This is a genomic window from Clostridium sp. K13 (genome assembly GCF_019734195.1).
GTDB lineage: Bacteria > Bacillota > Clostridia > Clostridiales > Clostridiaceae > Clostridium.
On the sequence record NZ_JAASHM010000001.1, the window covers coordinates 1 to 57,671 of the forward strand.

Here is a 57,671-nt window from a genome sequence, read left to right on the forward strand (position 1 = left end):
AGTCATTAAAAATAGCTTGTTAAAGTTCATTTTTTATTTAACTGTAAAATTATTCAAGGAAAACTGCACTATTATAGTAGTTAATATCTTTTTTGCAGAAATAGTAAAATGTTATTAGAATAAATATAGTCATATATGTAAGTATTAATATTACGGAAATTAAAGGAGTTACTCCACTATAAACTGCACTTTGAAAATTAAATTCTATAGATGGCATAGTACTTCCAAACTCTAAGAACTTCCTAAAATCTAAATTTACAAATGGGAAATATTTAAGAAAATCATAATAGCTAGCAGCAAAAGCGTTTAAAGGATAAATAATTGTTAAAGTAAGAACAGTAACTATAGTTGCAACAGAAACTGATTTTAATACCACTCCTATTAAAAATGAAAGTATAGTATAGAATATAATATTAATTAATTGAAGAATAACAACTATCATTGAATAGCTAAACATAGATAATGTATAAGGTTTATTAAAGCCATAAAGAACAATAACTCCACCCGTTGCACCAAATCCATAAACTATTAGACCAGAAAGTATTCCTAGAACTATTACAAGGGCAAATGAAATTAATCCGTAAATTAATGTTGCTAAATATTTTGATATTAATATTTTATATCTTTTATAAGGTAATAAAAGAAGTGGATTTATAGTTTTGTTAGTATATTCACCTCTCCTGCTGATTTAATAAAAACTTCTTCAAGTGATGAGGTTTTATTTATTTCCTCCATAGATTTCAAGCAACGCATTTTACCATCAGTAATTATTAAAACTTTATCACATAAAAGCTCCATTTCAGTAAGTATATGACTAGATACTAAAACAGCAAGACCTTTATTATGAGCAAGATCTTTTAAAAATTCTCTTAATGCCTTTATCCCTATAGGATCTAATCCATTAGTAGGTTCATCTAAAATCAATATTTTAGGATTATTTAAAAGTGCTACTGTAAGACCTAATCTTTGTTTCATACCAAGTGAGTAATTTTTAACTTTGTCGTTAAGTCTATTTTTTAACCCCGATAACTTTATACATTCATTGATATGATCCTCTGTGGTATTTGGACAAAGTTTAGAAAAATAATTTATGTTTTCATTACCAGTCATATGTTCATAAAGATGAGGAGTTTCTACTATAGCACCAATATTTTTCATAGCCTCTTCAAAATTTTTATTAATATCATAATTGCAAATCTTTATTGAACCTGATGTTGGTTTTATTAGATCAGTTATCATTTTTATAGTAGTTGTCTTACCAGCCCCATTAGGACCAAGAAAACCTAAAATTTCACCACTGTATAGATTGAAGCTAATATCATCAACAGCAGTGAATTTTTTGAAGCTTTTACTTAGATTTTTTATTTCTAATATTGAGTTGTTCATTTTACCTCCATTTAGTAAAAAAATTATTTTTAAGATATTTGTATAATTTTTAATTTTTTTCAAAAATATCTTGAGTTATATACATCTACTTTTTAGGAATTATTTTATATCTTTTTATAAACTCTAACAACAGTAATTAACGAAAAAATAAAATAAAAAAACAATACTTGCCAATATTTACATAATTTGTAAAATGTATTAAAATATAAATAAATGGGAAAATAAGTAGGGTGTATATTCATATAGATATATAATAAAAAATAATGAAATAGTATATTAGCTACTAAATCCTATTATATAGAATGAAGACTGATTATTTTAATTAATGTTCAAACATCATCATAAAGATTATAAATAATGAGTCTTTTAATATTAGATATAATACTTAGTAAACAAATAGATGGAAATCCATAATGATATTTAATGACAGGTAAAATTAAATGCAAAGGTTTACAATGGTCGTAGTAATTATTTTAGATGGCTTTTACCTATTATTTTTGTAAGTTTGTTTATTGAATAATATAGTAACTTAATTAATAGTTTAAAATACCATATATCATAGAGTAATGAAAAAAGAGGGAAGGGATTTATGATAGTAAATTTAAAAGATTTCAGTGAATTTGGTAGTGGAAGTACTGTAGAAATAAGGATTCCAATAATAAAGTAAAAATTTAGGGGGGAATTGTTTTGATAAAAGTTTTAATAGCGGATGATGAACCAAGAGTTAGAAGGAATATAAAAAGTGTTATTAACTGTGAAGAGTGGAACTTTGAGCTTGTGGGAGAAACTGAAAGCGAAAAGGTTGCATTAGAAATTGCAAAAGAAAGAAAACCGGATATAATTTTTCTAGATATAAGTATGCAATTTCTAAGTAGATTAGATTTGATAGAAGAATTTAAAAAGGTTTTAAATGACCCTATTATAATAATTATTTCAGATAATGATGAGTTTAATTATGATAAAACTATATTAAGATTAAATGTATTTGATTATATTTTAAATCCTATAGATAGAGAAAGTCTTAAGAAGACTATTAGTAATGCAAAAGATGAAATTATAAATATAAGAAGGAAAAAGGGAATAAGTGAATTTACAGTTAGTAAGCTTGAAAAAAATAGTAAATATTTAAAGGAAAATTTTCTAAAGGATTGGATAAGAGGGAAGATTAGAAGTTCAGAACTTCAAAAGGATATGAAGCATTTTAATATTAATTATACTAATTCAATGGGACTTATAATGGTTAAGCCTTTAATAAAAAATAGAGGGTTAAATGAAAATGAGTGGTCATCAGATTTATTAAGTTATGCTATATTAAATATAGCTAATGAGTTAATGAGTAAATTTAAATATTTGAATGTTTTTATTGATTCTAAAAAGCAGGTTGTTATTTTATGTGATATAAATCCAATAAAATATTGGCATGGAGCTGTTACTGAATTAGAAAATACAATAAATAAATACCTTAAAATTAATGTAGTTATATGTGCATCATTTTTGCGCGATGATCCAGTTCAGGTAAATATTGTTTATAAATCCTTGTGTAATAGACTAATTGATAAGAGTAAAAAAACACCAGTTGTTATTGAGGTTCAAAAATATATAAATAGAAATTATCATAATGAAGATTTATCTATATCAGAAATAGCAAATAATTTAGGTGTTAGTCAAACATATCTTGCTAGATTATTTAAAAGAGAGCTTGGCATGAATTTTGTTGATTATTTAACTAATGTAAGAATAAAAAATGCAATAATTTTAATGAGAGATCCATCATTAAAATTATATGAAATTGCAGAGCTTATTGGATATAGTACTCAACATTATTTTAGTAACATATTTAAAAAACATGTAGGAATATCTCCTCAAGACTATAAGTTAGGTGTAATAAATGAAGCTAGGCAGTAAAATGTTTTTTGAAACTTATCAATGTAATATTAATAATAAAAGATAGAAGGATAAAGAGTAATTAGAGATAATTATAAAAACTTATTATACATTAATTAAGCTATTTCTATAAAAAATTCTAAATATTTTACTAATAATAACCATAGTATTTGTCAATACTATGGTTATATGTTTTTTTAGAGGTGAGAAAATGTTTAAGTGGAGAGATTTTTATTTAATGAAGGTCTATGATTCTAAAAATAAATATATTGGAGTTATAGAAGATATATCCATAGATTTTAATAAAGGAATTATAGATGGATTTACAATTTCACCAGCATCTATAATTAAAAAACATACTTTTGTTTCAAGTGATGCAATAACTTCTATAGATAAGGTAATGAAAATTACGGAAACATCAAAATTTAAGGGATTAAAATTTAAGGAAATTAAATTTGTAGATATTCTTAATGAAAAAAAAGTGTTAATTGGAGTGCTTGAAGACTTAATTATAGATAAAGAAAATTTTAGTATAAAAGGTTTGATTATTAGCTCAGGAATATTTGATAAGATGTTTAAAGGAAAGGAAATTATAACATTAAAACATTGTGTTTTATGTGATGATTATATTTTATATAAGGGAAGTGAGCGTATTAAGCTTAAAACTTTACCTCATGATTTAGGAGGAGTAAAGGATGTTAGGAAAGTATAAAAGTTTAATTTATAAAACTATAATAGCAGTTGTTCTTGTATTGCTTAGTATTGCTATATACATATATTTCACTCCTATAAGAGATGTTATTAATTTATTATTAATTTCATTTATAATTGCTTATACTTTAAAGCCTTTAAGAAATTTCTTAAGTCAAAGGTTTAATATATCAGCTAAAAAGAGTTCTCTATTAATTATATTATTAGTTTTATTAGCATTTATAGGACTTTTATATTGTATAGTACCATCTATATTAAAAGAAAGTGGAAATTTTGGAGTTATGCTAGATAGTATAGAGGAATATGTTTTAGCTCTTGCAACTAGATTTAAATTAGATAGATTGCCTGTTTTTGAAACTGTATATCTACAAGTGGGAGAAAAAATAAATATGATTTTAAGTAATGCATCAACTAATTTAGTAGATAATATGATTTTACTTGGAGAAAATATTGTGGGTCTTGCAGTTGTTCCAATAACAACTTATTACTTATTAGCAGATGGACATTTAATTTACAATAAATTATTATTAGTATTTCCAACAGATAAAAGAGTTTTAATTAAAAATATAAATAATAATATTGATAAGATATTAAGTAGGTACATATTAAGTCAGCTTTTATTATCATTAATAATTGGTGCATTATCCTTTGTTTTATTATTAATACTTAGAGTGAAATTCCCATTAGTATTATCTATAATAAATGCAATAGCTAATATAATACCTTATTTTGGTCCTATTATAGGAGGGGTTCCTATAATTTTTATGGCTTTTACAGGTTCAGTTACAAAGGGTTTATTGGCAGCAGTAGGTGTATTTTTAATACAACAAGTAGAAGGTAACTTTTTAGCGCCTAAAATAACAGGGGATAGTACTAATATGCATCCCATAATAATTATTATATTATTAATATTAGGCGAGAAGATGGGTGGAGTAATAGGTATGGTATTATCGGTCCCAATTGCCGTTATAATAAAAGTTGTATATGATGATATAGATTATTATTTATTCTAAGTAAGCCTTTTGTGGAATGAAAATAAATTTCATTTATTGACATAAGAGTATAAATGAAATATAATCTTGCTAGGAAATAAATTTAATATAAAGCGATGAAAAGAATGAGTAAATATGATGTAAATATTTAGAGAGGAAGTGTTTGGTGAAAACTTCTTATTTTGCATATTGAAGCTATCTTGGAGCTTATTTTACTTTAAGTGATGTATATTTATATACATAATTAGGGTGGTACCGCGGAAATTATAAGTTTTCGTCCCTTTTCTTTTTTTGAGGGATGGAGACTTTTTTATTTATATTTAAAAAACGGAGGTAGTAATTAATCATGAAATTCATGGGAGCAAATGAATTAAGAGAAAGCTTTATAAGCTTTTTTGAATCTAAAGAACATTTAAGAATGGAGAGTTTTCCATTAGTACCTAAAAATGATAATAGTTTATTATTAATAAATGCAGGTATGGCACCACTTAAGCCATATTTCACAGGAATACAAAAACCACCAAAGACTAGAGTTACAACTTGTCAAAAGTGTATAAGAACTGGTGATATAGAAAACGTAGGAAAGACTTCAAGACATGGTACTTTCTTTGAAATGTTAGGTAACTTCTCATTTGGAGATTACTTTAAGGGAGAAATTATTCCATGGTCTTGGGAGTATGTAACAGAAGTATTAAAACTTCCAAAAGATAAATTATATGTAACAATATATTTAGAAGATGATGAAGCATATGAAATATGGACTTCTAAAACAGATATAGATCCAAATAGAATCTTTAGACTAGGAAAAGATGATAACTTCTGGGAAGTTGGAACAGTAGGTCCATGTGGTCCTTGTACAGAAATCCATTATGATAGAGGGGTAGATGTAGCTCCAGTTACAAATGTAGATGATTTTGTTGAAGCTTCAGATGCTGATAGAATAGTTGAATTCTGGAACCTAGTATTTATTCAATTTGATAAGCAAGAAGATGGAAGCTATGCTCCATTAAAGAATAAAAACATAGATACTGGTATGGGACTTGAAAGAATTGCAACTATAATGCAAGGTGTTGATAACATATTTGAAATTGATACAGTAAAAAATATCTTAAATAAGGTATGTGCTTTATCAGGAGTAGAATATGGAAAAGATGCTAACAATGATACTTCATTAAGAATAGTAACAGACCACGTTAAAGCTGTAACTATGCTTATATCAGATGGAGTTCAACCAAGTAATGAAGGAAGAGGATATGTTTTAAGAAGACTTTTAAGAAGAGCTGCAAGACATGGAAGATTACTTGGAATTAAGGGATTATTCTTAAAGGATGTTGTAGAGGCTGTTGTAGAAAACTATGGTGGAAATTATCCTGTATTAGTTGAAAACAAGGATTATATAACAAAGATAATAACTTTAGAAGAAGAAAGATTTAATGAAACTATTGATAGTGGAATGAACATATTAAATGGATATGTTAAGGAATTAGAAGATACTAAAGCTACTGTTCTTTCAGGAGAAAAGGCATTTAAATTATATGATACTTATGGATTCCCGCTAGAGTTAACAGAAGAAATTCTTGAAGAAAAGGGAATGACTGTTGACCATGAAGAGTTCAAGAAGGAAATGGAAGCTCAAAGAGAAAGAGCTAGAAGTGCAAGAGGAGAAACTTCTTACATGGGAGCTGATGAAAACCCAATAAATAAAGTAAGTGCTGATATTGAAACAGAATTCGTTGGATATACAGCTACAGAAGATACTGCTAAGGTTGTAGTTCTTGCAACTGATGAAGCTTTTGTAGATGAATTAACTGAAGGAAGCAAAGGTTATATTTTAACTGATAAGACTCCTTTCTATGCTGAAATGGGTGGTCAAATTGGGGATACTGGTATGATAACTGGTGCTAATGGTTCAGCTTATGTTTATAACACTAAGAAAAATGTTGGTGGAAAGACAGTTCATTATGTTGAGGTTAAGAATGGAAGCATAAAGAATGGTGAAGAAGTTACGTTAACTGTAGATAAGGTAAGAAGATCTAGTGTTTGTAAAAACCATACAGCAACTCATATGTTACAAGCTGCATTAAAAGAAGTTGTTGGTTCTCACGTTCACCAAGCAGGTTCTTTTGTTGATAATGAAAGATTAAGATTTGACTTTACTCACTTCCAAGCTATGACTGCTGAAGAAATTCAAAAGGTTGAAGATTTAGTTAATGATAAAATAATGGAGGTTGATTCAGTAGAAACTAAGCTTATGACAATTGAAGAAGCTAAGGAATCAGGAGCAACTGCATTATTTGATGAAAAATATGGTGATAAGGTTAGAGTAGTAGCTGCAGGAGAATTCTCTAAAGAACTTTGTGGTGGTACTCACGTATCTAACGTTGGAGAAATTGGATTATTTAAAATAGTTTCTGAAACTGGTGTTGCTGCTGGTATTAGAAGAATAGAAGCTTTAACAGGAAGAGCTGCTATAAAATATATGGAAGAAAAACAAAGATTATTAAAAGAAGCTTGTTCAGCTCTTAAGTGTACAGAAAAAGATGTTTTAAAGAAAATATCTTCTCAAGGTACAGAGTTAAAAGAAAAAGACAAGGAAATAGCTGAACTTAAATCTAAGCTTACAAGTGGAGCTTTAGATGATATCTTAAATTCTGCTAAAGAAATAAATGGAGTTAAAGCTATTGCTTATGCACTAGAAGGTGTAGATGGAAATGCTTTAAGAGATTTAGCTGATAAGATAAGAAATAAGATGGGTTCAGGAGTTGTAGTACTAGTAAGTAAATCAGAAGATAAGGTTAATTTAGTTACTATGGCAACTAAGGACGTATTAGCTAATGGAGTTCACTGTGGTAAGATAATTAAGGAAGTAGCTACTGTTGTTGGCGGTGGCGGTGGTGGAAGACCAGATATGGCTCAAGCTGGTGGTAAGAAACCTGAAAATATACCACAAGCTATAGAAACTGCTTTCCAAACAATAGAAAATTTAGTAAAATAGTTGCGTGTTATGGTATACAATTATACTAATTTAGGGTATAATATAAATAATAAATATTATATAAAATTTCTAATGATTAAAAATAAATAAAAAAACTTTCGTAAGGGGGTGAAGCTGCTAAGGAAGCAGCGAACGTATGGATAATAATCTTGACAGAACAATGCAATTTGACTTAAACATTAACAAAGAAGATTTAACTAAATCAATTTTAAATGATGTGTATACAGCATTGAAGGAAAAGGGATATAACCCAATAAATCAATTGGTAGGTTATCTAATTTCAGGCGATCCTTCTTACATTACTAGTTATAACGGAGCAAGAGCTTTACTAAGAAAACTTGAAAGAGATGAAATACTTGAAGAGGTAATAAAATCTTATCTAGAAATAAAATAAAAGGTGCCCGTTAAGCGGGCACCTTTATTTTTAAAATTATATTAAGAAATTATAGTTAAGAGACTTTTGTTAGTTAAAGAGGTAAAATTGCTTAGCAATTAGGTAAAAAGGTAAAGGGATATGCACTTAACTTTTTAACTTGTAAAGGTAATACTTAACTATTCAAAAATAAAAAGGAGTTTCTATGAGAATATTAGGACTTGATATGGGCTCTAAAACTATAGGAGTTGCTTTAAGCGATCCTTTAGGTTGGACAGCACAAGGAATTACAACAATAAGACGTACTAAAAAGGAACAAGATTTAGAAGAAATACATAAAATATGCAATGAGTATGGTGTTGAAACTATAGTTGTTGGATTACCTAAAAATATGAATGGAACTATTGGTGAATCAGGTGAAAAAGCTTTAGAGTTTTCAGAACTTTTAAAAGAAAAAACAGGATTACCAATAGAAATGTGGGATGAAAGATTAACAACAGTAGCGGCTCATAGAGCAATGTTAGAAGCAGATCTTTCAAGAAGCAAAAGAAAGAAAATAGTTGATAAAATAGCTGCAACTTACATATTACAAGGGTACTTAGATAAGCTAAGACTTAGTAAGTAGCCGACTATATAGAGGTTAGTTTCTTAGTGGAAACAGTACTTTAGTGCAAGTTAAGACTTTCTAATAGTTAGTAGTCTCAAAACTACTAACTAAAATAAAACTGTTTTCAGTTTTGATATTTTGTGTAATAATAGAATAAACAATTTAGATGAAAAAAAAGGAGTTTATAAAATGGAAAAAGATTTAAAAACTATACAATTGTTTGATGAAGATGGAAATGAGATAAATTTAAATGTAATAGCATTCTTTGATATGGTAAATCCTGAAAATGATGAAAAAAGTGAATATGTTATAGTTCAAGAACAAGGATACGAAGATGAAAATCCATTCGCTTTAAAAGTAATAAAAGATGAAGAAGATAATGATATGTTTGAATTAATTGAAGATGAAGTAGAGTTAGCTGCTATAGAAGAAGCTTACAATACTATTTTCTCAGAAGAAGAATAAAGAAGAAATGAGGTGTTAAGTATATGAGCACAGTTAATATAGACATTGAATTATTAAAAGAAAACCTAAAGCAAAAAGGCTATAAGTTAACGCCTCAAAGAAGAGCTATTGTAGATGTAATCATTGAAAAAGAGGGAGAACACTTAACCGCAGAAGAGATTTATGATGAAGTTAAGAAAATATGTCCTGATATAGGTTTAGCAACAGTATATAGAACTGTATTATTACTAGAAGAAATAGGTGTTATTTTCAAACTTGATTTAAATGATGGATGTAGTAGATATGAACTTGTTCATAGTGAAGAAGAACATAGACATCATCATTTAGTATGTAATGAGTGTAAAGCTGTATTCGAAGTTCAAGATGATCTTTTAGATGAACTAGAAGAAAGTATTGAAAATAAATATGGATTTAAAATTTTAGATCACAGTGTAAAGTTCTTTGGTATTTGTTCTGAATGTTGCAAAAAACATAAAAGTGAGTAAAAAGATATTTTAATAGTAGAGATATACGTTGAAATACATAAAGGAAAAGAGAAGGAGGGGACATATGAAGAATGAGAAGGCTAAGGTTAAGATTATTCCTCTAGGTGGGGTAAATGAAATCGGTAAAAATTTAACAGCAATAGAATATAAAAATGATATAGTTGTAATAGATTGCGGGCTTAAATTTCCAGATGAAGATATGTTTGGAATAGATTTAGTTATACCTGATATAACGTACCTTATGAAAAATAAAGAAAAGGTATCAGGGATATTCTTAACTCATGGACATGAGGATCATATTGGAGCATTACCATATGTTTTAAAACAATTAAATGTTCCTGTATATGGAACAAAACTAACACTAGGAATAGTAGAAACAAAATTAAAAGAACATGGATTATTAAGTTCAACAGAACTTATAAGAGTAAAACCAAGGGATGTAATTAGATTAAATTCTGTATCTGTAGAGTTTATAAAAACTAATCATTCAATTGCTGATTCAGTTGCTATTGCAGTACACACACCGTTAGGAGTTGTACTTCATACAGGAGATTTTAAGGTGGATTACACACCAATTGATGGCGAAGCTATGGATTTTGCAAGATTTGCAGAATTAGGTAAAAAAGGAGTTCTTGCAATGATGGCTGATTCTACAAATGTAGAAAAGGCTGGATATACAAACTCTGAAAGAATTGTTGGAGAAAGTTTAACAAGAATTTTTGGAAAAACTAAGGGAAGAATAATTATTGCAACATTTGCATCAAATATTCATAGAATTCAACAAATAATAGATGCTGCTTCTGTATATGGTAGAAAAGTTGCTGTTTCAGGAAGAAGTATGGAAAATATAATGAATGTAGCTATAGAATTAGGTTATATTGAGGTTGATAAGGATTCATTAGTATCCATTGATCAAATTAATAAGTATAATAATGATCAAATTGTTATTATTACTACTGGAAGTCAGGGAGAGCCAATGTCAGCTTTATCAAGAATGGCTGCATCAGAGCATAGAAAAGTAAATATTGTTGAAGGTGATACAATAATTATCTCTGCAACACCTATTCCAGGAAATGAAAAGCTTGTATCAAAGGTTATTAATCAATTATTTAAAAAAGGTGCAGAAGTTATATACGGCTCTCAAGAAAATATTCACGTTTCAGGTCATGCCTGTCAAGAAGAGTTAAAGCTTATGCAAACATTAGTTAAACCAAAGCATTTTATTCCAGTACATGGTGAATATAGACATTTAAAACAACACGGTGAATTAGCTACAAAATTAGGTTTAGATGAAAAAAGTGTAGTTATACCTGACGTTGGAGATATAATCGAAGTTACTAGAAATAGTATTAAAAAGAATGGAACAGTTGCTTCAGGACAAATATTTGTTGATGGACTTGGAGTTGGTGATGTTGGAAATATAGTATTAAGAGATAGAAAGCATTTATCTCAAGATGGTATATTAACAGTAGTTGTAACACTGTCTAAAGAAAATAAGAGCATTGTTGCAGGTCCAGACATTATTTCAAGAGGATTTGTTTATGTAAGAGAATCAGAAGGATTAATGGATGAAGCAAGAGATATTGTTAGAAATACTTTACTAGATTGTGAAGAAAAGAAAATTACTGATTGGGCTACATTAAAGTCAAATGTAAGAGATGAGCTAAGAACTTACCTTTATGAAAAGACTAAAAGAAAGCCAATGATTTTACCAATTATTATGGAAATATAAGTATTAGTTGACAAGTAACAAAGATAATAGTAGAATAATTGATAGATTTGGGAATTGGATACGAGTGTATCCAATTTTCTTTTTGGGCAAAATATTAATAGGTTTACATAAGTGAAAAGCTAAATCTATGATTTAGTTATTTCAACTTACAAGTATGCAATTTATCAAGGAAATTGTTGCAATAAAATTAAACGTAGCAAAAAAATGAAGTATTGTGTACTTGGTTTGAAAAAAGAGATAAGCCTTTATAATAAAAATTATGAATTTAAAATTTAAATTCATAAATAAAATTGATGGAGGAAATTAAATGGAATTAATAACTAGAGATGATATTAGAAATATAGCAATTATAGCTCACGTTGACCATGGTAAAACTACATTAGTTGATGCTATGTTTAAAGAAAGTCACGTATTTAGATCAAATGAAAAAATGGATGAAAGAGTAATGGACTCTAATGACTTAGAAAAAGAGAGAGGAATTACAATTCTTTCAAAGAACACTGCAGTTATGTACGATGGAATAAAAATAAACATCGTTGATACACCAGGACATGCTGATTTCGGTGGAGAAGTTGAACGTGTACTTAAAATGGTTGATTCAGTTTTACTTGTTGTTGATTCTTATGAAGGACCAATGCCACAAACAAAATTCGTTTTAAAGAAGGCTTTAGAGTTAAAATTAAAACCAATCGTTGTTATAAATAAGATAGACAAACCAAATGCTAGACCTGAAGAAGTTATTGATGAAGTATTTGATCTATTCTTAGAATTAGGTGCTGATGATGAACAATTAGATTTCCCAATAATATACGCTTCTGCTAGAGAAGGTTTTGCAAGATACAATGTTGAAGATACAAATACAGGAATGGAACCATTATTCAAAACAATAATTGAACATGTTGAACCACCTAAGGGTTACATAGATGGACCTTTCCAAATGTTAGTTACAACTTTAGATAGTAATGCTTTCGTTGGTAAAATTGCTATCGGTAAGGTACATAGAGGAAAAGTTAAGAAGAATCAAAGCGTAGCTTTAGTAAGACAAGATGGAAGTAAGTCAAACTATAAGATAACAGCTGTATTTGGATATAACGGATTAAAGAGAGAAGAAGTAGAAGAAGCAGGTCTTGGAGATATTATTGCAGTAAGTGGTATTCTTGATGCTAATATTGGAGAAACTATAGCTGATGCATCTAATCCAGAAGCTTTACCATTCGTTGAAATTGATGAGCCAACACTTAACATGAACTTCATGGTTAATGACTCACCATTTGCAGGTAAAGAAGGTGAATTCGTTACTTCAAGACATTTGAGAGATAGATTAATGAAGGAATTAGAAACTAACGTAAGTTTAAGAGTTAAAGAAATAACTCCAGATTGCTTCGAAGTATCAGGTAGAGGAGAACTTCACTTGTCAGTTCTTATAGAAACAATGAGAAGAGAAGGATTTGAATTACAAGTATCTAAGCCAAATGTTATCTTCAAAGAAGAAAACGGAAAGAAATTAGAGCCAATGGAACATTTAACTATAGATGTACCTGAAGAATTCATGGGTGCAGTTATGGAAAAGATGGGACCAAGAAAAGCTGAAATGGTTAATATGACATCAGCTGTTAATGGATATACTAGATTAGAGTTCGTAATCCCTGCAAGAGGTCTTATAGGATTTAGAAATGAATTCATGACTGATACAAAGGGTAATGGTATAATGAACCACGTATTTGAAGGTTATGCTCCATATAAGGGAGAAATCGAATCAAGAAGCAGAGGTTCAATAGTATCATTTGAACAAGGTGAAGCAATTGCTTACGGATTATTCAATGCTCAAGAAAGAGGTAGATTATTCGTAGTACCAGGAACACCAGTATACCAAGGTATGGTTGTTGGAGAATGTGCTAGAGCTGAAGATTTAGATATTAATGTTTGTAAGGGTAAAAAGTTAACTAATACAAGAGCATCTGGTTCAGATGATGCTGTTAAGTTAGTACCAGTTACTACTTTAACATTAGAACAATCAATTGAATTCATTGGAAATGATGAATTAGTTGAAGTTACTCCAGAAAGCATAAGAATCAGAAAGAGATACTTAGATGCTTCTGAAAGAAAGAGAATGATAAGCAGAAGTAAAAAATAATTATGTAAATTGTTTATAATTGCATATAAAAGTATTATAATAGTGAATAGCTAAAAATTTAGCTATTCACTTTTAAATACAGGGGGTATTTATGAAAAAAAGAGCTAAAAATACCGGCAGAGCTTTAATTATTTTGTTATTAATTGTTGTAATAGGCATAGTTTCTATATTTATATCAACAATTAGAAAGCCACTTAAAATTTCACAATCAGAAGTCGTCAATGTTGAAGAAGGCGATAGTTTTTATAGTATTATAAATAGACTTTCTAATGAAAAAAAGATTAAAAGTCCATTTATAATAAAAATATATGCCAAATTAACAGGACTAGATTTAGAAGTTGTTCCAGGAAGTCATACATTAGATGAAACTATGTCATTAAATGACGTAGCTAAGATTTTAAAGGATACCAATAATGCTAATACAATAACTGTAACTATTCCAGAGGGATTCAATGTGGAAGATATAGCGGCTAGAGTAGAGGAAAATGGTATTTGCACAAAGGATGAATTCTTAAGTGCAGTAAAAAGTTATCCATTACCAGCTTATGTAAGTGATAATGCTGATAAAAGATATAATTTAGAAGGTTTTTTATTTCCAGATACATATAATTTCGAAATTGGAGTTAAACCAGAATACATAATAGAAACAATGATAAAGAGATTTGAAGAAGTATGGGCTGAAGTAACAAAAGGTATGGATATTAAGCAGGAAGAAATTGAAAAGGTTATTAACGTGGCATCTATTATTGAAAAAGAAGCAAGAGTAGATGAAGATAGACCTTTAATAGCTTCTGTAATTTATAATAGATTAAAGCAGGGAATGCCATTGCAAATTGATGCAACGGTTATTTATGCACATGGATATTATATAGAGAATGTAAGAAACAGACATTTAGCAATTGAATCAAAGTATAATACTTATTTGCATAAGGGATTACCAGTAGGACCAATATGTAACCCAGGAGAACCATCTATAAAGGCTGCGTTACATCCAGCAGATACAAATTATTTATTTTATCTGTTAGCATCAGATGATGAGCATTATTTTACTGACAATTATGATGATTTTTTAAAGAAAAAAGAAGAGTTAGGATATTAACATATACGGAGGTTTAGTATGAGTGGAATTACCTACGATTATATGGAAGAATATATAAGAGGATTAATACCAGAAAGCGAAGGACGTTTAAATGAGTTAGAAGTGTTTGCTAAAGAAAATGGTGTGCCTATAGCTCAAAAAGAAACAATTAAGTTCCTAGAATTTATGGTAAGTATGAAAAAGCCATTAAGAATATTAGAACTTGGTACTGCAATAGGTTATTCTGCAATTATTATGCATGATGCAGCAGGAACAAATCCTCATATAACTACCATAGAACGAAGTGAAGAAATGATAAAATATGCAAAAGAAAATATAAAATCTTTTGGACTTGAAGATAAAATAGTTATTGAAGAAGGCGACTGCCTTGAAGTGTTAGAAAAATTGCAAGAACCATATGATTTAATTTTTATGGATGCAGGTAAGGGACATTATAATCACTTTTTACCACATTGCTTAAGACTTTTAAAAGATGATGGTATAATAATTGCTGATAATGTTTTATTTAGAGGCATGGTTGCAAGTGATGAATTAGTTAAAAGAAGAAAGATAACAATAGTTAAGAGAATGAGAACTTATCTAGAGCTAGTATCAGAAGATAAGAGTTTAATAACATCAGTAATTCCTATGGGAGATGGAATTGCTATTACAAAAAGGAGGTAGTCAAATGAGAAAGCCTGAAATATTAGCGCCAGCTGGTAATTTAGAAAAGCTAAAAATAGCTATAGATTTTGGAGCAGATGCCGTATATATAGGTGGAGGTAAATTAAATCTTAGAGCCTTTTCAAATAATTTTTCAAATGAAGAAATGATTGAAGGAATTAAGTATTGCCATGATAGAGGTAAGAAAATTTATGTTACATTAAATGTTTTTGCAAGAAATCATGACTTACCTTCAGCAGGTGAATATATTAAAGGACTTTATGATATAGGTGTAGATGCAGTTATAGTAGCAGACCCATCATTAATTGCTATATGTAAAGAAGTTGCACCAGAATTAGAAATACATTTAAGTACACAAGCAAATACTGTTAACTGGATGGCAACTAAGTTCTGGTACGATTTAGGAGTTAAGAGAATAGTTTTAGCTAGAGAATTAACTTTTAAAGAAATAAACGAAGTAACTGAAAATATTCCAAAGGGATGCGATATTGAAGCGTTTATTCATGGTTCAATGTGTGTTGCATATTCAGGAAGATGTTTAATATCAAACTATATGATTAAAAGAGATGCTAACAAAGGTATTTGTGGAAATGTATGCAGATATAAATATCATTTAGTTGAAGAAACTAGACCAGGTGAATATTATCCTGTTATAGAGGATGATGATGGAACATATATAATGAATTCAAAAGATTTATGTATGATTCATTATATACCAGAGCTTGTTAAGAGTGGTATTTACTCTTTCAAGATTGAAGGAAGAATGAAAAGTGAATTCTATGTAGCTTCAGTTGTTAAAGCATATAGAGAAGCATTAGATAGCTACTGGGAAAACCCAAGTAACTATAAGTTTAAGAATGAATGGATGGATATGCTTAGAAAGGTAAGTCATAGACCATATCATACAGGTTTCTATTTAGGTATAAATGGAGAACAAAACTATGATGATGCAGGATATGTTAGAGATTACGAAATTGTTGGTATGGTAAAATCTTATGATCCAGAAACTAAAACTGCAACAGTACTTCAAAAGAACAGAGTATTTGAAGGCGAAGAGGTTGAAGTTTTAAGAGCTGACGTACCATACTTTAAGGTTAAACTTGAAGAAATGTATGATTTAGATAAAGACAAAAAGACAGAGGTTGCAAATAGAGCACACATGATGTTTACTGTTAAAGTTAACACACCATTAAAGGTGAATGATATGCTTGTAAAAGCTAATAATGTCATTAATATAAATAATAACTAATACTACTAAGGAGGAACGGTAATGTCAAAACCAATTTTAATAGGAATTACTGGGGGAACAGGCTCTGGTAAAAGTACAATAGCAGATGCCTTATATTCTAATTTTTCAAAAGATTGTATTGCAATGATACAACAAGATATGTATTACAAAGATCAAAGTCATTTATCAATGGAAGAAAGAGTTAAAACTAACTATGATCATCCAATGGCATTTGATAATGATTTATTAGTAGAACATTTAAAGAAATTAATAAATGGAGAGTCTATAGAAAAACCTAGTTATGACTTTACTGTACACAATAGATCTAAAGAAACTACACTTGTAGAGTCAAGGGATATTGTTTTAGTAGAAGGTATTTTAATACTTGAAGATGAAAGAATAAGAGAGCTTTTAGATATAAAAGTTTATGTTGATACTGATGCTGATATAAGAATTTTAAGAAGATTAGTTAGAGATATAAATGAAAGAGGAAGAACTGTTGAATCAGTTGTAGACCAATATTTAAATATCGTTAGACCAATGCATCTTCAATTTACAGAGCCATCAAAAAAATATGCAGATATAATTATACCTGAAGGTGGACATAATTATGTTGCTATAGATTTATTAATGGCAAAAATTAGAGATATACTTAAGTAGTTTGAATAAAACACCTCATTTTAGTCTAGAATTTAGCTAAAGGAGGTGTTTTTTTGTATAGATATAAGATTGATAATAAAAAATCACTAATTGTATGTATTGGATTTTTTAGCATTTTTATTGCTTTAACTATAAGATTATATATATTAATGATGTATCCAACAACTTCTGTTCAAGGGGAACTTGAAAATCATCAAGTTGAATATACTAGCGATAGTAATTATAAGTTGTTTGATGCAAACGGAAAGAGCCTTATAAATTATAAAAGTAAGTATGTTATGGTATTAGACACTAAGCCCTTTAAATTAAATAATTACGAAGAAACATTAGAAGACTTATTAGCTTTAAACTTTATAATGAAATCAGAAGATGAAGATTTTAATTTTACTGATATTATGAATCAAAGTGGAAAGCTATATTATACCATTACAGAAGAAACCTATGAAAAGTTAAATAAGTTAAATGATATAAAGGGAATTTACACTTATGTATATGATGAGTTAGATTTAAAAGAACGATGGAATGTAGAGAATATGATTGCATCTATAGATAAGAATAATGTAGAAGAAGGCTCATTTGAAAGTAGTATTTTAGATATAATTTCAGAAAATAAAAGACCTACAATAGGATTCCATTTAGATGAAAAATCTATATATAGAAGTAATGAAACTAATTATGGGGAAAATAATAAAAACATAAGATTAACTATTGATGAAGATTGGTCAGATAAAATAAGAAATGTTCTAAATAGTGATGATTATAGTAATTTAGATAATGTAGGTGTGGTTCTTTTAGAAGCAAACACAGGAAAGATAAAGTCTATGGTACAAAAGGATGAATCAGAAGCAAATATTAATTTAGGTATAGGACAATTAGGGCTTGAGCCAGGTTCTATATTTAAAGTTATAACAGAAGCAATAGCATTAAATGAAGGTTTAGTTAATGTTAGCGATTCTTTTAGTTGTAACGGTAATATTTGTAGTAATAGTGGAAAATCTTATAGTCATGGAACTTTAACTTTAGGTGATGCTTTAGAGGTGTCTTGTAATGATATATTTGCTAAAGTAGGGCAGTTAATAGGATATAAAAATATGTTAAAATATACTACTAACTTAGGTTTGTATAATAAAGTCTTAGGGTTAGCAGGAGAAAATAGAGAAGAAGCTATAGGGGTAATGGCTAAACAAAGCGATGGAATTAGTAATTTTGCAATAGGACAATGTATTACAGTAACCCCACTTCAAATTGCAGGAGCTATAAACGCAGTAGTAAATGATGGAGTATATATTAAGCCATCACTTATAGAAGCAATTGTGGATGAAGATAATAATGTTATAGAAAGTGCTCAAAATGAAGAAAATAGAATATTTAGTTCAACTACATCAAAATTAGTGAAAAATAATATGTACGATGTTATATGGCAAGGAACAGGATCAGCAGCTAAAATAGAAGGAATAACTCAAGGAGGAAAGACAGGTACAGCAACAGGTGAGGGTGGAGCTACAACTCACGGCTGGTTTGCAGGCTATTTCGAATTAAATGGTAAAATATATACACTAGTTATTTCAGTGCCTAATATAAAGGGCGTAGACCAAAATGGTAACGAATTAGGTGGAGGAAATACAGCTGCCCCTATTTATAGAGAAATTATTAAATCATTAATGCAATAAAGAGTATTTAAACAATTTATTAATGTATAATGGAAATGGGTAATTAATGATGAAATTCCCTAGGGAGTTTCTAAAAATATGTATTTTAAAGAAACTGCCATAGAAGTTTCAACCTTAATTGTCCATTATCCATTGCCAATTATCCATTAAGTTAGTTCGCAATTTATATAAAATGCTTGTCAAGAAAATTAATTTAAATTCTTTACGCAATATTTTTAAAAACCATCATATTATATAATAAGCACTACTAGGAGGAAGCTTAGTGATAGTTATTGGTAATATTTTAGAATTATTGTGTACTAATGTATTTCTAGCTGGATATATTTCAGGTAGTAATACATTTCCACAGCCTTTAGATGAAAAAGAAGAGCAGAAGTATTTAGAACTGTTAAAAGCTGGTGACAAAAATGCTAAAGGTGTTTTAATAGAAAGAAACCTTAGATTGGTTGCACATATTGTGAAAAAATATCAAATACCTAACAAGGATATAGATGAGCTTATATCAATTGGTACGGTGGGATTAATTAAGGCTATTGATTCGTTTGATGCATCAAAAGGTACAAGATTAGCTACATATGCATCTAGATGCATTGAAAATGAAATTTTAATGTTATTTAGAAGTAGTAAAAAGCAAAAGGGAGAAACTTTTCTTCATGATCCAATTGGAGTCGATAAAGAAGGCAATGAAATAAGTTTAATCGATGTATTAAGTAGCGATAAAGACTCTGTTATTGATAAGGTTGAAACAAACATACAAATTAAAGCTTTATACTCTAAAATAAATACTTCTTTAAATGAGAGAGAAGGAGAAATTATTAAAATGAGATATGGGCTAATAGATGGAAAGTGTAAGACTCAAAGAGAAATTGCAAGTTTACTTGGAATATCAAGATCCTATGTTTCTCGAATAGAAAAAAAAGCACTAAAAAAACTTAAGAAAGAATTAACATTTAAATAACCAATAATTAATAAAAATTTTAAAAAAAGTTGAAAAAATTTATCGATTTTACTAAAATAATATTATATATATACTTAGAGATGAGTTATAAAAGGGAGAGTAAAAATGTATTTATTAAAAGAACTATTAAGTAAAACCATAGAAATGAACGCCTCGGATTTGCATTTAACAGTGGGATTACCACCAACTATAAGAAGTAATGGAAAACTTATTCAGCTAGGAGTTGATAAGTTATTACCACAAGATATGGAGGAATTTTCTAAGGAAATATTAGGAGCAAAATATGATGAATATTTAGCTATTGGCGAGTTTGATACATCTTACTCTGTTCAAGGAATAGGAAGATTTAGAGTTAATATTTTTAAGCAAAGAAACAGTGATGCTATTGCAATAAGAGTTATTGCACTTAAAATACCTACTTTAGATGAGTTAAAACATCCATCAGTACTTAAAGATATAGTTGAAAAAAAGAGAGGACTTGTATTAGTAACTGGACCAACAGGAAGTGGGAAAAGTACCACTTTAGCTGCAATGATAAATGAAATTAACAATACTAGACAAGCTCATATAATAACATTAGAAGATCCTATTGAATATTTACACAGGCATAATATGTGTATAATAAATCAAAGAGAAATTGGAAAAGATAGTAGAAGCTATCAGAGTGCGTTAAAAGCGATTTTAAGAGAAGATCCAGATGTTATTTTAGTTGGGGAAATGAGAGATTTAGAAACTATTTCTATAGCACTTACAGCTGCAGAAACTGGACATTTAGTTTTTTCAACATTACACACTATTGGTGCAGCAAAGACTATTGATAGAATAATAGATGTATTTCCACCACATCAGCAACAACAAATTAAGATTCAATTAGCATCAGTATTACAAGCTGTGGTATCTCAACAACTATTACCTAATATAAGTGGAGATGGAAGAGTAGCAGCTCTTGAAGTTATGGTTACAACTCCTGGAATTCAAAATCTTATAAGAGAAGGAAAAACACATCAAATTGAATCTGCAGTTCAGACAGGTAATAGATATGGAATGAAAACTATGGATATGGCAATTTCTGAGTTGTATAAAAAAGGTGTCATTTCAATGGAAACAGCAATGACATATGCAGTAGATAGAGAAACTTTAAAAAGAATGATGATTTTATAAGAAAAAAATGAGCGTAAACTTTTTTACGCTCTTTTATATTATAAAATTTTAAAAATATGTTAAAAAATAGAGGGATTTTTAAAAATACGTTGAATTATATTTATGATAGGATTAAAATATAATATTGTCTTGATAAAATTATTATATTTTATTAAAGTAAGATTAAATTTGAACTAACTAGGACAAATTGGAAAATTTAGATACTTATTTTTTACAAAAGTAAAGGAAACATTACAAAATTCTTCAACAATTAGCAATTTACTATTGTTAACATATATTTAATGATGTAAAATTAAATTACGAAATAATTTTTAATTTTATAGTAGAGTTATAAGTTGAATTAGTGAAGTTAATTTTATGAAAGTATTTAAATTACTAATAGAGAGAGTTTTAAGGAGGAGTTATTTTGTTAGATTTTGAATTAGATATGCAAGAATTAACTAATATAAAAGTAATAGGCTGTGGTGGCGGCGGTGGTAATGCCGTTAATAGAATGATAATTGAAGGATTAAAGAATGTTGAGTTTATAGTTGTAAATACAGATAAACAAGCATTATTACTTTCACAAGCAAACACTAAGATTCAAATAGGTGAAAAGCTTACTAAAGGTCTTGGTGCTGGAGCTAACCCTGAGATTGGGAAAAAAGCTGCAGAAGAAAGTAGAGAAGAAATAGCAGAAGCAATAAAAGGTGCTAATATGGTATTTATTACTGCTGGTATGGGTGGTGGAACAGGTACAGGTGCTGCTCCAGTAGTTGCTGAAATTGCTAAATCTATGAATATCCTAACAGTAGGTGTAGTTACTAAACCTTTCCCATTTGAAGGAAAGAGAAGAATGAGACATGCTGAAATGGGATTAGAAAACTTAAAGCAACATGTTGATACATTAGTTATAATTCCAAATGAAAAACTTTTAGCTATGGCAGATAAGAAAACTACATTATTAGATTCTTTCAAATTAGCTGATGGAGTTTTAAGACAAGGTGTACAAGCGATATCAGACCTTATCACAATTCCTGGAGTAGTTAATGCTGACTTTGCGGATATTGAAACAGTAATGAAAGATAAAGGACTAGCTCACATGGGAGTAGGTTACGGAAAGGGAGATAATAAAGCACAAGATGCAGTTAGACAAGCAATATCATCTCCATTATTAGAAACTTCTATAGATGGTGCAACAGGAGTTATAATTAACTTTACTGGTGGTGTAGACTTAGGAGCTATTGAAGTTTATGAAGCTGCTGAAATTGTTAGAGAAGCAGCTGACGTAGATGCTAACATTATATTTGGAGCAGTTATTGATGAAAGTCTAAATGATGAGATTAGATTAACTGTAATTGCAACAGGATTTGAAGAAGATAATGGTACAATTGTATCAAGTACTAGTGAACCTAGAGTTGAGCCAAAACCAATAGAAACAGTTAAAAAGGAAGAAGAGCATGTAACACCTCATACTGATCCATTATTAGATTTAGATAGAGAAAGTGTAAATATTCCAAGTTTCTTAAGATCAAGAAAATAGTTAATATTTAATTGTTAAAATAGATAGAAAATGCAAGTCATTTTCTATCTATTTTTTTGTGAAAAAATAGATGTTATGTGCATAAAAAGACATAAAGAAAGAAATAAAAAGTTTATTAAAATTTATAAGGGAAAAACAGGGGTAAAATGTAAAAAAACTTGGTTTAAAAATTAGTTTAAACTCCTTCAATGTGACAAAAAAAAAATTAATATAACGGTATAATTTATATATTGAGGGGGTGAGTACATGGAAATTTATATTGATATATATTTATTGGAGAATATAATAATTAATTTATTTTTATTACTGCTTACTTTTAGATTATTAAGATTTGATTATAAGAAAAGAAATGTATATTTAGCAGCTTTACTAGGAGCTATATATGGGTTAGTTATTTTTTGTAATGTAAAGATTTTTAGTTCTGTAGGAGTAAAAATATTAGTTCCAGCAATTATGATATATATTTCTATGGAAAAGAGAAGTTTCAAAGTTATTTTGAAATCAATTGTAGTATTTTTTATGTTAGCTTTTATGCTAAGTGGAATATGTTTTGGAACAGTACAAATGCAAAATACATATTTAATTGGACAAGAGTTTATTATTAAAAATAATTCAGCTAAATTTATAGTTTTATCTGTAGCAGTTATTTTTATAGTTGTAACTCGAGTTGCAGATTTACTTAAAGATAGAGCTCTGGTAAAAAACTTTTTATATGATATATATATTACAGAAGGAGCAAGAACAGTACTAGTAAAAGGTTTTTTAGACACAGGAAATGAATTGAGGGAGCCTGTAACTAATTTACCTTGTATAATAGTTGAGAATACTTACTTTAATCAATTTAAAATAGCTGATGATAAAAAGTTTATTATAAAATATGACACTATAAACGAAATAGGTGAGATAAAAGGATTTAAAGGTCAGAATGTAATAATTAGAAATGAAGAAGAAAATACTTGGACAAAGGTAGAAGCTGTAATATGTGGATGTGAAAGAAAATTAAGTAAGGAAGATGAATTTCAAGCCTTATTATCAAGAGGTATAGTTTAGGAGGTTAATGAGAAATGGAGAAGTTAATTTTATTTATTAATAAATTTTTATCAAGGTTTAATATTTTTAGAAAAAGAGTAGATTATATTGGGGGAAATGATGCATTACCTCCACCATTGAAAAAGGATGAAGAAGAAAAATTAGTTGATAAATTAAGAGCTGGTGGAGAAGAAGTTAGAAATACACTTATAGAAAGAAATTTAAGACTTGTTGTATATATAGCTAGAAAATTTGAAAATACAGGTGTTGGATTTGAGGATTTAATTTCTGTTGGAACTATAGGATTAATTAAAGCTGTAAACACATTTAATCCTGAAAAGAAAATTAAATTAGCTACTTATGCATCAAGGTGTATTGAAAACGAAATACTTATGTATTTAAGAAGAAATAGCAAGGTAAAAGCAGAAGTATCTTTTTATGAACCATTAAATATAGATTGGGATGGAAATGAGTTGCTATTATCAGATATTCTGGGTACAGAAAACGATACTGTATATAATTTAATTGAAGATGAGGTTGACAAGCAATTATTATTTTTAGCTTTAAGAAATTTAAATGAAAGAGAGAAGGAAATAGTTAGGTTAAGATTTGGGCTTTCAGGGCATAGTGAAAAGACTCAGAAGGAAGTGGCTGACATCCTTGGCATCTCTCAATCTTATATTTCTAGATTAGAAAAGAAAATAATAAGTAGATTAAAAAAAGAAATAAATAAAATGATTTAGGTTGTCTTTAGTATAAAAGAATACTCTAACGGAAATAATTTTAAATGCAGTATGTTATTACTTCTGAAGGAGTGATTAACTTTGATCATTAACAAAGTTGAGATTTGTGGAGTAAATACTTCAAAATTACCAGTACTAAAGGAAAAAGAAAAAAGAGAACTTTTATTAAAGATGAGAAGTGGAGATACACAAGCGAGGGAAACCTTTATTAAAGGAAATTTAAGGTTAGTTTTAAGTGTTATTCAAAGATTTAATAATAGAGGTGAAAATGTAGATGACTTATTTCAAGTAGGTTGTATTGGATTAATGAAATCCATAGATAATTTTGATTTAGGTCAAAATGTTAAGTTTTCTACATATGCTGTACCTATGATAATAGGAGAGATAAGAAGGTATTTAAGAGATAACAACTCTATTAGAGTAAGTAGATCATTAAGAGATGTTGCATATAAGGCATTACTCGTTCGTGATAAACTTATTAAAGACAATAATAAAGAGCCTACAGTTTCTCAAATTGCTAAAGAATTAAATATACCAAGAGAAGAAGTTGTTTTTGCTTTAGATGCAATTCAAGATCCGGTTTCATTATTTGAACCAATATATCATGATGGTGGTGATGCTATTTATGTAATGGATCAAATTAGTGATTCTAAAAATAGTGATGATAGTTGGTTAGAAAATATATCCATAAAAGAAGCTATGAAAAAATTAAATGATAGAGAAAAATTAATTTTAACATTAAGATTTTTTAATGGCAGAACACAAATGGAAGTAGCAGATGAAATTGGCATATCTCAAGCACAGGTTTCTAGATTAGAAAAAACAGCATTAAAGCATATGAGAAAGTATGTATAGGACCCGATGGGTCCTTTTTTTTTGCCAAAAACCAATAAGATTTTCAGATTAAATTTATTTTAATAAAATAAGGTATAGCATCATATATATAATTATGGTAAATAAGCAAAAGTTAAGATTTAAATATATTTAAGGGGTGGGGATATTTATGGAAGATGATTTAATTTTATATTCAGTAAATGCTATAAGAAGTATGGAAGTTATTGATGTATCAACAGGAAGTAAATTGGGATATGTTAGGGATTATAAGGTTGATTTATCAAGAAATAAAGTAGTTTCAATATTTTTACCAGCTGCTTCTAAAGGATGGTTTTCTAAAGAAGATGATATAGAAATACCATGGGAAAAGGTTGTTAAAATTGGAGTAGATGTATTGATTGTAGATGCATCTGGAATACAATTAAACACAGATGAAAATAAAATATAGAATAAACTTAAAAAAGATTGTATAATACAAATATAACTATAGGAGAAAGGCGTGGTTTGTTTGAAGTGTCCTTTTTGTTTTTTTGATGAAAGTAAAGTTGTAGATTCAAGATCTACAGATGATAATACAACAATTAGAAGAAGAAGAGAGTGTACTAGCTGCGGAAGAAGGTATACTACATATGAAAAGATTGAGGATATTCCGATTTTAGTAGTAAAAAGAGATTTAACAAGAGAAAATTTTAACAGAGAAAAAATTGTAAATGGTCTTATTATAGCTTGTCAGAAGAGACCTATTTCTAGAAAACAGGTTGAAGAATTAGCAGAGGATATTGAAAAGAGTATATCTAATAATATGCTTACTGAAATTGAATCTAGTGTAATTGGCGAAATGGTTATGGAGAGATTAAAGGCTATAGATGAGGTTTCATATGTAAGATTTGCATCTGTATATAGAGAGTTTAAAGATATTAATACTTTTTTAGATGAAATTAAAGGATTAATGACCAATAAAAATAATTAGGCTACCCAAAATGGTAGTCTTTTTTTTATGTTATAATTATTTTATATTTAAAATAGAGTTAAAGTTAAAATCATGTTAAAAAACATACATAGTAAATGGTAAAAGTATATATTAAATGGTAAAATACATTTAGGAAATTTTAGAGGTGAATTATGAAAAAATTAAATGTTAATGATTTTAAGGTGTTTAAGGATTTTTGGATCTTAGAAGGCGAAAAGATTAATATTGTATTTTCCAATGCAAAAATGGACAGGAGCTTTAACAGACATACAGATGATGGGGTTAATAACTTATTATCACTTAAGAGTGATTTTCAAGTGGAGGAGGTTCAGTATATAAGACAAATACATAGTGATAAGGTTTTTGTTTACAAGAAGGGAGAAAAAGACTTTATAGAAAATGAGGGGGATGCAATAGTTACTAATGAAAAATCAGTAATTATTGGAGCATTTACTGCTGATTGTGTTCCTGTAATACTTGTTGATGAAAGCACTTCTACTATAGCTGCTATACATAGCGGATGGAAGGGAACTTTTAATGATATAAGTAAAAATGCAGTAGAGAAAATGATTAAGGAGTTTAATTGTGATATAAATAATATTAAAGCATATATAGGGCCTCACATTAGACAATGCTGCTATGAAGTTTCAGAGGAATTAAAAGAGAAATTCATTGGGAAGTTTAATGTGCCAAGTGAAAAACTTTTTAATGGCAGAAATTTAAGTATGGAGCTATGTATTGAAGAGGATCTGAAGTCTATTGGTATAGATGATGATAATATTTATTCTTTCAATTTATGCACTCATTGTGAAAAAGAAAATAAATTATTTTCTTATAGAGCAAGTAATGGGACATATGGAAGGTTATTTTCATTTTCATATATTAAATAAATTATTGGGGTGATAGGAATGGCAAATGAAAAAATATTAGTAGTAGATGATGAAGAACATATAGCAGAACTTATAAGTTATAATTTAAGTAGTAATGGGTATAAAGTAATTACAGCAAATAATGGAATTGATGCTGTTAAAGTTGCAATTGAAGAAAAGCCAAGCTTAATTTTATTGGATTTAATGATACCTGGAAAAGATGGATATGATGTTTGTAAGGAAGTTAGGAGTAATAATGAAATTAGAAATACTCCAATAATAATGCTTACAGCAAAGAGTGAAGAACTAGATAAAATACTAGGATTAGAATTAGGCGCAGATGATTATATAACAAAGCCTTTTTCAGTAAGAGAATTACTTGCAAGAGTAAAGGCTGTATTAAGAAGATTTTCTATTGTAGAGCCTGAAAGTAATGTTTTAGTTTTTGGAGACTTAACTGCTGATTTTGATAAAAGAGAAATCCTAGTTAAGGATAAAAAATTAGAATTAACACTTAAGGAGTTTGAGCTCCTTGAAATTTTAATTAGAAATAAGGGAAAGATTTTAACAAGAGATACTTTATTAGATAAAATATGGGGATATGAATATATTGGAGAAACGAGAACCGTAGATGTTCATATAAGATATTTAAGAAAGAAAATAGAAGCAGATGATAAAAATCCTAAACTTATTGAAACTATAAGAGGAGTTGGGTATAGATTTAACCCTAATTAATATTTTATGAAAAAAAGAATTATAACGTCAGTAGTAATTACAGTAATTTTTGCATTAATTATTGTGACGAGTTCATTTATTGCATTAGTAAATATAAATACTATAGATGATGCTAAAGAAACTCTATCAATATACAATGTATGTTTTTCAAAAGGAAATTATAGTAAAGAAGATTTATCTATTTATAAGTTTAAAGGAAATTCAGTTAGATTTACTGTGGTAAATAAGGATGGAGATGTACTATTTGATAATGAAACAAATAATTTAGAGAATCACAAGGATAGACAAGAAATTATAGATGCATTTAAAAATGGGACAGGAACTAGTGTTAGATTTAGTAAAACTTTATCAATGAATATGGTTTATTATTCAACTAAGATAAATGATAATATTGTTGTTAGAAGTTCTGTGCCTGTTAGCAATATAAAAGTATTTACTTCAGGAACTTTAAAATATTACGTTGCTATTGTTATAGTAGTATTTTTATTATCCTTGGCATTAGCAATAAAGCTAGTAAAGATAATTGTATACCCTATTAAAGAGTTAGAGAAAGTAACAGCTAAGATTGCAAATGGTGATTTAAATAAAAGAGCTATTATTTGTAATTATGATGAAATAGGATTATTAGCTCAAACATTTAATAATATGGCAGATCAGCTTGAAACTAAAATTAAAGATTCATTAGATAAACAAAACAAGCTTGAAGCCATACTTGAAAGTATGGATAGTGGTGTAATTGCATTAGATAATAATGAAAAGATTATATTAAGTAATCCATATGCTAATAAATTATTTGATTTACAGGGAGAGGTTATAGGAAAGAAGATGTCCTCTTGTATTATTGATTATGATCTTATTAATTTTATAAGAGAATTACCAGATATAGATTCAAGAGAAATAAAATTATTCCATCCTATAGAAAGAGAAATACGAGTAAAAAAAGCTCCTATTATAAGTGGAACTAAAAATCAAATGGGAATAGTAATAACAGTTCAAGATATTACAGATATTAAAAGACTTGAAAATATGAGAAGTGAATTTGTTGCAAATGTTTCTCATGAACTAAAAACACCTTTAACATCTATTAAAGGATTTTCAGAAACTTTAAGATACGTTGATGATTCAGAAACAAAAAATAAGTTCTTAAATATTATTGATAAAGAGGCAGAGAGACTAACTAATTTAATAAATGATATTTTAATACTTTCAAATATTGAAAACCTTCATAAGATGGAGAATAGTAATTTTAGCCCTAAAGAAGTTATAGAAAATATTATTGATATAGTTAGAAAACAAGCAGAGAAAAGTTTGATTAAAATTGATTTTATAAATGATTTTAATGGTGAAATTATTGGAAGTAAAGATAAATTCCATCAGCTAGCATTAAATTTAATAGAAAATGCTATTAAATATTCCAATGAAAATGGTAATGTTAAAATTATTATAACTACTAATGAGGGATATTTTATTTTAAAAGTAATTGATGATGGTATAGGGATTCCTAAAAATGATATACCAAGAATATTTGAAAGATTTTATAGAGTTGATAAGTCAAGATCTACAAGGGGTACGGGTCTAGGCCTTGCTATTGTAAAGCATATTGTTAAATTGTTCAATGGAGATATAATAGTTGACTCTAAAGTAGGTGTTGGAAGTACATTTACTGTAAAGATTAAAAGATAAATAAAAAGTTTAATAATAAAATATGAGAAAGTTGTAAATAAATAAGGTAAGAATATTAACTATTCTTACCTTATTTATTTTTACAATATTATTTCCAATATGACAAAAAATATTACTATTTAACTTTCTCTTAACATTTATCTAACTTTATTTAACAGTTAAGTAATATTACTTTAACTTTAGAGGAATAATATTATTGGTGTAAGGTATATGAATAAAAATTCATTTATGAAAGTGGAGGAATAAAAATGAGAAGTAAAAAATTGAAGTTAATGGTAGGAGCATTATTAGTAACTATGGTAGGTGCAACATTTGTAGGTTGTGGATCAAATGGTTCAGAAGGAGAAGATAACAATACAGCTTCTAACAAAGATTCAGTAACAATCTCAATATCAGGTTCAACTTCAGTTGGTCCATTAATGGAAAAAATTCAAGAAAAATATGAAGAAGAAAATAGTAATGTAACTTTAGAAATACAACAAAATGGTTCAGGAGCAGGAATAAAAGATGTTATTTCTGGAATTTCAGAAATTGGAATGTCTTCAAGAGAATTAAAAGATGAAGAAAAATCTCAAGTTGAAGGAACAACTATAGCATATGATGGAATTGCTTTATTAGTAAATCCTGAAAACAAAGTTAAGAACATATCTTTAGAAGATGTTAAGAAAGTATATACTGGAGAAATTACAAACTGGAAGGAGTTAGGTGGAGATGATTCACCAATAGTAGTAATTTCAAGAGAAGAAGGTTCAGGTACAAGAGATGCATTCCAAGAAATCGTTGGTTATGAATCAGAAGAATTAGCAAAAGATGCTACAATTTCAGATGGTAGTGGAGCTGTTAAAACTACAGTTGCAGGAAATAAAAATGCAATTGGATTTGCTTCTTTTGAATATATAGATAGTACTGTAGTAGCTTTAAGCGTTAATGATGTAGAACCAACAGCTGACAATGTTAAAGCTGGTGAATACAAAATTTCAAGACCATTCTTATTAGTAACTAAAGAAGATTCTTTAACAGAAAATGGTCAAAAGTTAATAGAGTTCGTTCTAAGTGATGAAGGACAAAAAATAGTAGAAGAAAACAAATTAATAACTTTAGAGTAAATTCAAATTAATTTTAGAAATGCCTCTTGTATTGAGGCGTTTCTAATTATGAATAAATCAAAGTTTTTATTACCATTAGGAGGACTAAAATGGTAGCGGAAAATAAGAAGAATAAAAATAAATATATTATAGACAAGGTTACAAGAAGTATATTTTTAATATGCGCACTTATTGCAGTAATAAGTTTAGTGTTAATAATAGGATTTGTATTTTATAAAGGTTTAAGACCGTTCTTTGCAGAAGGAAAATCATTTACAGAATTTATTTTTGGAACCGAGTGGTATCCAACATCAGAAAATCAGAAGTATGGAATATTACCAATGATAATAGCATCTATTTATGGTACGATAGGAGCTTTAATAATAGGAGTGCCAATAGGATTACTTACAGCAATATTTATTGCAGAAGTAGCACCAAAAGGATTATCTAAAATTATAATTCCAGCAGTTGAGCTTTTAGCTGGAATACCATCTGTATTATACGGATTATTTGGTTTGGCAGTAATTGTTCCATGGATACAAAATACCTTCAATTTGCCACAAGGACAAAGTTTATTAGCAGTAATTATTGTATTGGCAGTTATGATGCTTCCAACAATTATTTCAGTTTCTACTACTGCAATAAAGGCTGTTCCAAAAAGTTATAAAGAAGGATCACTTGCCCTTGGAGCTTCACATATAGAAACAACATTTAAGGTTGTAGTACCTGCAGCAAAGTCAGGTATACTTGCAGCAGTAGTATTAGGATGCGGTAGAGCAATTGGTGAAACAATGGCTATAATCCTAGTTGGAGGTAATTCAGTTCAAATACCTACATCTATTTTTGATAAGGTAAGACCTCTTACAAGTAATATTGCTTTAGAAATGGGATATGCAACCCAATCACATCAAGAATTGCTATTTGCAACTGGTGTTGTATTATTTACATTCATCTTAATATTAAACTTAGTTATTTCAAAACTTTCTAATAAGGAAGGTAAATAAAAATGAGAAAATTTAAAGAAAATATCTTAAAGATATTATTATATTTATCAGCATTAGTAACTGTTGGAATTTTAGTGTTTATAATTGGATTTATATTTATAAAAGGGTATAAATTAATAAATTTAAATTATTTATTTGGAGAATATAAACCATCAGGTGGTGGAGGAATAAAACCATTTATTATTTCTACATTATATACAGTTGGATTATCATTGCTTATAGCAACACCAATAGGAGTACTTTCAGCTGTTTATTTACAAGAATATGCAAAGCAGGGAAGGCTTGTTAGAATAATTAGATATTCAACAGAAGCGCTAGCAGGAATACCATCAATAGTTTATGGATTATTTGGAGCTGCATTTTTTGTAAGTGCTTTAAAGTTTGGTTATTCACTTTTAGCAGGATCATTAACTCTTTCAATAATTATTTTACCAGTAATTATTAGAACAACAGAAGAGTCTTTAAAAGTAGTTCCGCCATCATATAGAGAAGCATCACTTGGACTTGGTGCAACAAGATTCCAGACTTTATATAAAGTAATACTTCCAAGTGCTATACCAGGTATACTTTCAGGTGTAATACTTTCTATGGGGCGTGTAATTGGAGAGTCAGCAGCATTATTCTTAACAGCAGGTACAGTATATAAAATTCCTGCAAGCATAATGTCAAGTGGTAGAACTTTAACTGTTCATGCATTCCTTGAGACTAAAGAAAAAGGTGATATTGCATCTGCAGCAGCTGCTGGAATAGTTTTAATTATAATGATTCTACTTTTAAACTTATTAGCAAAGTTTATCAGTAAGAGATTTAATAAGGCTAATTATTAAAAATAAGTACTATGAAATATTAAATGTGTATTTTAATTAAAAAAGCACATATAGTTATTAAAGAAAATCATAAGATTTTGAGGTGTAGATATGTCAAATATAGTAAAGCCAGAAATTCAAGTTAGAAACTTAGAATTGTTTTATGGCGATAATAAAGCGTTAAAAAATATTAATTTAGATATAGAATCGAAAAAGGTTACAGCGTTAATAGGACCTTCAGGATGTGGTAAGTCTACATTTTTAAGAACCTTAAATAGAATGAACGATTTAATTGAAGGCGTTAAAATAAATGGTGAAATTTTAATAGATGGTAAAGATATATATAAGGAATATGATGAAATAGATTTAAGAAAAAAGGTTGGGATGGTATTCCAAAAGCCTAATCCATTTCCTATGTCAATTTATGATAATATAGCTTATGGACCAAGAATACATGGAGTAAGAGATAAAAAGACTTTAGATGAAATTGTTGAAAAGAGCTTAAGAGGGGCAGCACTTTTTGATGAAGTTAAGGATAGGTTAAAAAAATCTGCATTAGGTCTTTCAGGAGGACAACAACAAAGGTTGTGTATAGCTAGAACAATAGCTGTTTCTCCAGAAATAATATTAATGGATGAACCTACATCAGCCCTTGATCCAATTTCAACTAATAAAATGGAAGAACTTATGGATCAATTAAAGAAACAATATACAGTTGTAATTGTTACTCATAATATGCAACAAGCAGGAAGAATTGCTGATAAAACTGCATTCTTCTTATCAGGAGAAGTAATTGAATACGGTAAGACTGAGGATATATTCTATAGACCAAAGGATAAGAGAACAGAGGACTATATAACAGGAAGATTTGGATAAAATTTAATTTGTAATAGGAGTGAGAGTATGACAAGAAATCTTTTAGATAAGAGAATGAAGTTATTAATATCAGAGCTTGCTGAAATGGGAAGTTTAGTTGAAAAGCAAATATATAATAGTATAGAGGCTTTTAGAAATAAAGATATGGAACTTGCAACTCAAGTTATGAACAATGACGATAAAGTTGATGAGTTAAATAGAAAAATTGAAGAACAATGTTTAAAGTTAATGGCTATGGAATCTCCAGTTGCAACAGATTTAAGAAAAATATTTACAACATCTAAGATAGTTACAGATTTAGAAAGAATGGCTGATTATGCAGTTGATATTTGTAAAATAGCAAAAAGAGTTGAAGGTGATATTTTAGGTGAAGAGTGTCAACCAATTTGGCAAATGGTAGATATTTTAAGAAAAATGATTAAAAAATCTATTGAAGCATTTGTTGCTGGAGATGTTGATGCAGCATATGAAATATGTAAGATGGATGATGAAGTTGATATATTATATCGTGGATTATTTAGTGATATGTTAAAGAAGATGGTAAAAGATGAAACTATCATAAATAAAGGAGCACAAATATTATTTGCATCTAAATATCTTGAAAGAGTTGGGGATCACGTAACAAATATTTGTGAGTGGATAATTTTTTCTGCAAAAGGTGATTATGTAGACTTAAATGAGTAATAATAAAGAATATGGGGTAACCTATATTCTTTTTTTATTTTAATATTTTTTTGAAATATTAAATAAGTTTTTAGTAATTTAATTTAAGAAATTACCTTAACTGTTAGTTGACTGAATAAAATTATTAGGTTAATATATCATAGAGATGATAGGTAATTATAGGAGTGGACATTATGAAGAATGTAATAACAAGTGTAATGCCTGATAGTATTGCTGCAGAAGTCGGCATTGAAGTAAATGATATTTTATTATCAGTAAATGGAGAAAAGATAGTTGATATTATAGACTACAGGTTTTTAACAAATGATGAAGAAATAGTATTAGAAATACAAAAACCAAATGGAGAGGTTTGGGACTATGAAATAGAGAAAGACTATGGAGAGGAACTAGGACTTGAATTTGGTGGCGGTATTATGGATAAGGCAAAAAGATGCAGCAATAAATGTATGTTTTGCTTTATAGATCAAAATCCAAAGGGAATGAGAGAAACCCTTTATTTTAAGGATGATGATTCACGTCTTTCTTTCCTTCAAGGTAATTTTGTTACTTTAACAAATATGAAGGATGAGGATATAGAAAGAATTATAAGATATAGAATAAGTCCTATAAATATTTCAGTACATACAACAAATCCAGATTTAAGAGTAAAAATGCTTGGTAATAGATTTGCAGGATCAGTATATGAAAGAATGAAGAGACTTGCAGATGCAGGAATAGAAATGCACTGTCAAATAGTTCTTATACCAGAAGTTAATAATGGAGAAGAATTGAAAAGAACTATAACTGATTTATATGAACTATATCCATCAGTAGCTAATATTGCAGTAGTTCCTATAGGAGTTACTAAGTATAGAGAAGGATTAGTTCAAGTAAATACATTTACTAACGAAACTGCAAGAAAAGAGTTAGAAATGGTTATGGAATTCCAAAAGAGATTTATGGAAGAAATAAATGATCCATTTGTAAGATTTTCTGATGAGTTTTATTTAGTATCAGGTATAGATGTGCCTGAAGAGAGCTTTTATAACGGATATGAGCAGATAGAAGATGGAATTGGAATGATTAGATGCTTTAGAGAATCTATAAATTATACTGCTCAAGATTTAGACAAACACATAAAAGGAACTTTTTCTGTTCCAACAGGGAAGCTAGCTTTTGAAGAAGTAAGCAATGGAATGAAAAAGTTAATGGAAGTTAACCCTAATATTAAAATAGATACATATAAAATTATAAATCATTTCTTTGGTGAGACAATAACTGTTGCAGGTCTTCTTACTGGAAGAGATATTATAGGACAATTGAAAGGAAAGATTAATAGCGAGTACTTAATTATGCCTAATAATATGTTTAGAAAAGGATACGAGTTAGGTCCGGCAGAATATATTATGTTAGATGATACAAAGATAGATGATATAGAAAGAGAATTAGGTGTTAAAGTTCTTGTATGTGACCATACAGGAGAAGATATAGTAAGCATCATAAATGATGTGTGTCAGGAGGAAGAAAAATAATGGCAAAACCAATAGTAGCTATAGTTGGAAGACCAAATGTAGGTAAATCTACATTATTCAATAAATTAGCAGGAAAAAGAATTTCAATAGTTCAAGATACACCAGGTGTAACAAGAGATAGAGTATATGCTGAAGCTGAATGGCTTAATCATACTTTCACAATGATTGATACTGGGGGTATAGAACCAGAAAACCAAGACATAATAGTTAAACAAATGAGAAGACAAGCAAATATAGCAATAGAAACTGCTGATGTTATTATGTTTGTAGTTGATGGAAAAGAAGGAATGACAGCAGCTGATAATGAAGTTGCTACAATGCTTAGAAAATCTAAAAAGCCAGTAGTTCTTGTTGTTAATAAAATTGATAACTTAAAGGATGAGGAAAATGCTTGGGAATTCTATAATTTAGGTATAGGTGATCCAGTTGCTGTATCAGCAGGGCAAGGTAAAGGACTTGGAGATATGCTTGATATGGTAGTTTCTCATTTCGATTCTATTTCTGGAAAAGATGAAGAGGAAGAAGACATAAAAATTGCTATGATAGGTAAACCTAATGTAGGTAAATCTTCATTAATTAATAGATTACTAGGTGAAGATAGATTAATAGTATCAGATATTGCAGGAACAACAAGAGATGCAATAGATAGTAGAATTGAAAATGAACTTGGAAAGTTTACTTTAATTGATACTGCAGGTCTTAGAAGAAAGAGCAAAGTTAAAGAAGAAATTGAAAGATACTCAGTTATAAGAACTCTTGCAGCAGTTGAAAGAGCTGATGTTTGTATATTAATGATAGATGCAACTGAAGGTGTAACAGAGCAAGATGAAAAAATAATTGGCTTTGCACATGAATTAAATAAGGCTATAATGGTTATTGTAAACAAGTGGGATCTTATTGAAAAAGATGATAAGACAATGGATAACTACAAAAAAGATTTACAAAGCAAGCTTAAGTTTATCAAATATGCTAAGTTCTTATTTATATCAGCATTAACTGGTCAAAGAGCGCATAGAGTATTAGAAGTTGCTAAAGAGTGTTATGATAACTATGATAAGAGAGTTGGTACTGGTGTATTAAATGATGTTATTAGTAAGGCAATATTAATGAAAGAACCACCAGTAGTTGCATTAAAGAGATTAAAGATATACTATGCTACTCAAGTGGCTACTAAACCACCAAAGTTTGTGTTCTTCGTTAATGATATGAATGCAAGACATTTCTCATATGAAAGATATTTAGAAAATCAATTAAGAGATAATTTTGATTTCAGTGGAACTGGAATACAAATAGAATATAGGGAGAGAAAGGATAGTTAATTATGAGTAAGGTAACTTTTTTAGGCGGAGGAAGTTTTGGAATTTCCTTAGCTATTTTATTAGCACACAAAGGAAATATAGTATCGATATATGATAGAGATAATACCGTTGTAGATGATATTAATATAAACAGAAGAAATGATAAGTTTATTAAAGGATTAGATGTGCCTAAAAATGTTACGGCTTATAATAGCTTAGAGGAGGCTATTACAGACTGTGATTATGTTGTATTAGCCGTTCCATCTCATGTAATTAGAAGTGCATCTAAGAGTATTAAAGGCTTAGTAAAAAATGATGTTCCTGTCATATGCATTGCAAAAGGAATAGAAGAAGGAACTAATAAAACATTAGTGGAGGTTATTGAAGAAGAAGTAGATAATCCAGTAGTAGTTTTATCAGGACCAAGTCATGCTGAAGAAGTGGCATTTGATATTCCAACAACAGTTCTTACTTCATCAAAAAATATGAAGGTTGCAGAAGATGTTCAGGATTTATTTATGACTAAAACATTTAGAGTATATACTAATGATGATTTAGTTGGAGTAGAAATTGGTGGTGCTGTAAAAAATATTATAGCTCTTGCAGCAGGAGTATGTGATGGATTAGGATATGGTGATAATACTAAAGCTGCACTTATGACTAGAGGTATGGCTGAAATTGTTAGAATAGGTACTAAGCTTGGTGGAAAAATTGAAACGTTTTTAGGGCTTACTGGTATGGGAGATTTAATAGTTACTTGTACAAGTATGCATTCAAGAAATAGAAGAGCTGGATACTTAATAGGAACAGGAAAGTCTAGAGAAGAAGCTGTAGAAGAAGTAGGTATGGTTGTTGAAGGAATAAAGGCTTGCTATGCATTCTATAACTTAAAAGAAAAATTAGATGTTGAAATGCCAATAACTGATGCTCTTTATAAAGTTCTTTTTGAAGATAAAGATGCAAAACAAATGGTTAGAGAATTATTGGAAAGAGATAAAAAAGCTGAAAATTACTAATAAAAAGCGAAGTTGCAATTATGTGACTTCGCTTTTTTTATATATTTTAAGCTATATTAGGAGTATAAGAAAAAATAATATTCTATTATGTAAAAATAAAATTTAAAAGTACATCATAAATAGATATGCTATTACATATTGTTAACTATATAGAGATTTAAAAAAGAGGGTTAACGTTAATACTAAGTTCCGAAAAAATTAAATTTTGATTTAGAGGAATAAACTTAAAAAAATAGTATACTTTTTTTTAATTAAGAATATATATATAGTGTTAAAAATAAATAGGAGGGTGTACTTATGGGCGATTTCAATATATATAAGGATATTGCAGAAAGGACTCAAGGTGACATATACTTAGGTGTTGTTGGACCAGTTAGAACTGGAAAGTCTACATTTATTAAAAAATTTATGGACCTAATGGTTATACCAAAGATTGATAATGCTTATAAAAAGGAAAGAGCTAAGGATGAATTACCACAAAGTGGATCAGGAAAAACGATTCATACTACAGAGCCTAAATTTGTTCCAAATGAAGCTGTAGAAATAACTATTGATGAGGATATTAAATTAAAGGTTAGAATGGTAGATTGTGTGGGGTATATAGTTAAAGGGGCTTTGGGATATTTAGAAGACGAAGAACCTAAAATGGTTAATACTCCATGGTATGAATATGAAATACCATTTGAAGATGCTGCTGAAATAGGGACAAGAAAAGTTATAACAGATCATTCAACTGTTGGGCTTTTAGTAACTACTGATGGTAGTATTACAGGTATAGACAGAGAAGAATACTTAGAAGCTGAAGAAAGGGTAGTAGAGGAGCTTAAGGCAATTAATAAACCTTTCATAGTTGTACTTAATACAAAAAACATAAACTCTCCTGAAACAGATGCATTAAAGGATGAACTTGAGAAGAAATATGATGTAGAAGTTCAGGTTATGGATGTTTATAATATGACTGAAAAGGATATTGAGAAGTTATTTAAGCATGTACTTAAGGAATTCCCTGTAAAAGAAATAAATATAGACATGCCTGTTTGGGTTGAAAACTTAGATCCAGAACATTGGTTGAAAAAAGAGTTCTTTAAGATTATTAAGGGAATGTGTCAAAGTGTAGATAAAATAAGAGACATAAAACCAGCGTTTAGTGATGCAAAGGAAAATGAAAATTTAAGTGCATCAGATTTAAGTGAAATAAGTCTTGGTGAAGGTACTGCAAGAATATTACTTAAACCAAGTGAAACTATTTTTTACAAAGTACTTAGTGAAAATTGCGATGCTGAAATTGAAAGTGAGAGCGATTTAATAGCTCTTGTAAAAGATTTAAACATTGCAAAACGTGAATATGATAAAATTAAGGATGCTTTAGTTGATGTTAGGGAAACTGGATATGGCCTTGTTGCTCCTCAATTAAGTGAAATGAAGTTTGAAGAGCCTGAAATAGTTAAACAAGGAACTAAGTTTGGAGTAAAATTAAAAGCTAGCGCTCCATCACTACATTTTATTAAGGCTGATATTAAAACTGAAATTAGTCCGATAATGGGATCAGAGAAGGAAAGTGAAGAGTTAGTTAATGCTCTTATGGATCAATTTGATAAAGATCCAGCATCATTATGGCAAAGTAATATGTTTGGTAAATCTTTAGAGGTATTAGTTAAAGAAGGATTACAAAATAAGTTATATAAGATGCCAGAAGATGTTCAAGTTAAAATTCAAAAGACTCTTCAAAAGATTATCAACGAGGGTAATGGCGGATTGATTTGTATAATTCTATAACATAAGTGTAATCTACTACTAAAGGAATTTGGTAGTAGATTATTTTTTTTTTGTTATAAATATGTAAAAATCTAATTTTTTTATATATTTTAGTGTAGACTCGCTTACTATTAGAATAGAATATATTAAGCAGATAGTATTATGCTTAATATATTATAGTGAAGAGGGATAGTATGGAGAGCAGATTTTGTACCTATAAAAGAGTAGGATATTTAAGGCAAAGGATAGCCAATGAGTTAGGTATAGAGTTTACTGGAGTAATATATGCATCCCCAGGAGTGTTAAAGCATATTATAAAGAGGCATGGTAGGCAACTAAATAAAAAGACTAGAGATAGCATTCTTGAGTGGATGAAAAAAATATTAGAAGAACCCGACTATATTGGTATTTATAAAAATGAAGGGGGACAGACTGCTGTAGAATTTATTAAGAGAGTTTATACTAATTTGCTTTTAGGAGTTGAAGTAGATGAAAAACATGAGTATATCTATGTAACAACTATGTATCCAATAACGGATAAGAAGATAGAAAATAAAATTTATAGTGGAAAATTAATTGATATTAAAGGTATTAAATAATTTATTTGATATAACTTTAGTCAAAATGTATAATATGTAATTGTATAATGAAATTGATTGTTGAGGTGAGAAATGGCTCCTCATGCGCTGAAATTTTCAGTAAACAGAGATGCAGGGTATGTCGACCTGCCAATAATCAGAGCTGAGTAATATTGCGAAGAAAAATGAAAGTTAAGGGCCTAGCGGCCAGTTAAGGTGGTTAATATAGCTTACGCTCATTAACTATAGGTAAGGGTTTGCTAACGCAAAGGTTAAAGAGTTAAGGATGAAATTACTCCGTAATTTCTTGAATATATATTTTAGAAACTTTGTAAGAAGTTTTTTTCTTAACTATCCGCAAGGCTCTTACCATTGACGTAGTCAATTTTAAATCTTTTTGAACTAGCAAAGCTCTGTTCAAAAAACTTAACTGGCCGAGGGACCTTAATTAACTAAATTGCTTTGCAATAATAGATAAATAGTATAAAAAACTGGAGGATGAAGATGAAAAAAATAGCTGTAGTATTTAATGGTGGAACAATATCGATGAAGGTAGATGAAAGAATAAAGGCTGCTGTTCCAAGTTTGACTGGAGAAGAAATAATGTCAATGGTTACAGGAATAGAAGAATTTGCAGAAATTGAATCTTATAGTTTTTCAAGTATGCCATCACCACATATGACTTTTAAAACTATGTTAGAATTAAGCAAGTTTACAAAAGAGCTTTTAGATAGAAGTGATATTGATGGTGTTGTAATTACTCATGGAACTGATACTTTAGAAGAAACGGCATATCTTTTAGATTTAACTATAAAAAGTGAAAAGCCTGTTGTAATTACTGGAGCTATGAGAAGTGGATCAGAACTAGGATATGATGGACCATCAAATCTAGCTGCATCAATTTGTACAGCTATTTCAGAGGATGCAAAGAAGAGAGGTGTACTTGTTTGTTTTAATGGTGAGTTAAATTCTGCATCAGAAGTTACAAAAGCAAATTCTATGGCATTAAATGCATTTAGAACTCCTAATTTTGGACCAATTGGAATAGTTGATAATAATAAAGTTATGTTTTATAGAGAAACTAAAAGTACTGAAAAGTATGATGTTAGTGAAATAAAAAAAGATGTTGCAGTAATAAAATGTGTAGCAGATATGGATTCTTCATTTATTGACTTTGTAATAGAGAAGGGATATGGAGGAATTGTTATTGAAGCTTTAGGAAGAGGTAATGTTCCACCTAGAATGGTTGAAGGAATAAAGTCTGCTTTAGATAAAGAAATACCTGTAGTAGTAGTTTCTAGATGCTTTGAGGGAAGAGTTCATGAATCTTATGGTTATGAAGGTGGAGGAAAAATGCTTAAGGATTTAGGTGTAATTTTTGGAGATACTCTACCAGGACAAAAAGCGAGAATAAAATTAACATTAGCAATAAATAGTACAATAGATAATAAGGAAATAAAAAATCAATTCTAATAAAGTGCGAATATTACATAAGTATAAAGGTATAATATTCGTAAATGTATTGACTTTTGGGGAATTATGGATTATAATTTGATATAAGATAGCTCCTATTCTAATGATAATTAGGAAGAATTATTTGTTTTCCATTAGGACATTAAAGTTATGACTATGAGTTTAAAGAAAAATATTACTGTAAAGTGTTGTCTTAATAACACATTGCAGTTTTTTTTTATTGTAAGTTCTTTGAAATAAGATGAAGTAAAGCAATTTTATCTTATTCTTAAACTTAAATATATAAAATAAAAAAGGGGGATTTTTTTATGCAAACTTTAACTAAAAAAGAAAAGTTATTGCCTATCTTTTCTAACAAAAAAGTTGATATGAAAAAAGAAATGCTAGCAGGATTAACGACATTTTTAACTATGGCTTATATTATTGCAGTTAACCCAAATATTTTATCAGCTACAGGTATGCCGGCTGGGGCTTTAGTTACAGCAACATGTTTGGCAGCTGCAATTGCTTGTATACTTATGGGATTGTTTGCTAATTTACCATTTGCATTAGCATCTGGGATGGGATTAAATGCATATTTTGCTTATACTGTTGTAGGACAAATGGGAATTTCATGGCAAGTTGCTTTAACTGCAGTATTTGTTGAAGGTATTATATTTATTCTTTTATCCTTATTTAAAGTTAGAGAAGCTGTTGTAAATGCTATTCCTAAAAATATGAAGTTAGCAGTAACCGGTGGTATAGGATTATTTATAGCTTTCATTGGAATGGTTAACTCTGGATTGGTTGTTGCTAATGAATCAACAATGGTTTCTTTAGGAACATTTACTCCAGCTGTAATAATAACAATTATAGGACTTATAATTATTGCTGTTTTAGATAAAAAGGGAGTAAGAGGAGCTATTCTTTGGGGAATATTAGTTTCTGCTATTATAGGCTGGATATTTGCTTTGATTAATAGTGAAGCAGCAGCAGCTTTAGGAATTTATTTACCAACAGGAATATTTAAGTTTGAAGGTATTGGAGAAATTGCAGGAAAAGTTGATTTAGTACATGCCTTTAGCGCTGAAAATATAAAAATGTTTATTACAGTAGTATTTACTTTCTTATTTGTAGATTTCTTTGATACAGTAGGAACTTTAGTGGGTGTTTGTTCTAAGGCTAAAATGCTTGATGAGAAAGGGAATGTTCCAAATGCAGGAAGAGCTCTTTTGGTTGATGCTGTAGGAACAACAGCAGGATCATTATTAGGTGTATCTACAGTTACAACTTATGTTGAAAGTTCAACAGGTGTTGCAGCTGGAGGAAGAACAGGATTTACAGCTATTACAACTGGAGTATTATTTTTAATTGCTATGTTCTTTTCACCAATTTTTATAGCTATACCAGGATGTGCAACTGCACCTGCTTTAATTTATGTTGGTTATTTAATGCTTGGAGCAGTTAAGGAAATACACTTTGATAATATAACAGAAGGAGTACCAGCATTTTTAACTATTGCAGCTATGCCTTTAACTTATAGTATTGGTGATGGTTTGACTCTTGGAATATTATCATATGTTATAATTAATTTCTTATATAGCTTATTTAGCAAGAAGGATGACAAAATAAAGGTTTCATGGGTAATGTATGTTTTAGCAGTAATATTTGTATTAAAATTAATATTCTTATAAAATAATAATAGTGAGTAGAAAAAGCTTTAAACTTTTTTCTACTCACTTTTTTTATTATTGATAATATTGCATAGTGGTATATATTAAAAAAATAAGGAATTGAAAAAAGTAAATAGTATTAGGTGAAAAATAAATTGTGAACAATTTGTTAACAAACCATTGACATTGATTGAGTTTAGGATATAAACTAAGTTATATCAAAAAGACAATAAATAATTTAATTATATGAGTACATAAATTAGTTAAATAAATTGTAGAAGGTAAGGAGAATAATATGATAAGGAGTATGACTAGCTTTGGCAGAAGCAGCAGTGAAGAAGGAAAGAAAAGATTTTTTACTGTTGAAATGAAAAGCGTAAATAGTAGATATTTAGATGTAAATATTAGAATGCCTAAAACTTTAATTTCTTTAGAAGAAGAAATTAGAAAAATGATAAGTAATTCACTAAATAGAGGTAAAGTTGATGTATTTATCAATTTAAAGAATTACAATGATGGTAGTGGAGTTCCAAAGGTTGATATTAATTTAGCTAAGGGATATTTTGATTGCCTTAAAGAAATAGAAGAAAAATTAGGTATAAAAAACGATGTTTCAGTAATGCAAATTGCAAGATTCCCAGAAGTAATTACTGTAGTTGAAGAAGAAGATAAAATAGAAGAAATTTGGGAAGAAATTAAACCTCTTATAAAAGATTGTTTAGACATGATGGTTGCAATGAGAGAAGTTGAGGGTAATAAATTAAAAGAAGATATTTTATCTAAGATTTCTGTTATAGAGCAATTAGTTTCAAAAGTTGAAGAGTTTGCAGATACTATACCAAAAGCATTTAAAGTAAAGCTTGAGGAAAGACTAAAAGAGTTATTAGGAAATGTTGATATAGATGAAAATAGAGTTGCTATGGAAGTTTGTATGTTAGCTGACAAAGCAACTATTGATGAAGAAATAATAAGACTTAGAAGTCATATTAATCAAGTTAGAGAAACTTTAAATTTAAATGAACCAGTTGGTAGAAAACTTGATTTTATAGTTCAAGAAATGAATAGAGAAACTAATACTATAGGTTCAAAATCTAGTGATATCCAAATGACTAATATAGTTATTGATATAAAAAATATACTTGAGAAGATAAGAGAACAGGTGCAAAATATAGAATAATAGGAGGAGAGTAATGGGAATAAAATTGATAAACATTGGTTTTGGTAATATAGTATCAGCTAATAGACTTGTTGCAATAGTTAGTCCAGAATCAGCGCCGATTAAGAGAATTATCCAAGAAGCTAGGGACAGAGGTATGCTTATTGATGCAACTTATGGAAGAAGAACTAGAGCTGTAATAATTACTGATAGTGATCATGTTATATTATCAGCAGTTCAACCAGAAACTGTTGCACATAGATTAGTAGCTAAAGATGAAGCTGTAGATGAGGATGATGAATAATGCAGAATACTAAAGGATTATTAATTGTAATTTCAGGTCCTTCAGGTGCAGGAAAAGGAACAATATGCAAAGCACTTTTAGAAAAACATGATGATTTATTTATTTCTGTTTCTGCAACGACGAGAAGTCCGAGAGCAGGAGAAGTAGATGGAGTAAATTATCACTTCTTAACAAAAGAAGATTTCATTTCTAAAGTAGAAAGCAATGATTTCTTAGAGTATGCTGAAGTACATGGAAATATGTATGGAACTCCAAAGTTCAAGGTAGAAGAAATGTTAGCCGAAGGTAAGAATGTTATTTTAGAAATAGATATTCAAGGTGCTTTAAAGGTTAAAGAAAACTTTGGAGAAGGAGTATTTATATTTATACTACCTCCATCAATGGAAGAATTAAAACAAAGAATAATTAAAAGAGGTAGTGAAACTGAAGAATCATTAATGACAAGATTTAAAAATGCATATCAAGAAATAAATTATGTTTCTAAATATAACTATGCAGTAGTTAATGATGAAGTTGATACAGCAGTTATTAAAATAGAAGGAATAATTGCTGCAGAAAAATGTAGAGTAGATAGAATAAAAGATACAATATTAGATTCTAAGGAGGGCTTAATTCATGAACAACTCTATGATTAATCCATCAGTGGTGGACTTATTAAATAAGGTGGAAGACAGATATTCGCTAGTTATAGTGACATCAAGAAGAGCAAGAGAAATAATAGATGGGAATGAACCATTAACTTTAAATCCTTCAAAAAAACCATTAACAATAGCAATTAATGAAGTTAACGAAGGATTAGTTAGTTATCACAAAAGTAATGAAGGAATAAAATAGTCATGAGTAAATGTGTTGTTATTGGAGTTACTGGAGGAATTGCTGTTTATAAGGCATTAGATGTAATTAGTGCTTTAAGAAAAAAGGATATAGAAGTTCATGTTATTATGACTGAAAGTGCAACAAAGTTTGTAAATCCTTTAACATTCCAATCTATTAGTCAGAACATGGTTGTTACTGATATGTTTGCAGAACCTAAGGCTTGGGAAATCCAACATATTTCATTAGCTCAAAAAGCTGATTTAATGTTAATTGCTCCAGCTACTGCAAATATAATAGGAAAAGTTGCAAATGGTATATCAGATGATATGCTATCAACAACTATAATGGCAGCATCAAAGGCTAAGGTAATATTTGCACCAGCTATGAATACTCACATGTATCAAAATAGAATAGTTCAAGGAAACATAGAAAAACTAAAGAGTTATGGATATGATTTTATTGAACCTGCTAGTGGAAGATTAGCTTGTGGAGATATTGGTGTTGGAAAACTTGCAGATGTTAATACAATTGTAGAAAGAGTATTAACAGAGTTAAATGATAAAGAACAAGATTTAAATGGGAAAAAGGTTCTTATAAGTGCTGGACCAACTATTGCTCCTATTGATCCTGTAAGATATATAACTAATAGATCAACAGGAAAAATGGGTTATGCTATAGCTGAAGAAGCTAGAGATAGAGGTGCAGAAGTTGTTTTAGTTTCAGGGCCTACAAATTTAAATCCTCCAAAAAACGTAAGAGTAATAAACATAAAAACCAATGAAGAAATGAAAAATGAAATTTATGATAACTTTGAATGGGCTGATATAGTTATTAAGTCAGCTGCAGTGGCTGATTATAAGCCGAAGGAATATAGCGAAGAAAAAATCAAAAAAGGTGAGGGAGATTTAAATCTTTGCTTAACTAGAGATAATGATATATTAAAATCTTTAGGAGATATGAAAACTCACCAAATTTTAGTTGGATTTGCAGCAGAAAGCAATGATGTTTTAAAGAATGCAGATAAGAAACTAAAAAACAAGAACTTGGATTTTATAGTTGCAAATGATATTACTGCTTCTGATACTGGTTTTGGTAGCGAGGATAATAAAGTAGTTATTCTTTCAAAAAATAATGAAAAGCTAGAGCTAGATAAAATGAGTAAAAAAGAAGTTGCAAGTAATATATTTGACATGATTTTAGAAAAGCGCTAATTGCGCTTTTCTTTATATACAATAATGTTCATATATGTAATTATTCAATGAACTCTTATGAGTTTAAATTTAATTGTGAGCGTATATACGTAGCAATTAATGTAGAGTGAGGGTGATAAATTGAATTTATATGCTGAAATAATATTAAATTCAGAAGCATTAGAAATTGATAGACCTTTTACATATAAGATTCCATTGGAGTTTCAAGAAAAGGTTCAAGTAGGTCAAATAGTAAAAGTGCCCTTTGGAATGGGAAATAAAACTTCAGAGGGATTTGTATTAGCAATAAAGCAGGAAGATGAAGTTGACATAAATTTTAGAGTTAAGAAAATCTCAGCTATAATAACAAATGAACCAGTTATAGATTTGAATGATATTGAGCTTATTAATTTTTTAAGAGAAAAATATCTATGTAAATATATTGATGCATTTAGATTACTTATACCTGTTGGAATTATGAAGGGTGCTAAAAGTAAAAGTAAAAAGGTTATAGTATTTAAAAATGATGATTTAAGCTGTATGCAAAAACCAGAGGGATACATAGACATTATTAAATTTTTAAGAGAAAACTCTGGTAAATATACTAAAAGTGAACTTATTAATATTAATTCTATTTCTCAATATAAATTAAACAAATTAATTGAGAAAGGTTTACTTGCAGTAGAAGAGGAAACTGTTTTTAGATATAATAATAGAGCTTATAACGTGGATTATGAAAAAAAGCTAACATTAGAACAAAAATATGTTCTTGATACATATAATAGCTCACAGAATAATTTATTTTTACTTAAAGGTGTTACCGGTTCAGGAAAAACAGAAGTATATATGAGAATGGTTGAAGAAGTTTTAGAAAAAAATCAATCAGCTATTGTTTTAGTTCCGGAAATTTCATTAACTCCTCAAATGATTGAGAGATTTAAAGGGAGATTTGGAAAGAATGTAGCTTTATTTCATAGTAAGTTATCAGATGGAGAAAGATTTGATGAGTGGTTTAGAGTAAAGGAAGGAAAAGCAAAGCTTGTTGTAGGAGCAAGAAGTGCAATTTTTTTACCAGTAAAAAATTTAGGACTTATTATTATTGATGAAGAACATGAGAACACTTATAAATCAGATCAGAATCCTAAATATCAAACTAAAGAGGTTGCAGAGTTCTTAAGTGAACAAAAGGGCTGTAGAGTGGTATTAGGATCGGCTACACCTACTATAGAAAGTTATTATAGAGCTTTAATAGGTGAATTAGATTTGTTAGAATTAAATTCAAGGGTTGATGGCAAGGCTATGCCTCCTATGGAAGTTATTGATATGAGGAATGAATTAAGAAGTGGAAATATATCTCTATTTAGCAGAGAACTTTTTAAGGAAATTCAAGAAAAGCTTTCTAAGGGTGAGCAGATAATCTTGTTTTTAAATAGAAGAGGATTTTCTACTTTTGTATCCTGTAGAAGTTGTGGATATGTATTTAAATGTGAAGAATGTGATATTTCTATGACTTATCATAGAAGTGGACTACTGGTTTGCCATTACTGTGGAAAAACTAAAAGAGCTCCTCAAAAATGCCCTAAATGTGATAGTAAATATGTTAAGTTCTTTGGAGCAGGAACTCAAAGAGTTGAAGAGGAAGTCAAGAAGTATTTTAAAGACGCAAGAGTATTAAGAATGGATGTTGATACTACAAGGTCAAAGGATTCTTATGAAAATATTTATAATACTTTTAAAGAAAGAAAAGCTGATATTCTTATAGGAACTCAAATGATATCTAAGGGACTTGATTTTAAAAATGTTACTCTTGTAGGTATTTTGGCAGCTGATATGTCTATAAACATACCAGATTATAGAGCTGCAGAGAGGACTTTTCAAATAATTACTCAAGTAGCAGGAAGAGCAGGACGAGGACAAAAACAAGGAAAAGTAGTAATACAAACATATACACCAGAGCATTATAGTTTAGAGTATGCGGTTAATTATGACTATGAAGGATTTTATGAAAAAGAATTTACAGTTAGAGCATTAATGAAGTATCCGCCTTTTGGAAAAATATTATTAATAAATGGTATATCAAAAAAAGAGGATTTATTGAAGAACTTTATGCATAAAATATCTAATGTGATAAAACCATTAGTTGAAAAGGAAGTAGATGTTGATGTTTTGGGACCAATACCATGCTTGGTATCTAAAGTTAAAGAAAATTATAGGTGGCAAATCGTGGTAAAAGGTGAATTTAATTCGGAATTTGCTAAAAAAATTAAAGAACTACTTTATGATGAGAACAAGAACGTATATAATGATATACGAATAAGTATGGATATAAATCCAAATAATTTATTCTAGGAGGAAATAAAATGGCAATTAGAACTATTAGAACTATGGGAGACGATGTTTTAAGAAAGAAGTGTAAAGAGGTTACTGAGATAACTAAAAGAGAAATAACTCTTATTAATGATATGATTGACACTATGTTTGAGGCAAATGGTGTTGGTTTAGCAGCTCCACAAGTTGGTATACTTAAAAGAATATTCGTTATAGATATTGATGATGAAAATGGAACAATGGTATTTATTAATCCAGAGATTTTAGAAACTAATGGAACTCAATGTGGTGAAGAAGGATGCTTAAGTGTTCCAGGTGAGTTTAGTGATGTTGAAAGACCAAACTACGTAAAGGTTAAAGCATTCAATGAAAAAGGTGAAGAATTTATTTTAGAGGGAGAAGGATTATTAGCAAGAGCTATATTACATGAAAATGATCATTTAGATGGTATTTTATATGTAGATCTTGTAAAATAGGAGGAAGTTATAAATGAAAATTGTATTTATGGGAACTCCTGATTTTGCTGTTCCATCACTAGAAGCTTTAATAGAAAAGTATGGTGTAGAGGCTGTTTTTACACAGCCTGATAGACCAAAGGGAAGAGGTAAGAAAATGGCCTTTTCAGCTATTAAGGAAGTGGCTGTTAAGCATGATATAAAAGTATTTCAGCCAGAAAAGTTAAAGGATGATAGAGAAGCTATAGAATATTTAAAAGAGATGAAGCCAGACTTTATAATAGTAGTTGCTTTTGGGCAAATATTAACTAAAGAAGTTTTAGATATTCCTAAGTATGGTTGCATAAATTTACATGCATCTCTTCTTCCTATGTATAGAGGAGCAGCGCCATTAAACTGGGTTGTAATTAATGGTGAAAAGAAATCAGGTAATACAACTATGCTTATGGATGTTGGATTAGATACTGGTGATATGTTATTAAAAGATGAAGTAGAAATAACTGAAAACATGACAGCTGGAGAGTTACATGATATATTAATGGTTAGAGGTGGAAATCTTTTAATAGAAACAATAGAAGGATTAGCAAATGGTACAATAAAAGGTATCAAGCAAGAAGGTGAAACTTGTTATGCGAAAATGCTTTCTAAAAACACTGGTAAAATATCTTGGGATAAGAGTGCTTTAGAAATTCATAATTTAATTAGAGGGCTTAACCCATGGCCAATTGCACATACTACATATAAAGAAGAAAATATGAAGATATATGAGTCTGAGGTTTTAAATGAAAATAGTAATAAGGAACCAGGAACTATATTAAGTGTTAATAAATCTGGTATGAAGGTTAGCTGTAAAGAAGGCGTTTTATTAGTTAAAAAAGTTCAATTCCCTAATGGAAAGCCATTAACTATTGAACAATATATAAATGGTAAGGATATTGAGTTAGGTTGTAAATTGGTATAATATGAAAGGGGAATTTTTATGTTTTATCCAGGATTTTATTTTGACAGAACTATGATTTTGTTGCTTCCTGCAATAATAATTGCATTTTGGGCACAATCAAAAGTAAGTAGCACATATAAAAAGTATAGAACTGTAAGGACTATGAATGGATACACAGGCGAAAATGTTGCAAGAATGATACTTGATGCAGCAGGACTTTATGATGTACCTGTACTTGAAACTAGAGGAGAATTAACAGATCATTATGATCCTACTAGTAGAGTTATAAGATTATCAAGTGATATATATCATGGATCAAGTATAGCAGCTGCAGGAATAGCAGCTCATGAAGTTGGGCATGCAATTCAGCATAAAGAAGCTTATAAACCTTTAGTATTGAGAACATCCATAGCTACAGCTGTTAATTTTAGCAGTCAAGCATCCATTATTATTTTTATGATCGGTTTACTTTTTAGTATTCCAATGTTAATAAATATTGGGATTATATTTTTTACAGTAGCAGTAATTTATCAATTAATTACATTGCCAGTTGAGTTTAATGCATCAAAAAGGGCATTGACTATATTAGAAAATAGAAATATATTATATGGTAATGAAATTAATGGCGCAAAAAGCGTTTTAAGCGCAGCAGCAATGACATATGTAGCAGCTGCATTAATGTCAATTTCACAATTAATAAGACTAATTGCAATTAGCAATAGAAATAATGATTAAGAGGTAACGTATGAATAGTAGAGAAGTAGCATTAAACATAATTAACAGAGTTCTAATTGAAGGAGCATATTCTAACTTAGTTTTATCTAATGAATTAAACGAATCTGATTTAAATGAAAAAGATAGAGCTTTAGCAACAGAACTTGTTTATGGAACTATAAGAAGAAAGAAAACATTAGATATGATAATTTCTAATTACATTAAAGATATATCTTTAATGGATGAAAGAGTATTAAATATCTTAAGAATGGCTATATATCAAATGCACTTTTTAGATAAGGTGCCAGAATTTGCAGCTTGTAATGAAGCTGTTGAATTAGCAAAACAAATTTCAGTTCAAGACTCAAAGTTAGTTAATGGAATATTAAGAAGTTATACAAAAAATCCTGATGATATGGATGTAAAAGATAAAATTGATAGATTAGTATATCAATACTCTTATGAACCATGGTTTATAAGAATGGTATATAAACAATACGGAGAAGAAAACGGAAGAAAGATTTTATCAGGATTAAATGCAACACCTAAAGTGACTGTTAGAGTTAATGCAAGCAAAGCTGATTACGATGAAGTATATGAAAAGCTTGAAGAGTTAGGATATGATGTAGAAGAAGGATACGCTTGTCCTGAAGCTATAATAATAAAGGGTGGAAGCTCTATTGAAAACAATGAGTTATTCAAAGAAGGATTAATTACAGTTCAAGATGAAAGTGCTATGCTTGTTTCACCTATATTAGATTTAAAAGAAGGTGATATTGCATTAGACCTTTGTGCTGCACCAGGAGGAAAAACAACTCATATAGCAGAATTATTAGAAGGTACAGGAAAAGTTCATGCATTTGATTTACATGAAAATAAATTATCTTTAATTAATGAAAACTTAGAAAGATTAGGATTAAATAATGTTGAAGTAGATGTTATGGATGCAACAAAATTAGATCCTAAATATGTAGCATATGCTGATAAGGTATTAATAGACGTACCTTGTTCAGGACTTGGTATAATAAGAAAGAAACCAGAAATTAAGTGGAACAAATCAAGAAAGTCACTTAAAGATTTAGTACCAACACAAAGAGAAATAATGGAAAATGCTTGGGCATACTTAAAAAATGGTGGTACTATGATTTATTCAACTTGTACATTAAATACAGAAGAGAATCAAGATAATATTGAATGGTTCTTAAATAAACATAAAGATGCAAAGGTAGAAAAGATATTCTTAGGAAATATGGATAACTTCATTTATAACAATGATGGTTCTTTAACAATATTACCAAATGAATATATGGATGGATTCTATATTTGTAAGATTTCTAAAAAGTAGTAGGTGAACAAATGTATAATATTTTAGATTTTACATTAGAAGAATTACAAAACTGGATGAAGGAAAATGGTGAAAGTGCTTTTAGAGCAAAACAAGTTTTTTCTTGGATTTATAAAGAGGTATGGAACTTTGATGAAATGAAGAATATACCAGGTGCTTTAAAGGAGAAGTTAAAAGAAAACTTTGCTATTGAAATTCCTAAAATTGTAGAAGTATATGAATCTAATGTAGATGATACTAAGAAAATGTTGTTATCTATGAAAGATAATAATTTAATAGAATGTGTTCTTATGAAATATAAACATGGGAATTCAATTTGTGTATCTACTCAAGTTGGTTGTAGAATGGGGTGCAAATTTTGCGCCTCTACAATCGGAGGTAGAATAAGAAATTTAAGTGCTGGAGAAATATTATCAGAAATAATGGTAGCACAAAAATTCTTAGGAGAAAGAATTTCTAATGTTGTTTTAATGGGAAGTGGAGAACCGTTAGATAATTATGATAATGTAGTTAAGTTTTTAAATTTAGCTAATGCTGAATATGGATTAAATATAGGGCAAAGACATATAACATTGTCTACATGTGGATTGGTGCCTAAAATAAAAGAATTGGCAGATTTAAATTTAAGTATTACATTAGCAATTTCATTACATGCCTTTAGTGATGAAAAAAGAAAAACTATAATGCCTATAGCAAATAAATATAGTATAGCTGAAATATTAGAAGCGTGTAGATATTATATGGATAAAACTGGACGTAGAATTACATATGAATATTCATTAGTGTCTGGAGTTAATGATGGAAAAGAAGATGCTAAATCTTTAGCAAAATTATTAAAAAACATGAATTGTCATGTTAATTTAATTCCTGTTAATGAAATTAAAGAAAATGAACTGAAGAGACCATCAAGAAAAACTATAGAAGATTTTGAGGAAATATTAAAATCACAAGGGATTGAAGTTACAGTAAGAAGAGAAATGGGTACAGATATTAATGCCGCTTGCGGACAATTAAGAAGAAGTTATCTAGATACTCAAAAATAAAGGGGAGAAGAAAAAATGGTGGGTATAAAAAGTGATGTAGGTATAGTTAGAAGCTTAAATGAAGATTATGCTGGATACATCGAGGAAGAGGAATTTAAGTTATATGTTGTAGCTGATGGTATGGGAGGGCATAATGCTGGAGAAGTAGCTAGTGAAATGGCTGTAAAAGCTGTTGAAGCATATGTTAAAGAAAATTATAAAGAACAGGGTAGTAATGTACTTGAAAATGCTGTTCTATTTGCAAATGAAAAAATATATAATAAGGCGATAGTGGGTTCGGAATACAAAGGTATGGGAACAACTTTAGTTGCAGCTTTAGTATATAGAAATACTATTATTGTTGCTAATGTTGGTGATAGTAGTTGTTTTGGTGTTATTGATAATAATATTACTAAAATTACAAAGGATCATTCTTTAGTTCAAGAATTAATAGATTCAGGAAGTATAACAGAAGAAGAGGGTAGAAATCATCCAAAGAAAAATGTTATTACAAGAGCATTAGGAACTAATAATGTTGTTAAGATTGATATATTTAAAGTTGATATAAATACTTATGATAAATATTTGTTGTGTACAGATGGATTATCTAACGAAGTTTTAAAAGAAGAAATATTAATGGAAATAAATGATATTAATGACTACAATACTGCCTGTGACAAGTTAGTTTTATTAGCAAAGAATCGAGGGGGAAGAGATAATATTACGGTCTTGCTATTTGGAGGAGAGGTGTAGAGATGATCGGTGAAGTATTAGGCAATAGATATGAACTGATAGAAAAAATAGGTGAAGGCGGAATGGCGATAGTTTACAAAGCTAGAGATAATAAGCTAAGTAGATTAGTTGCTGTTAAAATTCTAAAAAAAGAATTTGCCAATAATAAAGATATTTCAGATAAGTTTAAAAAAGAAGCAACAGCTGTAGCTAATTTTTCAGATGCAAACATAGTTAATGTATTAGACGTTGGACATGAAGAAGAAGGAAATATTGACTATTTTGTTATGGAATATGTTAATGGTAAAACATTAAAGGAGCTAATAGTTGAAAATGGAAAGTTAAACTATACAGTTGCTATTAGTATAGGAATTCAAATAGCAAAAGCTTTAGAATGTGCTCATAGGAATAATATTATTCATAGAGATGTAAAGCCACAAAATATATTAGTTACTGAAAGTGGATTAGTAAAGGTTACTGATTTTGGAATAGCTAAAAGTTCAACTTCAGCAACTATAACTAATACAACAACTATAATGGGATCTGCTCATTATTTATCACCAGAACAAGCTAAAGGGACATTTATTGATTTAAGATCAGATATTTATTCTTTAGGAATAGTCTTATATGAAATGGTAACGGGAATACTTCCTTTTGATGGTGAATCACCTGTTACAATTGCATTAAAGCATATTCAATCAGAACCAGTTGAGCCTAAAAAGCATAATGAAGCTATACCAGAAGCGCTAAATAATCTAATAATGAAGGCTATAAGCAAGGAAAGTATAAATAGATATCAAAACTGTAGAGAATTAATAAATGATTTACAAAAGATAAAAGAGAATCCTAATGTAGCTATTGGTGCTAGAATGAATTATGATGATGGTAGAACTATAGTTATGGAACCTATTAGAACTGAACAAATTTTAAATAATAATGTAAATGCAACACCAAATAAAAACTTATATTCAAAGTCTGATTTTGAAAATGATTATGAAGATGAAGATGATGAAGAGGATGAAGATTTCTTTGACGGAAGAAATAATTCAAAAAAGAAAAAAAGCAATAATAAAGTTATAATAATTGTTGGAGTTATAATTCTTGCATTTGCATTATTAGGTGGAATTGCATTTGGTTCAGGATTACTTAGTAGTGGGGGAAGTAATAAAACTGTTACTGTGCCTAGTATTGTTGGTATGACAGTAGAAAATGCTACTAAGGAATTAGAAAAGGTAGGATTAAAGCTTAAGGTCTCAGAGACTGTTGAAAGCGATAAAGAGGAAAATACTATATTAGAAATGAACCCTATAGAAAACACACAGGCTAAAAAAGGTGATACTATAGAAGTTAAGGTTTCGGGTGGAGTAGCTAAAATAAAAGTTCCAGACTTAAGAGATTATGAAATAAATTATATAGAAGATTTATTAACTCAAAAGGGATTAAATTGGAGTATTACAGAACAATATAGTGAAAATATAAAATCAGGATATTTAATTAAGCAATATCCTGAAAGAGATACAGAAGTTGCTAAAGGAACGACTATTGAACTTACTATAAGTAAAGGTCCTGAAGTTAAGCTTGTATCAGTATCTAATTATTTAGGTCAAAATGTAGATACAGTTAAGAGCGATTTAGAAGCGCTAGGATTAGTTGTTAAGCTTAAAGAGCAACAAACAGATAGAGAGTCTGAAAATGGAGCTGTATTAGAGCAATCAATTGAGGGCGGATCAAAGGTTTCTGCTGGAACACCAATAACTCTTACTTATGGAAAATATGTAGAAAGTACTATTGATGTTACTCAGTATATAAGCGTAGGTATGTCCTTAGTTGATGCAGTTAATTCTTTAAATACAGCAGGAATATCATATTCTATAACAGGAGGAACTCCTCAAACAAGTGATATGAGTCTTTATGTTGTTACAGGATTTACAAATAAAATTAAAAAGGGTGAAACTGTTAAGATTCAAGTTAAAAAGAATGAAACTAATCCACCTATAAATCCTGATAAGGATGATGCAACAACTACAACTCCTGAAGATGGAGATTCTACAAATGCAAATGCAGGTGTAGATAATGGAAATGGAAATGGAAATGCAAATGGAAAACCAAATTCTACAGCAAACAATTAAAAAATAAGATTGTCTATTTTTAGGCAATCTTATTTTTTTTAAAATTTGTACAATAAAATATTGCATTTAATTTAAAATAGTGTTTATTATAATAAGAAGAGTAAAAAGTTTGGAGGTACTATGAAAGGAAAAATAATTAAAGGAATTGGTGGGTTTTATTATGTAAAAACTGCTGATGGATTAATTGAATGTAAAGCGAGAGGTAAATTTAGACATAAAGATATGAAACCTCTTGTTGGAGATGATGTAGAAATCATAGTTGATAATGGTAAAGGGGTTATTTGTGATATTCATGAGAGAACGTCTGAACTTATTAGACCTACAGTAGCAAATGTAACACAAGCGTTTGTTGTTTTTGCTATAAAAAATCCAGATATAAATTATGATTTATTAAATAGATTTTTAGTATTATGTGAACATAATAATATTAAAGCTATAGTTTGTTTAAATAAGGTTGATTTAGTATCGGATGAAGAAAAAGAGTTTGTTAAAAGTAAGATAAATGCTATTGGATATGAGGTGTTATTTATTAATGCTAAAAAGGGCTTAGGTGTAGAAACTTTAAAAGAAAAGCTAGAGGGGAATGTAACGGTCTTATGTGGTCCATCAGGAGCAGGAAAATCTACATTGATTAATACTTTAACAGAAAAATATCATATGGAGACTGGAGAAGTTTCTGATAAAATAGGAAGAGGAAAACATACCACTAGGCATAGTGAACTTATTGATGTAGAAGATGGATACATAGTTGATACCCCAGGGTTTTCGACGTTAGAAGTAACTTTTATTGAAAAGGATGATTTAAAATATTGCTTCCCTGAATTTGAAGAATATAATAATAAATGTAAATTTAGAGGTTGCTTGCATTATAAAGAGCCTAGCTGTGCTGTGAAAAATGCAATTGAAGAAGGTAAAATTAATAGTTTTAGATATGAATTTTATATAAGAACTTTAGAAGAAATAATGAATGGGAGGAAATATTAATGGTTAAAATAGCACCGTCTATATTATCAGCAGATTTTTCAAAATTAGGAGAGGAAGTAGTAAAGTTACATGATTGTGGAGCGGATTTTATTCATATTGATGTAATGGATGGAGAGTTTGTGCCTAATATTACTTTTGGAATGCCTGTAATTAAAGCAATAAGAAATAAAACAGATAAGGTATTTGATGTACATTTAATGATAAATAATCCTCAAAGATATATTGATGAT

At 29.1% G+C, this 57,671-nt stretch carries 55 protein-coding genes and 1 other annotated feature (1 of these 56 running past the window's edge); of the genes, 53 read left to right on the plus strand and 2 right to left on the minus strand.

Translation table 11 applies throughout. The annotated features are described in order from the left end of the window. Positions 1 to 49: 49 nt before the first annotated feature. Positions 50 to 688 carry an ABC transporter permease subunit gene (locus HCG76_RS00005; protein WP_221698534.1) on the minus strand — a complete coding sequence of 213 codons (639 nt, stop codon included), beginning with the start codon at positions 686 to 688 and terminating at the stop codon, positions 50 to 52. Continuing rightward, on the minus strand, positions 652 to 1,386 hold the full coding sequence (locus HCG76_RS00010) for an ABC transporter ATP-binding protein (RefSeq protein WP_221698307.1): 735 nt from the start codon (positions 1,384 to 1,386) through the stop codon (positions 652 to 654). The genes HCG76_RS00005 and HCG76_RS00010 overlap by 37 nt, the downstream gene beginning before the upstream one ends. 687 nt (positions 1,387 to 2,073) lie before the next feature. Here HCG76_RS00010 and HCG76_RS00015 point away from each other — a divergent pair. From HCG76_RS00015 to rpe, 53 genes are all read left to right on the plus strand, one after another. Beyond that, complete coding sequence (locus HCG76_RS00015; RefSeq protein WP_221698308.1) at positions 2,074 to 3,291, plus strand: response regulator transcription factor; 1,218 nt, start codon at positions 2,074 to 2,076, stop codon at positions 3,289 to 3,291. 190 nt (positions 3,292 to 3,481) lie between these two features. Continuing rightward, the gene (locus tag HCG76_RS00020) at positions 3,482 to 3,982 is read left to right on the plus strand and encodes a PRC-barrel domain-containing protein (protein ID WP_221698309.1); all 501 of its coding nucleotides are present in this window, start codon (positions 3,482 to 3,484) and stop codon (positions 3,980 to 3,982) included. After that, positions 3,966 to 4,994: an AI-2E family transporter gene (locus HCG76_RS00025; protein ID WP_221698311.1), complete on the plus strand. Its 1,029-nt coding sequence runs from the start codon at positions 3,966 to 3,968 to the stop codon at positions 4,992 to 4,994. The genes HCG76_RS00020 and HCG76_RS00025 overlap by 17 nt, the downstream gene beginning before the upstream one ends. 86 nt (positions 4,995 to 5,080) lie before the next feature. Beyond that, positions 5,081 to 5,258 (plus strand) — a binding site (T-box leader). Between the two features lie 61 nt (positions 5,259 to 5,319). Further along, complete coding sequence (gene alaS, locus HCG76_RS00030; RefSeq protein ID WP_221698313.1) at positions 5,320 to 7,968, plus strand: alanine--tRNA ligase; 2,649 nt, start codon at positions 5,320 to 5,322, stop codon at positions 7,966 to 7,968. A 136-nt stretch (positions 7,969 to 8,104) separates the two neighbouring features. Further along, positions 8,105 to 8,362: an IreB family regulatory phosphoprotein gene (locus HCG76_RS00035; protein WP_133014261.1), complete on the plus strand. Its 258-nt coding sequence runs from the start codon at positions 8,105 to 8,107 to the stop codon at positions 8,360 to 8,362. A gap of 184 nt (positions 8,363 to 8,546) precedes the next feature. Continuing rightward, positions 8,547 to 8,966, plus strand: a complete 420-nt coding sequence (ruvX, locus tag HCG76_RS00040) for a Holliday junction resolvase RuvX (RefSeq protein WP_195989341.1) — start codon at positions 8,547 to 8,549, stop codon at positions 8,964 to 8,966. 171 nt (positions 8,967 to 9,137) lie between these two features. Continuing rightward, positions 9,138 to 9,413, plus strand: a complete 276-nt coding sequence (locus HCG76_RS00045) for a DUF1292 domain-containing protein (RefSeq protein WP_221698315.1) — start codon at positions 9,138 to 9,140, stop codon at positions 9,411 to 9,413. Positions 9,414 to 9,436: 23 nt separating this feature from the next. After that, positions 9,437 to 9,898, plus strand: coding sequence for a Fur family transcriptional regulator (locus HCG76_RS00050; RefSeq protein WP_221698316.1), 462 nt, complete (start codon positions 9,437 to 9,439; stop codon positions 9,896 to 9,898). A gap of 64 nt (positions 9,899 to 9,962) precedes the next feature. After that, positions 9,963 to 11,630, plus strand: coding sequence for a ribonuclease J (locus HCG76_RS00055; RefSeq protein ID WP_221698317.1), 1,668 nt, complete (start codon positions 9,963 to 9,965; stop codon positions 11,628 to 11,630). Positions 11,631 to 11,937: 307 nt separating this feature from the next. Beyond that, positions 11,938 to 13,764, plus strand: coding sequence for a translational GTPase TypA (gene typA, locus HCG76_RS00060; RefSeq protein ID WP_221698318.1), 1,827 nt, complete (start codon positions 11,938 to 11,940; stop codon positions 13,762 to 13,764). A 91-nt stretch (positions 13,765 to 13,855) separates the two neighbouring features. Further along, positions 13,856 to 14,863, plus strand: coding sequence for an endolytic transglycosylase MltG (mltG, locus tag HCG76_RS00065; protein ID WP_221698319.1), 1,008 nt, complete (start codon positions 13,856 to 13,858; stop codon positions 14,861 to 14,863). An 18-nt stretch (positions 14,864 to 14,881) separates the two neighbouring features. Continuing rightward, on the plus strand, positions 14,882 to 15,526 hold the full coding sequence (locus tag HCG76_RS00070; protein WP_195989335.1) for an O-methyltransferase: 645 nt from the start codon (positions 14,882 to 14,884) through the stop codon (positions 15,524 to 15,526). 4 nt (positions 15,527 to 15,530) lie between these two features. Beyond that, positions 15,531 to 16,775, plus strand: coding sequence for a peptidase U32 family protein (locus tag HCG76_RS00075; RefSeq protein WP_221698320.1), 1,245 nt, complete (start codon positions 15,531 to 15,533; stop codon positions 16,773 to 16,775). Positions 16,776 to 16,796: 21 nt separating this feature from the next. After that, the gene (gene udk, locus HCG76_RS00080) at positions 16,797 to 17,414 is read left to right on the plus strand and encodes a uridine kinase (protein ID WP_221698321.1); all 618 of its coding nucleotides are present in this window, start codon (positions 16,797 to 16,799) and stop codon (positions 17,412 to 17,414) included. Positions 17,415 to 17,467: 53 nt separating this feature from the next. After that, positions 17,468 to 19,084 carry a penicillin-binding transpeptidase domain-containing protein gene (locus tag HCG76_RS00085; protein WP_260457987.1) on the plus strand — a complete coding sequence of 539 codons (1,617 nt, stop codon included), beginning with the start codon at positions 17,468 to 17,470 and terminating at the stop codon, positions 19,082 to 19,084. 262 nt (positions 19,085 to 19,346) lie between these two features. Further along, the gene (sigK, locus tag HCG76_RS00090) at positions 19,347 to 20,042 is read left to right on the plus strand and encodes an RNA polymerase sporulation sigma factor SigK (protein ID WP_221698322.1); all 696 of its coding nucleotides are present in this window, start codon (positions 19,347 to 19,349) and stop codon (positions 20,040 to 20,042) included. 105 nt (positions 20,043 to 20,147) lie between these two features. Beyond that, positions 20,148 to 21,203 carry a type IV pilus twitching motility protein PilT gene (locus HCG76_RS00095; RefSeq protein ID WP_221698323.1) on the plus strand — a complete coding sequence of 352 codons (1,056 nt, stop codon included), beginning with the start codon at positions 20,148 to 20,150 and terminating at the stop codon, positions 21,201 to 21,203. Between the two features lie 406 nt (positions 21,204 to 21,609). Continuing rightward, the gene (gene ftsZ, locus HCG76_RS00100) at positions 21,610 to 22,725 is read left to right on the plus strand and encodes a cell division protein FtsZ (RefSeq protein WP_221698324.1); all 1,116 of its coding nucleotides are present in this window, start codon (positions 21,610 to 21,612) and stop codon (positions 22,723 to 22,725) included. 246 nt (positions 22,726 to 22,971) lie between these two features. Then, the gene (locus HCG76_RS00105) at positions 22,972 to 23,775 is read left to right on the plus strand and encodes a sigma-E processing peptidase SpoIIGA (RefSeq protein ID WP_221698325.1); all 804 of its coding nucleotides are present in this window, start codon (positions 22,972 to 22,974) and stop codon (positions 23,773 to 23,775) included. A 14-nt stretch (positions 23,776 to 23,789) separates the two neighbouring features. Continuing rightward, positions 23,790 to 24,497: an RNA polymerase sporulation sigma factor SigE gene (sigE, locus tag HCG76_RS00110; RefSeq protein ID WP_221698326.1), complete on the plus strand. Its 708-nt coding sequence runs from the start codon at positions 23,790 to 23,792 to the stop codon at positions 24,495 to 24,497. Positions 24,498 to 24,578: 81 nt separating this feature from the next. Beyond that, positions 24,579 to 25,352 (plus strand): RNA polymerase sporulation sigma factor SigG, encoded by a 774-nt coding sequence (gene sigG / locus HCG76_RS00115; protein ID WP_195989327.1) that lies wholly within the window; start codon positions 24,579 to 24,581, stop codon positions 25,350 to 25,352. Positions 25,353 to 25,500: 148 nt separating this feature from the next. After that, positions 25,501 to 25,779 (plus strand): YlmC/YmxH family sporulation protein, encoded by a 279-nt coding sequence (locus HCG76_RS00120; RefSeq protein ID WP_221698327.1) that lies wholly within the window; start codon positions 25,501 to 25,503, stop codon positions 25,777 to 25,779. Positions 25,780 to 25,839: 60 nt separating this feature from the next. Further along, entirely contained in the window at positions 25,840 to 26,301 is a 462-nt protein-coding gene (gene nrdR, locus HCG76_RS00125) for a transcriptional regulator NrdR (protein ID WP_221698536.1), read from the plus strand. Between the two features lie 152 nt (positions 26,302 to 26,453). Beyond that, positions 26,454 to 27,191 carry a peptidoglycan editing factor PgeF gene (gene pgeF / locus HCG76_RS00130; RefSeq protein ID WP_221698328.1) on the plus strand — a complete coding sequence of 246 codons (738 nt, stop codon included), beginning with the start codon at positions 26,454 to 26,456 and terminating at the stop codon, positions 27,189 to 27,191. Between the two features lie 18 nt (positions 27,192 to 27,209). Next, on the plus strand, positions 27,210 to 27,905 hold the full coding sequence (locus HCG76_RS00135; RefSeq protein ID WP_221698329.1) for a response regulator transcription factor: 696 nt from the start codon (positions 27,210 to 27,212) through the stop codon (positions 27,903 to 27,905). Positions 27,906 to 27,911: 6 nt separating this feature from the next. After that, positions 27,912 to 29,588: a HAMP domain-containing sensor histidine kinase gene (locus HCG76_RS00140; protein WP_221698330.1), complete on the plus strand. Its 1,677-nt coding sequence runs from the start codon at positions 27,912 to 27,914 to the stop codon at positions 29,586 to 29,588. A gap of 248 nt (positions 29,589 to 29,836) precedes the next feature. Further along, positions 29,837 to 30,694, plus strand: a complete 858-nt coding sequence (locus HCG76_RS00145; protein ID WP_221698331.1) for a phosphate ABC transporter substrate-binding protein — start codon at positions 29,837 to 29,839, stop codon at positions 30,692 to 30,694. 89 nt (positions 30,695 to 30,783) lie between these two features. Continuing rightward, positions 30,784 to 31,677 carry a phosphate ABC transporter permease subunit PstC gene (gene pstC, locus HCG76_RS00150; RefSeq protein ID WP_221698332.1) on the plus strand — a complete coding sequence of 298 codons (894 nt, stop codon included), beginning with the start codon at positions 30,784 to 30,786 and terminating at the stop codon, positions 31,675 to 31,677. A gap of 2 nt (positions 31,678 to 31,679) precedes the next feature. After that, the gene (gene pstA, locus HCG76_RS00155) at positions 31,680 to 32,504 is read left to right on the plus strand and encodes a phosphate ABC transporter permease PstA (RefSeq protein WP_221698333.1); all 825 of its coding nucleotides are present in this window, start codon (positions 31,680 to 31,682) and stop codon (positions 32,502 to 32,504) included. A gap of 90 nt (positions 32,505 to 32,594) precedes the next feature. After that, positions 32,595 to 33,359 (plus strand): phosphate ABC transporter ATP-binding protein PstB, encoded by a 765-nt coding sequence (gene pstB / locus HCG76_RS00160; RefSeq protein ID WP_221698334.1) that lies wholly within the window; start codon positions 32,595 to 32,597, stop codon positions 33,357 to 33,359. Positions 33,360 to 33,386: 27 nt separating this feature from the next. After that, the gene (gene phoU, locus HCG76_RS00165) at positions 33,387 to 34,043 is read left to right on the plus strand and encodes a phosphate signaling complex protein PhoU (protein WP_221698335.1); all 657 of its coding nucleotides are present in this window, start codon (positions 33,387 to 33,389) and stop codon (positions 34,041 to 34,043) included. Positions 34,044 to 34,216: 173 nt separating this feature from the next. After that, complete coding sequence (locus tag HCG76_RS00170; protein ID WP_221698336.1) at positions 34,217 to 35,554, plus strand: DUF512 domain-containing protein; 1,338 nt, start codon at positions 34,217 to 34,219, stop codon at positions 35,552 to 35,554. Continuing rightward, positions 35,554 to 36,873, plus strand: coding sequence for a ribosome biogenesis GTPase Der (gene der, locus HCG76_RS00175; RefSeq protein ID WP_221698337.1), 1,320 nt, complete (start codon positions 35,554 to 35,556; stop codon positions 36,871 to 36,873). Before HCG76_RS00170 ends, der begins: the two co-directional genes overlap by 1 nt. A gap of 2 nt (positions 36,874 to 36,875) precedes the next feature. Beyond that, entirely contained in the window at positions 36,876 to 37,868 is a 993-nt protein-coding gene (locus HCG76_RS00180; RefSeq protein ID WP_221698338.1) for an NAD(P)H-dependent glycerol-3-phosphate dehydrogenase, read from the plus strand. A gap of 297 nt (positions 37,869 to 38,165) precedes the next feature. Further along, positions 38,166 to 39,644, plus strand: coding sequence for a stage IV sporulation protein A (gene spoIVA, locus HCG76_RS00185; RefSeq protein WP_221698339.1), 1,479 nt, complete (start codon positions 38,166 to 38,168; stop codon positions 39,642 to 39,644). 173 nt (positions 39,645 to 39,817) lie between these two features. Then, complete coding sequence (locus HCG76_RS00190) at positions 39,818 to 40,222, plus strand: PBECR2 nuclease fold domain-containing protein (protein WP_221698340.1); 405 nt, start codon at positions 39,818 to 39,820, stop codon at positions 40,220 to 40,222. Positions 40,223 to 40,705: 483 nt separating this feature from the next. Beyond that, positions 40,706 to 41,674, plus strand: coding sequence for an asparaginase (locus HCG76_RS00195; RefSeq protein WP_221698341.1), 969 nt, complete (start codon positions 40,706 to 40,708; stop codon positions 41,672 to 41,674). A gap of 308 nt (positions 41,675 to 41,982) precedes the next feature. Continuing rightward, on the plus strand, positions 41,983 to 43,347 hold the full coding sequence (locus HCG76_RS00200; RefSeq protein WP_221698342.1) for an NCS2 family permease: 1,365 nt from the start codon (positions 41,983 to 41,985) through the stop codon (positions 43,345 to 43,347). A 274-nt stretch (positions 43,348 to 43,621) separates the two neighbouring features. Beyond that, entirely contained in the window at positions 43,622 to 44,503 is an 882-nt protein-coding gene (locus tag HCG76_RS00205) for a YicC/YloC family endoribonuclease (protein ID WP_221698343.1), read from the plus strand. A 13-nt stretch (positions 44,504 to 44,516) separates the two neighbouring features. Continuing rightward, the gene (remA, locus tag HCG76_RS00210; protein WP_221698344.1) at positions 44,517 to 44,786 is read left to right on the plus strand and encodes an extracellular matrix/biofilm regulator RemA; all 270 of its coding nucleotides are present in this window, start codon (positions 44,517 to 44,519) and stop codon (positions 44,784 to 44,786) included. After that, positions 44,786 to 45,421, plus strand: a complete 636-nt coding sequence (gene gmk, locus HCG76_RS00215; RefSeq protein ID WP_195988880.1) for a guanylate kinase — start codon at positions 44,786 to 44,788, stop codon at positions 45,419 to 45,421. Before remA ends, gmk begins: the two co-directional genes overlap by 1 nt. Beyond that, on the plus strand, positions 45,402 to 45,620 hold the full coding sequence (rpoZ, locus tag HCG76_RS00220; protein ID WP_195988881.1) for a DNA-directed RNA polymerase subunit omega: 219 nt from the start codon (positions 45,402 to 45,404) through the stop codon (positions 45,618 to 45,620). Before gmk ends, rpoZ begins: the two co-directional genes overlap by 20 nt. Before the next feature lie 2 nt (positions 45,621 to 45,622). Beyond that, positions 45,623 to 46,813 carry a bifunctional phosphopantothenoylcysteine decarboxylase/phosphopantothenate--cysteine ligase CoaBC gene (coaBC, locus tag HCG76_RS00225; RefSeq protein WP_221698345.1) on the plus strand — a complete coding sequence of 397 codons (1,191 nt, stop codon included), beginning with the start codon at positions 45,623 to 45,625 and terminating at the stop codon, positions 46,811 to 46,813. 120 nt (positions 46,814 to 46,933) lie between these two features. Beyond that, positions 46,934 to 49,141 (plus strand): primosomal protein N', encoded by a 2,208-nt coding sequence (gene priA / locus HCG76_RS00230; RefSeq protein ID WP_221698346.1) that lies wholly within the window; start codon positions 46,934 to 46,936, stop codon positions 49,139 to 49,141. Between the two features lie 11 nt (positions 49,142 to 49,152). Next, entirely contained in the window at positions 49,153 to 49,596 is a 444-nt protein-coding gene (gene def / locus HCG76_RS00235; RefSeq protein WP_221698347.1) for a peptide deformylase, read from the plus strand. Positions 49,597 to 49,609: 13 nt separating this feature from the next. Further along, positions 49,610 to 50,536 carry a methionyl-tRNA formyltransferase gene (fmt, locus tag HCG76_RS00240; protein ID WP_221698348.1) on the plus strand — a complete coding sequence of 309 codons (927 nt, stop codon included), beginning with the start codon at positions 49,610 to 49,612 and terminating at the stop codon, positions 50,534 to 50,536. An 18-nt stretch (positions 50,537 to 50,554) separates the two neighbouring features. Beyond that, the gene (locus HCG76_RS00245) at positions 50,555 to 51,250 is read left to right on the plus strand and encodes a zinc metallopeptidase (RefSeq protein WP_221698349.1); all 696 of its coding nucleotides are present in this window, start codon (positions 50,555 to 50,557) and stop codon (positions 51,248 to 51,250) included. Positions 51,251 to 51,260: 10 nt separating this feature from the next. Then, positions 51,261 to 52,574, plus strand: coding sequence for a 16S rRNA (cytosine(967)-C(5))-methyltransferase RsmB (gene rsmB, locus HCG76_RS00250; RefSeq protein WP_221698350.1), 1,314 nt, complete (start codon positions 51,261 to 51,263; stop codon positions 52,572 to 52,574). Between the two features lie 11 nt (positions 52,575 to 52,585). Next, positions 52,586 to 53,617, plus strand: a complete 1,032-nt coding sequence (gene rlmN / locus HCG76_RS00255; protein WP_221698351.1) for a 23S rRNA (adenine(2503)-C(2))-methyltransferase RlmN — start codon at positions 52,586 to 52,588, stop codon at positions 53,615 to 53,617. Positions 53,618 to 53,632: 15 nt separating this feature from the next. Further along, complete coding sequence (locus tag HCG76_RS00260; RefSeq protein WP_221698352.1) at positions 53,633 to 54,349, plus strand: Stp1/IreP family PP2C-type Ser/Thr phosphatase; 717 nt, start codon at positions 53,633 to 53,635, stop codon at positions 54,347 to 54,349. 2 nt (positions 54,350 to 54,351) lie between these two features. Continuing rightward, positions 54,352 to 56,457, plus strand: a complete 2,106-nt coding sequence (gene pknB / locus HCG76_RS00265) for a Stk1 family PASTA domain-containing Ser/Thr kinase (protein WP_221698353.1) — start codon at positions 54,352 to 54,354, stop codon at positions 56,455 to 56,457. Between the two features lie 120 nt (positions 56,458 to 56,577). Next, the gene (gene rsgA, locus HCG76_RS00270; RefSeq protein WP_221698354.1) at positions 56,578 to 57,441 is read left to right on the plus strand and encodes a ribosome small subunit-dependent GTPase A; all 864 of its coding nucleotides are present in this window, start codon (positions 56,578 to 56,580) and stop codon (positions 57,439 to 57,441) included. Then, positions 57,441 to 57,671, plus strand: the start of a protein-coding gene (gene rpe, locus HCG76_RS00275; protein ID WP_221698355.1) for a ribulose-phosphate 3-epimerase. The gene runs 417 nt beyond the window's last position; only the first 231 of its 648 coding nucleotides appear in the window; its start codon is at positions 57,441 to 57,443; its stop codon lies off the right edge, out of view. The genes rsgA and rpe overlap by 1 nt, the downstream gene beginning before the upstream one ends.

Excerpts from the sequence above, each read along its gene's own strand:
- HCG76_RS00170 (WP_221698336.1), top strand. The coding sequence starts at position 34,217 with ATGAAGAATGTAATAACAAGTGTAATGCCTGATAGTATTGCTGCAGAA.
- HCG76_RS00190 (WP_221698340.1), top strand. The coding sequence starts at position 39,818 with ATGGAGAGCAGATTTTGTACCTATAAAAGAGTAGGATATTTAAGGCAA.
- HCG76_RS00070 (WP_195989335.1), top strand. The coding sequence starts at position 14,882 with ATGAGTGGAATTACCTACGATTATATGGAAGAATATATAAGAGGATTA.
- HCG76_RS00200 (WP_221698342.1), top strand. The coding sequence starts at position 41,983 with ATGCAAACTTTAACTAAAAAAGAAAAGTTATTGCCTATCTTTTCTAAC.
- pstC (WP_221698332.1), top strand. The coding sequence starts at position 30,784 with ATGGTAGCGGAAAATAAGAAGAATAAAAATAAATATATTATAGACAAG.
- coaBC (WP_221698345.1), top strand. The coding sequence starts at position 45,623 with ATGAGTAAATGTGTTGTTATTGGAGTTACTGGAGGAATTGCTGTTTAT.
- rpoZ (WP_195988881.1), top strand. The coding sequence starts at position 45,402 with ATGAACAACTCTATGATTAATCCATCAGTGGTGGACTTATTAAATAAG.
- HCG76_RS00260 (WP_221698352.1), top strand. The coding sequence starts at position 53,633 with ATGGTGGGTATAAAAAGTGATGTAGGTATAGTTAGAAGCTTAAATGAA.
- gmk (WP_195988880.1), top strand. The coding sequence starts at position 44,786 with ATGCAGAATACTAAAGGATTATTAATTGTAATTTCAGGTCCTTCAGGT.
- pknB (WP_221698353.1), top strand. The coding sequence starts at position 54,352 with ATGATCGGTGAAGTATTAGGCAATAGATATGAACTGATAGAAAAAATA.
- HCG76_RS00140 (WP_221698330.1), top strand. The coding sequence starts at position 27,912 with ATGAAAAAAAGAATTATAACGTCAGTAGTAATTACAGTAATTTTTGCA.
- HCG76_RS00050 (WP_221698316.1), top strand. The coding sequence starts at position 9,437 with ATGAGCACAGTTAATATAGACATTGAATTATTAAAAGAAAACCTAAAG.
- HCG76_RS00245 (WP_221698349.1), top strand. The coding sequence starts at position 50,555 with ATGTTTTATCCAGGATTTTATTTTGACAGAACTATGATTTTGTTGCTT.
- HCG76_RS00020 (WP_221698309.1), top strand. The coding sequence starts at position 3,482 with ATGTTTAAGTGGAGAGATTTTTATTTAATGAAGGTCTATGATTCTAAA.
- rsmB (WP_221698350.1), top strand. The coding sequence starts at position 51,261 with ATGAATAGTAGAGAAGTAGCATTAAACATAATTAACAGAGTTCTAATT.
- udk (WP_221698321.1), top strand. The coding sequence starts at position 16,797 with ATGTCAAAACCAATTTTAATAGGAATTACTGGGGGAACAGGCTCTGGT.
- HCG76_RS00075 (WP_221698320.1), top strand. The coding sequence starts at position 15,531 with ATGAGAAAGCCTGAAATATTAGCGCCAGCTGGTAATTTAGAAAAGCTA.
- rsgA (WP_221698354.1), top strand. The coding sequence starts at position 56,578 with ATGAAAGGAAAAATAATTAAAGGAATTGGTGGGTTTTATTATGTAAAA.
- mltG (WP_221698319.1), top strand. The coding sequence starts at position 13,856 with ATGAAAAAAAGAGCTAAAAATACCGGCAGAGCTTTAATTATTTTGTTA.
- HCG76_RS00195 (WP_221698341.1), top strand. The coding sequence starts at position 40,706 with ATGAAAAAAATAGCTGTAGTATTTAATGGTGGAACAATATCGATGAAG.
- alaS (WP_221698313.1), top strand. The coding sequence starts at position 5,320 with ATGAAATTCATGGGAGCAAATGAATTAAGAGAAAGCTTTATAAGCTTT.
- HCG76_RS00205 (WP_221698343.1), top strand. The coding sequence starts at position 43,622 with ATGATAAGGAGTATGACTAGCTTTGGCAGAAGCAGCAGTGAAGAAGGA.
- HCG76_RS00120 (WP_221698327.1), top strand. The coding sequence starts at position 25,501 with ATGGAAGATGATTTAATTTTATATTCAGTAAATGCTATAAGAAGTATG.
- HCG76_RS00010 (WP_221698307.1), bottom strand. The coding sequence starts at position 1,386 with ATGAACAACTCAATATTAGAAATAAAAAATCTAAGTAAAAGCTTCAAA.
- HCG76_RS00105 (WP_221698325.1), top strand. The coding sequence starts at position 22,972 with ATGGAAATTTATATTGATATATATTTATTGGAGAATATAATAATTAAT.
- HCG76_RS00035 (WP_133014261.1), top strand. The coding sequence starts at position 8,105 with ATGGATAATAATCTTGACAGAACAATGCAATTTGACTTAAACATTAAC.
- remA (WP_221698344.1), top strand. The coding sequence starts at position 44,517 with ATGGGAATAAAATTGATAAACATTGGTTTTGGTAATATAGTATCAGCT.
- typA (WP_221698318.1), top strand. The coding sequence starts at position 11,938 with ATGGAATTAATAACTAGAGATGATATTAGAAATATAGCAATTATAGCT.
- phoU (WP_221698335.1), top strand. The coding sequence starts at position 33,387 with ATGACAAGAAATCTTTTAGATAAGAGAATGAAGTTATTAATATCAGAG.
- ruvX (WP_195989341.1), top strand. The coding sequence starts at position 8,547 with ATGAGAATATTAGGACTTGATATGGGCTCTAAAACTATAGGAGTTGCT.
- HCG76_RS00095 (WP_221698323.1), top strand. The coding sequence starts at position 20,148 with ATGTATTTATTAAAAGAACTATTAAGTAAAACCATAGAAATGAACGCC.
- der (WP_221698337.1), top strand. The coding sequence starts at position 35,554 with ATGGCAAAACCAATAGTAGCTATAGTTGGAAGACCAAATGTAGGTAAA.
- fmt (WP_221698348.1), top strand. The coding sequence starts at position 49,610 with ATGAAAATTGTATTTATGGGAACTCCTGATTTTGCTGTTCCATCACTA.
- HCG76_RS00055 (WP_221698317.1), top strand. The coding sequence starts at position 9,963 with ATGAAGAATGAGAAGGCTAAGGTTAAGATTATTCCTCTAGGTGGGGTA.
- spoIVA (WP_221698339.1), top strand. The coding sequence starts at position 38,166 with ATGGGCGATTTCAATATATATAAGGATATTGCAGAAAGGACTCAAGGT.
- HCG76_RS00025 (WP_221698311.1), top strand. The coding sequence starts at position 3,966 with ATGTTAGGAAAGTATAAAAGTTTAATTTATAAAACTATAATAGCAGTT.
- pstB (WP_221698334.1), top strand. The coding sequence starts at position 32,595 with ATGTCAAATATAGTAAAGCCAGAAATTCAAGTTAGAAACTTAGAATTG.
- HCG76_RS00045 (WP_221698315.1), top strand. The coding sequence starts at position 9,138 with ATGGAAAAAGATTTAAAAACTATACAATTGTTTGATGAAGATGGAAAT.
- HCG76_RS00180 (WP_221698338.1), top strand. The coding sequence starts at position 36,876 with ATGAGTAAGGTAACTTTTTTAGGCGGAGGAAGTTTTGGAATTTCCTTA.
- pgeF (WP_221698328.1), top strand. The coding sequence starts at position 26,454 with ATGAAAAAATTAAATGTTAATGATTTTAAGGTGTTTAAGGATTTTTGG.
- HCG76_RS00145 (WP_221698331.1), top strand. The coding sequence starts at position 29,837 with ATGAGAAGTAAAAAATTGAAGTTAATGGTAGGAGCATTATTAGTAACT.
- sigE (WP_221698326.1), top strand. The coding sequence starts at position 23,790 with ATGGAGAAGTTAATTTTATTTATTAATAAATTTTTATCAAGGTTTAAT.
- def (WP_221698347.1), top strand. The coding sequence starts at position 49,153 with ATGGCAATTAGAACTATTAGAACTATGGGAGACGATGTTTTAAGAAAG.
- rlmN (WP_221698351.1), top strand. The coding sequence starts at position 52,586 with ATGTATAATATTTTAGATTTTACATTAGAAGAATTACAAAACTGGATG.
- pstA (WP_221698333.1), top strand. The coding sequence starts at position 31,680 with ATGAGAAAATTTAAAGAAAATATCTTAAAGATATTATTATATTTATCA.
- HCG76_RS00135 (WP_221698329.1), top strand. The coding sequence starts at position 27,210 with ATGGCAAATGAAAAAATATTAGTAGTAGATGATGAAGAACATATAGCA.